Source organism: Nitrosarchaeum sp. AC2 (genome assembly GCF_013407385.1).
In the GTDB taxonomy this organism is placed as follows: Archaea; Thermoproteota; Nitrososphaeria; order Nitrososphaerales; family Nitrosopumilaceae; genus Nitrosarchaeum; species Nitrosarchaeum koreense.
The window spans coordinates 228,822-283,932 of the sequence record NZ_CP030847.1; the positions used below are offsets into that span (position 1 = coordinate 228,822).

Sequence of the window (55,111 nt, forward strand, 5' to 3'; positions counted from 1 at the left end):
ATGCTTTTTTTCTATATGTTTTAGTCATAATTCGTATTTTCAACTTTCATAGTTAGACATATTTTATGAATCCAATTTTATTTCCAAAAACGGTTCAAACCCTAAGAGAATTGAACCTTCCATAGTTTCTAGTCCTTTGATTTTTTTAAATCATTTCTTGCATCTTTGATGATTGACAAAGATGATTGAAGAAAGAGTACAGCGATCACTCCAGCAGCTATGAGGTCAGGCCACGAGGTGTTTGTCAAAAATACAAAACCTGCAGCGATTATTACCAAAATATTGCCAAGTGCATCATTACGGCTAAAGAGCCATACTGCACGTACATTTGCATCGCCTTTCCTATGTGGAATCAATAGTATGACTGCAATGACATTGATCAAAAGCGCACCAATACCAAAACCTCCCATCAGTCCAGCTTCAGGAATTTGCAGAACCTGTGTGCGATAAACTGTGTAAGCGAGAACACCAACTCCCATCACTCCAAGAAATATTCCTTGGATTAGAGCTGAGCGAGCTCGCAATTTAAGACCCCATCCTATTGCAAGTAATCCTAAGAGTGTAATGGAACCATCACCAAGAAAATCAAGTGCATCAGCTTTGAGAGCTTGAGAATCTGCCAAGAATCCACCGATTATTTCAGCAATTCCATAACCTACATTGATTATAACAACTAGCCATAACGCTCTACGATATGCAGGTGTGATATGAGCTAGATCTTTTGGCATATCATCGTCAGACATTAACTCTTTCAATCTGAACAAGAGATTTTAATGTAATATCTGATGATTGAGTAATTCTGATTATGAGAATCACTTATGATAATTTGATAACGATATAATAGTTCCAATTACAAGTATTTTGATATGGTAAGTCAGAGTATTGTGATTGGAATTGCTGTAGGTGTATTTTTTGCAGGATTAGGTGTAGGCTATGCCGTACTACAATCTACTGTCCCTGCAACTCAAATGATGAATCAACAACAGATGCAGCAAATGATGAACGATCCACAGGCAATGAACCAATGGATGAACACAATGATGCATGATCCAAACTCAATGAATCAATGGATGGGTACTATGATGAACAACCAGCAGTTCATGCAACAAATGCACAACTCTATGATGAATAACCCACAACACATGCAAACCATGGCTGGGATGATGGGGTCTGACATGATGGGAACCATGATGAACAATCCACAAATGAATCAACAAATGATGAACATGATGATGGGAAACCAACAGTTCATGCATGGTATGATGACGAATCCACAATTTCAGCAAAACTGGATGGGACCATGGATGAGCAACAGTACAAACTGGAATGGTATGATGGGGTCTGGTATGATGAATCAAGGAATGATGGGAAACAACATGATGGGATCTGGAATGATGATGGGAACACCAATTACAAAACAAAGTGATGTGATAATTACAATAAACAATATAGAAAAGATTCTAGATCAAGTATCTTCAACTTATAGAAGTGGCGACAAAGACACTGCTCTCTCTCATGCAACAAATGCCTATCTTGAAAATTATGAGTACATTGAAGGATCTATTGCACAAAAAGATAGAACACAAATGGAAAAAATTGAGATAATGATGCGAGTTGATCTTCGTTCCATGATTGACAATGGTGATACTTCAGACAATGTTGATGCAAAAATTAACTCAATTAAAAGTGAACTTGGAAAAGTAAAAACACTGTTTCAGTAAAATGCTTGAAAATTAATTTTAATATAAAGATTGAACCTAATATTTTACGAATGTAAAGTACTTGTTTTTTATATCTAATACTCAAAGCTTTATTGACGATATTATTTTGAAAACTAAAATTCCAAAGAAATTTCTCATTATCATTGGTATTGTAATCATTGGGATTGCAATATCTTTTAGCTTTAATTCTAACGAACAAAAACCCATAATGACAGATACAACATCCAATACAAGAACAGTTGATTGGCGTCATGTTCATGGATTAGGTGTAGACCCTACAGATTCTAGTATTTTGTATATTGCAACACATGGAGATTTTTACCAAAGTAGAAACGGTGCTCTTCCAGTTAAAGTGGACCAAGTAAGAGCCGATTACATGGCATTTAACGCACCACACGACAAAGGCTCTCCTTTGTATGCAAGCGGGCATCCATCAACTGGTGGAAATACAGGATTGATCAAAAGCATGGATGGTGGAGTTACTTGGCAATCAGTTTCCAAAGTGTTAGATCCTCCAGTTGATTTTCACGCCATGACATTGAGCAAAAGCGACCCCAATTTGATTTTGGGTTTTGATAGTGGAGCAAGAGGACTATTCAAAACTACTGACGCTGGAAAGACTTGGGAAACGCTAGAGTATCCTGAATACATTTCTGCATTAGCAATTTCTCCAACTGACTCTCAACTAATTTTTGCAGGAACAGGAAACGGAATTTACGAATCAAACGATGGCGGTGTCACATGGACACATGTTGCATATCAGGGATTAGCAGTATATGCAATGAATTTTGATGATGATGGAATCCTTTTTGCATCTGTAAATTCATTTGGTTTGGTTCGTTCAGATGATCTTGGAGTAACTTGGGAAGACTTGGCAGATATTGATCTAACAATTACTAGCATCGCTTTTGATTCCCAAAATAAAATACTCTATATCGGCGGATTTTCATCTGAGGGATATCAAGAAGTCTACAAACTTTCATATGATGTAACTCAGTATGAAATGATAGGTACAAACAAGGGACTAAAGTAGATTCTTACAGTATAATTATCTTGGAAAATAAAACATAACTGTAACGCCAATCAAAACTACTATCGAACCAATTATCTCAAATCTATCTGGTTTTTTCTTGTCCACCCAATAACCCCAAATTATTGATGATACAACAAATATTCCTCCATAGGTAGCGTAGACTTTACCAAAATTTTCAGGTTGCATTGTCATGATAATTCCATACGAAAACAAAATCAAACCGCCAATCATGCCAAATATTTTTCCTTTACCAACTCGCAACCATTTCCAAACAAGATAGCCACCGCCAATTTCTAACAAAGATGCAAAAAAGAACAATCCTAAAGTTGAAAAAATAACTTCATTCATTTCTTATCACCTTTTCTTGGATAATAGAAAATTATCAAAACTCCCACCACTGCAATTACAGTTCCAATAATGTCATAGTTATCAGGTGCTATTCCATCAATTAACCAACCCCAAAACACAGACATTACAATGAAAACACCTCCATAAGCTGCATAGATTCTATGAAAATGAGTTTTTTGAAACGTTGGAACTATTCCATACAAAAATAATACAAATCCTCCAACTGCACCTAAAATCCAACTAAAATCCTCACGCAACCAAAGCCAAACTAGATAGCCTCCACCAATCTCGCAAAGACCAGCTAGAAAAAATAATAGAATTGAAGTGAAAAAATTCTTTGAATTGGTACTCATTGTAATACAAAAAGGGAAGAAAGTTTCTATGTTATAACTAATCTAAAGAAAATAGACTTGGAATCAAAGAAAAAACAATTTTGTGGTTATTGTCCTGAAGACAAATGCTTGCTAGATTGTAAAATTTGTAATCCTACAAAAGATAAGAATACTAGATGTGATTGTTAGATTATTCTTTTACGCCTATCTGCGTCCATTTTATTGCCCGAAATAGTAGGTGAGTCCCTGTGGGCCCATTTTTGTACCCAAAAAGGTGGCTAGGCCCAAAAAAGAAATAAGATTTTGATACATGTGTTGCCAGTGGAACTTTTCGTATAACTCAATTCCCATAATAACTTCATGAATCTATTTTGTTTCTCGTAAATGATTCAGGCTTCTAATGCTTTTTGCCAACCTGAAATTTCATTATCAAAATTTTGTAATTGTACTTTAATCAATGTGTAATTTTCATACCATATGTATCAATTTTATTTCCATAAATGATAGATGTCTCTGTGGATTGAATGGGTTTTTTCTTTCCAAAAAAGTTCAATAATTGATGTTGTTGGCACTAGTCCTAATTTATCATTGTCTTGAAATATTATGAAACATTTTCTATGTATGTGATAAAATTTGCCCCATGTAGTATTTGATAAAAAAATTGATTTAAAAAAATTCTATACTTCTTTTGAAAAAATTATACAATCTAAGCCGATTATGATAAAAATTCAGAATATTTTTATCGATAAAAATGAACAAAGATTATTACTTCCAACACTAGTTATTGAATCTGAAAATCAACACTTTCTAATTGAAATAAATGCAAAAGATAACAAGACAACAATTAGATTATTTCCAGAAACTGATCCTGAAAAAACTATTGGTGTTAAAATTGCAATGGGGTTATTGACTCTTAATCTACTTGAAATGTTCACAACCATCAAAATTATAAAAACTAACATATCTGATTTTATTCCTTCTGGAAAATGAGAATTTGGGATATTTCACCATCAAAACTATGTCGTAATCATCTATTAGGTGAACATAGAGAGCTTCATGCTATGTGGGTTATTCTAACTGAAAATAAGAAAGGATATTCTTTACATCCTGAAACTTTGCGATGGAATGGCAAACTCAAAGCAATGTATCTTAGGCATGATGCATTGGTTTCTGAAATGACAAAACGTGGTTATAATCACCAAAGTCCTCTTGATAAGAAAAAAGCTATTGGAATTTCTGTACAAAATGATTATATTGATTCAGTAAAGGAACAAATTCATATTTTAAAGAAAAAAGGTTGTTCATGTAATATTTGATGTGTCTATTTTATTCTCAAAATGATAACCAAATACAAGTGGACTGACTATTTTTGATTTAGTGTTTCTATTCTCCCTTTGTATTTTTCTTTATACAAAGCTCTACAAGATGTACAACAAAAAAATCTCTCAAAATTTGCAATTTTAAGAACATGTGGTTTGTCAGAAATTGGACCCTTGCACAAATCGCATGTCATTTTTAAAATCATGTTTTTTGTTATTTTTACATCATGTTTTTTTGTTGATTTTGTCTTTATGTTCTCAAAATGTTTTTCAGTCTTGTCTTCAAGCATTCCAAGATCAATTATTGGTGAGATAGATTTTATCAATCCGACATTTACCAGTCTTTCATATCTTGCTTGAACAGTAGGCGTACTTACTTTGATCTCTCTGGATATCTGTCGAAATGATTTTCTTCCATCTTTTATCAGTGATTCAATTATTGCAATATCAATATCATCAGGCTGAAATGGCATATGCCTAATTACTTGCGAGAATATTTATCATTTTACAATTGTAAAGTACACTATTATTGTATACGTATCTTCATACATTATTCATGTCAAATCAAATCACAATAAAAAAATCTCTTATTCTTACTTTGTTTATCTTATTTTCACTAATTTTTGTTGGGGGCGTATTTGCAGCTACAAATGAAATTGCAATTGGTGCTGGAAATGAAATATCTTATCCTTCATGGCTAGTGATTGCTTACCTAGCTGGTCTATCAATGATAATTCTACCTTGTACACTTCCGCTAGTATTCATAATTATCCCTCTTAGTATGGGTAAAGGTGCAAAAAAGGGACTTGGTATGGCCATGTTGTTTGGCACAGGTCTTACAATAACAATTGCATTTTATGGATTTGGAATTGGTGCACTTGGGCAAACAGCAGATTTAGATCGTATTTCAGTTTTTATGTTTTTAATTGCTGGTATTGCAGCATTTCTTTTTGGTTTGTCACAGCTAAAGTTATTTGAATTAAAACTACCTACATACTCTGGTACCCCAAACTTTATTCAAAAACGAGGAGATTATTCAAAATCATTTTTCATGGGATTGTTATTGGGTAATGCTGGTGTTGGTTGTCCAAATCCTATGTTTTATTGGCTGTTAATTTACATCGCGGGAACTGGTAATATGGAGATAGGTGCAAGTCTGGGTGCAGTACATGGAGTAGGAAGAGCAATCCCGTTAATTCTTTTATCTGTATTGGCAATCATTGGTGTAAATGCTACAAAAGGAATTACTACAAACAAAATTACAATTGAAAAACTTACTGGATGGATGTTGATCGTACTTGGAGCATTTTTAATAATTAATGGTATACCTGGCGGTCATGAGTGGTATGAAACAACATTTGTACACATTGCATGGAATAATTTTGTTACAACGCTGTCTCTTCCTCCAGAATTTCATATTGGCCAGCATACTCATCACTATGATATTCAAATGCCACAAGAATTTGCACCTATCTTATTTGTTGCATTACTTGTATTTCCAATCGTATGGTATTTTACTCGAAAAAAAGAAGTAACATCATGAAAGATCCTGTTTGTGGAATGGATGTTGGAGAAAAAGGTGATTTGTTAGAACATGAAGGAAAACAATATCGATTTTGTTGCGCTAGTTGTAAATGGGCTTTTGAGCAGAATCCTGAACAATTCATAAAATCATGACTGTACTAGTTCTCACCACACCTGGATGCTCTAATTGTAATGTTTTGGAAAAAATGTTAGATAAACTAGGCATAAAATATGATCTTATTGATGTGACTGAAAAACCAGAATATTTGGAAAAATACCCAATATTTACAGCACCTGGTTTAGTGATTAATGGAAAACTAGAGTTTACTGGTATCCCCAAAAAAGAAGATTTGGAAAAGAAATTCTCTTAAATTCGCTAATGTTTTTTACTTTGTTTGTGATGGGATTTTCAAATGACTGATTATTCTATGAATGAGAAAATGATCCTTGTCCAATATGCTATTAAAAAATATGAAAATGAAGAAACTGTCATTGAAAAATTAAAGACTATTTTAAGTGAAAAGGACATTCAAAGAAATATTGATACTTTAATTGGAACTCAGAGAGTAAGAAGGATAGGGCCAGAAATTCTTCAAAACAATGAAAGCCATACTGAAATTCCTGATCTGCCAAATAATCTAAAGCCAATAATTGACCAACTCTAGCGTTTGGAAATTCTTTTTACCATGGTATCAAGAAGCCATATGAGGTAAAATTGTTAGAAGAAATATTTGGTCAAATTGGTAATTTTACTCCAGCTATTATTGCTGGACTTGGATTGACATTAGGAATACAACATGCCTTTGAAGCAGATCATATCGCTGCTGTTTCTACTCAACTGACAAATTCTAATACGAATCAATCAAAAAAACAACTTTTCAAAAAAAGTCTTACAAAATCATCACTACTTGGAGCAATCTGGGGAGCAGGACATACTACTACTCTGATACTAGTTGGTTTGATAGTTTATGGTTTTACACTTACAATAAATAAAGAAGTTTTTTCTGGATTTGAATTTTTAGTTGGAGTGATGTTAATTTTATTAGCAATTACAAGAATATCAAATAAAAATATTCTAAAAATTAAACACAGACATCCACATACACATAATGACGGTTCAATTCATTTTGATGAACACAATCATCATGACAATAATCACTCTCATAATCATAAATCGTATTTAATCGGAATGATTCACGGTCTTGCTGGAAGTGGAACGCTCATTGTTATGACCTCAGGCATGATTCTTAGTCTTCCTTCAGCATTGACATTCATCGGAATATTTGGATTAGGTTCTATTATTGGAATGTCTTTAATCGGAGGATTGCTTGGTATTCCATTTGGTTTATCAAATAATGCCAGAGCTAAAACAATAATGAAGTACTTGACATGTTCTCTTAGCTTTGTTTTAGGCTTGTCTATTGTTTATCAAATAGGCATTATGGAGAATTTATTTAGATTTTAAAAGCCACGTAGTCCTTCTGGACGCATAATTTCTGGATGCTGCTTCATCCAATTTATTTTATCTAACATAGCCTGCTTGTCTTGTGGAAATGTGCCCTTAATCGTATATGCATTTGAACCATGATTTGCTCTAAAAATTATTTCTTCCTTAGTTTCTATCTGACTAATTAAATCATACAACTCTTCAAGTGATTCATCATCAGTAATTCGAATAAATGGCTCTCCAAATTTTTCCAAAAATTCTTGTTTGATTCCATTTTCTAAATAAAGAGTTAAGGCTCCTACATAATTAGGAGAACAAGCACTAATTACTTCTGCTGTTCCTCTAATGTGTTCTTTTGAATACGTTTTTCCACCCAGTCCTAAAATTATCATGCATGACATTATGTAACCGGCATCTTTTGCTTTGTTAACAGATTTGATAATTGTTTTTGCAATAGCTCCTTTTGTTACTTTTTTTAAAACTATGTCAGAACCACTTTCAATTCCTAAATACAACATATCTAATCCAGAATCGTGCATTTTCTTTAATTCCTCTGGAGTTTTCTTTAAAATGTTCATTGGCATTGCATAGCATGAAATTCTCTCAAGATTAGGAAATTTTTCATAAAGATATTTTACAATTTTAACAATGTGTTCTGAATCAAGATTTAGAGCATCACCATCTGCCAAAAATATTTTTCTAGTGTCTGGTAGTTGTTTTGCCATTAGATCAATTTCCATTTTCACTTCATCCCATGGTTTTTCTGAATATTGTTTTGATCTGTACATATCACAAAAAGAGCATTCATTAAAGGAGCATCCTAGAGTTACTTGAAAAATTAATGATCTTGCCTCCGATGGAGGTCTGTACAAAGGAGCATCATAGTTTAACATCATTTTACTTCACAAGAGTTGCTTGATTATGTTTTTTATACTTTCTAATATCTATCAGATGAATAAAACCCATAACGCCTTTTAATTGATGAATGCAAGAATTTCATAGATTATGGCAAACGATCCAGAATCAAAAAGATTAATGTGGTTTATTTTTGCAGGCTCAAGGGGTGGACTGACCCGTCTACGTATCATATCGCTGCTTAAAAAAACACCACTTAACACAAATCAATTATCTAAGGAATTGGGCTTTGATTACAAGGCTATTCAACATCATATCAAAGTGCTTGAAAAAAATAACATGATTACAAAAGTTGGAGAAAAGTACAGTGTTATGTATTTTATATCTACATTTTTAGAAACCAATATGGAGACATTTGAAGAAATTGAAGGAAAACTGGATAAAAGTAAATAAAAGATTAGGAGATGTTTCTCTCTAAATGGAATCCAATTCTCTACTATTATCTATCGTTTCCATCGCTAATATGGTAGTACTTGTAGTCTTAATTTGCATTTTTGGAAAAATATACTCAAAGACAAGAGCTCAGCTTCCTTTAGGTATGATTGTAGTTGCAGGTATGCTATTTCTTCATAATGTTATTGGGGCATTTGCATACTTCTCAATGGATGAGCTTTTTTCACATGAAATATTCCCTTACATGTTAGGAGTTGGCATTGCTGAACTAGCAGGATTGTTGATTTTCTTGAAGATTACTTTAGACTAGTTTAATTGTAGAGTAAAACTAATAATTTTATGTTAAAAAAATATAACAAATATTTTTCACTTAACAAAAATATTCTTATTGCTTTTGCAGCGTCAATTATAATCTCTGCAATCGTTGCTCAAATATTATCTGAACAAGCAGCGTATCTTAATACTAGTTATACCCTGCTAGTTGATTATGTAGTTTATTTTTCTACGTTTGGCAGTTTGTATTATTTAGATAATAGAAAAAAATATTTACTTGAATCTGGTAAAATTGATAAAGCAAGATTAAAACATGATCTAATTAAAATTATTACATCACTTGGAATAGGTGAGGTAATCTACACTATAGTAAGATGGTTCTTGCAATATTATTTCTTGACAATAAATTACGATGCATATCTTGCTTCTATAGTATCGCAAGTTATATCTACAATAATTTACATGATAGTAATTAATCTGAGTGTAAAAATGACGAGGTTGTACAAAGATGGGAATTAGTGTTTATGTTGATGGATCAGGCGGTCCTGATGGAGGATTTGGTTATTTTGTAAAAGAGACAGGCGATTCTTTTTATGAAAAAAAACCTGAAATAACTAATAATCAGGCTGAATACATGGCAATAATTGCAGCACTGAAAAATTTTGCAAATTCTGCCGAAGAAATTACTATTTTTAGCGATTCAAAAAATACAATTTCTCAACTAAATCATGAATTTGCAATAAACAATGAAAAATTACGAGAACTTGCACGTGAGGCATGGACCCTAATAGGAAAATTTTCTAAAATCACTCTTTTATGGGTTCCAAGAAAAGAAAATTTAGCAGGAAAGATGTTGGGAAGCTAAAAAACGAGATCAAAAGTTTCTATGAATAACTTTATTACACAAAATCTTTAGTCCAAATTAACGTGGCCGAATCTGTTTTTCTCTCACCAAAGTCAATAGCAATCATTGGTGCATCTGATAAACGAGGTAGTGTTGGAGCTACAATCACTTCAAATATTATGAATGGATTCAAAGGCATTGTTTATCCTGTTAGTCCTTCAAGACCAACTGTATTTTATAAAACAGCCTACAAGAGTGTAATGGATATTCCTAAACCTGTTGATCTTGCAGTAATTGTCATCAACAATCTTTTGGTTGCAGATGTGTTGGAGGAATGTGGTAAGAAAAAAGTTAAAGGTGTTATTATCATCACTGCTGGTTTTAAAGAAGTTGATGAAGAAGGTGCAAAGAGAGAACAAAAACTAAAAGATATTGCTAAAAAATACAAAATACAAATCATTGGACCAAACTGTCTCGGTGTCATGAATCTTGATCCAAAGACAATGATGAATTCTACTTTCCTTAAGGTAACACCAAAGTCAGGTAAAATTGCACTAGTATCGCAAAGCGGTGCAATATGTGCCGCACTTGTCGAAGATGCCAGTGCACAGGGAATTGGTTTTTCTGCAGTAGTTAGTATGGGAAACAAAGCTGCAATGAGCGAAGTTGACATTCTTAAGATGCTTGCTAACCACAATCAAACCAAAGTTATTGTAATGTATTTAGAAGACATGGGAGATGGTCAGGAATTTCTCAAAGTTTGTAAAAATATTACTAAAAAACTCAAAAAACCTGTTCTTGTTTTAAAATCTGGACGTAGTCCTGAAGGTGCAAAGGCTGCAATGTCTCATACTGGGGCTTTGATGGGCTCAGATGAAATCTATGATGCATTACTAAAACAATCAGGTGCTATTCGTGTTGATACAATGGAAGAACTGTTTGATTATGCAACAGCTTTTTCAAAACAACCGCTTCCTTCTAAAGGAGAACTTGTAATTGTATCAAATGCAGGAGGTCCTGCAATTATCTCAACTGATGCATGTTCTCGATTGGGAATTAAAATGGCAAATATTGAAAGCATTCGTCCAAAGATTAACGCTGTAATTCCTCCTTGGGGAAGCTCACGTAATCCTGTAGATATTGTAGGTGATGCTGATTTTAATAGATTTAGTAATGTGTTGGACCGTGTTTTAGCACATCCTAATGTTGGTTCTGTAATTTCAATGTGTACTCCATCTGGAACTTTGAACTATGATAAATTAGCACAAGTAATTGTATCAATGTCAAAAAAACACAAAAAGACAATGCTTGCAAGTTTGATGGGCTTAGATGAAGGAATTACTAATAGAGAAATTCTAGCTGCAGGTGATGTTCCATATTATACATATGCAGAAGGAGCAATTAGAACACTAGCTGCAATGCTAAAATTCGCAAATTGGATTAAAACACCTGAAGGAAAAATTCCTAAATTCAAAGTTGACAAATTAAAAGCAAAGAAAATTTTTGATAAAGTAAAAAAAGAGAAACGACCTAATCTATTAGAAGAAGAAGGACAAGAAGTTCTTAAAGCATATGGATTACCTTTACCAAAAAGCGCACTTGCAAAAACAGAAGCAGATGCAATAAAGATTGCAAAGCAAATAGGTTATCCTGTAGTGATGAAAATTGCATCGCCACAAATTATTCACAAATCAGATGCTGGTGGTGTTAAAGTAAATCTCACAAATGATTTAGAAATTAAAGAAGCGTTTAAGACAATTATTGCAAATGCCAAAAAATATAATAAAAATGCAGAGATAAAGGGAGTTCTTATCGTAGAGATGGTAAAAGGTGGTAAAGAATTGATTATTGGTTCTAAACTAGAAACTGGATTTGGTTCTGTTATCATGCTTGGAATGGGTGGCATCTATGTTGAAGTTTTAAAAGATGTTACATTCAAACTTGCACCAGTAACAGACAAAGAAGCAGATGACATGATAGCCTCTATTAAAACTCAAAAACTATTACAGGGTGTCAGGGGAGAAAAACCATCTGATATTGCAAAACTATCTGAATGTATTCAAAGATTATCTCAATTAGTTACTGATTTTAAGGAAATAAAGGAACTTGATATGAATCCAGTTCTTGTAATGGAAAAAGGCAAAGGCTGTAAAATTCTTGATGTTAGAATTGGTCTTTAATTGTAATTTACTCGTAAAATTTGATTTGTATAGTTTTAGAATATTTATACAACATAGGAGTAAATAAAATCACATGGCCAATGTCTTAAAGACAATTAGAACTGGTAATGATTACATTGAAAGTCTTAGAGGTCGTGATCTCAAAGTTTACCTGTTTGGGGAATTAGTTAAAGAACCTGTAGATCATCCAATGATTAGACCATCAATTAATGCCGTTGCAGAGACATATGATTTGGCTGTACGTGAAGAGGCACTTGCTTCTGCACATTCATCTCTTACTGGATTAACCGTTAATCGATTTTTACATATTGCAGAAAGTGCACAAGATTTAGTTTTACAAAATAAAATGCAAAGAAAACTAGGACAAAACACTGGAACATGTTTTCAGAGATGCGTCGGAATGGATGCACTAAATTCTTTACATTCGACCACATTTGAAATTGATGAGAAGCACAAGACAGACTATCATAAACGATTTTTAGAATTTGTAAAGATGGTTCAAAAAGAAAATCTGGTAATTGGCGGTGCCATGACTGATCCAAAAGGAGATCGAAGTAAGGGACCAGCAGAACAAGATGATCCTGACTTGTTTACCAGAATAGTTGACCGAGATGAAAAAGGAATCTATGTTTCAGGTGCTAAAGCACATCAAACCGGCTGTATTAATTCTCATTGGATAATTCTCATGCCTACAGTAAGATTAACTGAAAATGACAAAGATTGGGCAGTTGTTGGTGCAATTCCCGCTGATGCTAAAGGTGTGACTTACATCTATGGAAGACAATCATGTGACACAAGAAGTATGGAGGAAGGTGATATTGATTCTGGTAATGCAAAGTACGGTGGACAAGAAGCACTGATGATTTTAGATAGAGTATTCATTCCATGGGATAAAGTATTCATGCATGGCGAATATGAATTTGCATCAATGTTGATTGAACGCTTCACTTGTTACCATAGACGTAGTTATGTTTGCAAAACAGGATTAGGTGATGTTCTAATTGGTGCAGCGGCTACAATAGCTGATTACAACGGAGTTCCAAATGTATCTCATATCAAAGATAAGATTATTGAGATGACTCATCTCAATGAAACAATCTTTGCTGCTGGAATTGCATCATCCCATCAAGGTCACAAAATGAAATCAGGAGTATATCTAAACGAAGATGTATTGGCACAAGTTTGTAAACACAATGTAACACGTTTTCCATATGAAATTAGTAGACTTGCACAAGATATTGCTGGAGGTCTAGTTGTAACCCTGCCATCTGAGAAAGATTTTAGGCATCCTGTTGCAGGTCCATTACTCAAAAAATATCTTAAAGGTCGTAAAGGGGCAGATGTTGAAAATAGAATGAGAATTCTTAGGCTAATTGAAAATATGACCTTGGGACGAAATGCTGTTGGTTATCTTACAGAATCAATGCATGGAGCTGGTTCTCCACAAGCACAGAGAATACAAATTCAGAGACAGATGCAAATTGGATATAAGAAGAATCTTGCAAAAAATCTTGCAGGAATTACAAACGATATTGAAGAACCAAACGAACTATCTGACTATTTTAATCGTATATTCAAGACTAAAGATTCAATTCTTTAGTTTTAGATATTTTTACAAGATATTTTATTCAAAAACAATCCTGATGTTTTAGGAAAATTATTTTTGGTCTTTCTCTGACTCTTGCTTTTCTGCTTTAGTAGAACTATCATTGTCGTGATTTGAATACGCTTTATCTTTTTCTAGTTTATCTAATTCTGGAATATTTGCAGTAGACTCTATATTAGAATCATTTTTCTTAAATGGATCCTGCAAACTAAGTTCTTTCTCATTTTTCTTTTTAGTCATCTGCTTTACAACCATGATTCCTATGACAATTACAATAATTACATAATTAATTGGAGGTTTCAGTAGTTGAGTGACATAACCCACTTGAGGAATTACATATGCTACTTTACCGATATATTCTTCTTTGGTAATTGGAAAGTCAGTTCCTGGAATTGAGGCAGGGTTTGCATCTCCTTTTGTTCTGATGGTTTTTGGTTCATCATCTATAACTGATGCAACTCTATGAACAATTACTCTGTCATGTCCTGAAGGACGATTAAAGACAATGATATCTCCAACTTCAATGTCGTCAAACGGTACATGTCCTTGAACAATCAATACATCATAAACTTCTAAAACAGGTATCATGCTTCCACTTGCAACTACATAAAATGGATTTTGTGTTCCAAACACAACTTGTAGACCAATCCAGATCACAAGCACTCCTATAGCTACAATTAAAATATCTTTGAGTATTCCTTTTGACATTAATTTTTTGTTCAACATTTGCATTTCCTATTGATTAACTGATTAAATTTATCAACACTTATTGTAGCTTACTGCCACATTCTTCACAGAATTTGGAACCCTCTTTATTTGAAAATCCACATTTTGTACATTTTCCTGGTTGAGTAGCTTGAGGTGCTGCAGTTGGATTTCCTAAAAGAATCACTTCTCCTACTTTTTTTATGTTGTTCCATGGGATACTTTCCTCGGTTCCATCATTTTTAATAATTAACAATACTACTGATTGATTAGAATCAATTCCAACTTGTTTTGCATTACCAATTTTTTTAGCATTTTCATCATATACTGCTAATCCTTCAATTGAGCTAACTGTAGTAGATGAACTTGGTTGAGTAGATGATTGTACACTGGTTTCTGTTTTTATTTGAGTTTGTGCTGGTTCTAGAACTTTTGGTGCGACAGTTTGACTAGAAGGCTCTAATGGCTTTGCACTTCCTACATCTACTGTTTCATTTTGTTTTTTAAATTCTCTATATTCAGCTATTACTGCTTTACAAGAATTACAAATGTATTGACCTTTTTCTGCAAGAATTAAATTTTCTGCAACCTCTTCGTTTGGATTTTCAAATTCAATTTTTGGAGGACCTTCAAATTCTTTTTCACATGTATTGCAAAAATGTTTAGTGATTCTTTGACTATCTAATCTGCCAATAGGTGCTAAAAATAAATCTGGACCTCCCAGGTTGCCTTTCATTTGCTGCTGGTCATTTACAGTTGCCATTACATAACCGCCAGATCCTCGTAATTTTTTAAGTCTAAGTTCGGCGCTCATATTTCCGTTTTATCGAAACGACATTTAAGTATATATCATTAAATCATTTTTTGATTTTCTATCCAACAAAAAATACGGTGTAAACTCTTGTGAACATTTTTAGGGATGTTCAATAAATTATAATCATTATGGGAATAACAGAAGTTTCAGATGCAAAGTCTTGGGAAATCAATGTGATTAACTCTGATATACCAGTGTTTGTTGACTTTTGGGCTCAATGGTGTGGCCCATGTAGAATGGTAAGCCCTGTAGTTGAAGAATTGGCAAATGATTATCAAGGTAAAGTAAAATTTGTCAAAGTCAACGTTGATGAGGCTAACGAATTAGCATCCAAATACAATGTTTTTAGCATTCCAACCTTAATTCTCCTTAACAAAGGTGAAATAGTTAGTCAGCAAGTTGGTGCTGCATCAAAAGAATCATACAAAAATATGATTGATAGAGCATTACAAGCATAAATCATTACACATCTTTCTATTTTTTGATCCTAAAGTAATTAATATTCCAAAAATAAAGCATCGGTATGTCATTTGGTGAAGTAGATACTCTCAACATGCTTTTTGATAAATTACAAAGCTTGTTTGATGAATCTCAAGGTTACTATGAATCATTTCTTGATACAAATAACATGTACAAAAAAGGCCTACTAAGTGACAAAGAATTCTTTCAAAAACTAGGTGATTATGTTGTAGCTTATTCTGCACTAGAATTTTTAGCAATCAAAGTAATTTTTGAGCTGAAAAAATCTCGTGGTTCAGGTACTGGTAATACTCAATCACCTGGATTGATGCCAGGAATGGGACAACCTGGAATGATGAGTGGAATGGGTATGCCAAGATCAGGTTCTGCCCAAAATCCTGTTGGCGGACCTCCTGGAATTGTATCTGCAAAAGAAGCCTTTGGTGATGTTGGAACTTTACCATCTCCAGATCCATCATTAATGCCAAGAAGAACTGTTGAATCTAGTGGAAATGGATGCAAATCATGTGGTGCATCATTAAGACCAAACGCAAAGTTTTGCACAAAATGTGGAACTAAGGCCTAAAATTATTTTTAAAAATTAATCCTGCGTTGTACCGCATTCAGGACAGAATTTTGCTGTATTTGATAGAGTTGTACCGCATTCAGAACAGAATTTTCCATCTTGAGTGGTTTGTGAGAATGCATTTCCATAAACGTTTGAGCTTTTAACTGCACCTGATGGTTCGTATTTGTCATCATCAATTAAAATCGGTGCAAAGTCTTGTTCTACCATAAATGTAAGCATTCGTGGAAGTGAATTTTCTTTATTTTCAGGATCTGGGACTGTATCTCCTAACCAAAATGCAAATCTCATAAGAGTTAGTTCTGGAGTGGAAAATGCAAGAGTGTGTTTTGACATGTATTCTTGTGCTGCTTTTTTTCCATCAAAAACCTTCATGGAAGATTGTAATCATTGTTTATGTATAATAGTTTCTGGAAACTATTTTTAATGGACCGGGGGGGAATTGAACCCCCGACATCCTCGTTGCGAACGAGGCATTATACCACTAAACCACCGGCCCGTGCATTACCTCTAAGAGATGTGTTTTTATTCATTTTCTAAAGAAAGTACTCAAATATGCATAAAAATTAATTTTAATTATTTTTTTTATATGTAAACCATATATCTCAAATTATATTTGTATAGTAGTGGGAAAATCCATCAAAGAAAGAATCAAAGAGTCTGTCTCAGATGTTGAAAAAGACATAGTGGATATTAGCAAAGAACAACGTAGAGGAATAAAAAAAGAGTACAAGGACATTGAAAAGATAAGGCACCATAAAGAATTTATTTATTACAAAACAGATGCTCTTGCCATAGTTAGTCGCAAACTAGGAGGATTTGATGAATTTCTTAAAATTGTTGATGAGTTGACTCGAGAAGGATATCGGATGATGAACTCTGAAGATGTAAAAAATATCTTGGCAAACTTTGGAATAAGTGTGCCTGGACAAAACAGGGGAATTTTATATTATTTTCAAAACAAAAAATACATCACCTAATATTTCATTTGTTTATCTCTAAGGAACTACCAAGTGAACACCAACACAGCTAAAGTTGGTTCTGTCTCGAATTTCAGAATCTTGAGATTTAGAAAATTGATATATGAAAACTGTATCTTGTAGGTATGTGCCATAACTTGTAATCTCACATTTGTCAAATTTCCAAGTTTGAATTATAGCACCTTTTCCGTCTAACACATCAATGTCAATGTTAAATTTGTTAAGAAGACTTCCTCTATCCATCCAATCGCTTACAAATTTGTAGAATTGTTTTTTGTCAGCATTTGGTAAAGATTCCAAAAAGAATTTTGGGTTAATATCTCTAAATTCATACATTCTACCACGAGGATCGTCTGCTGCACCTGATTCGGAGCTAGTTATTTCAAATTTTTCAAAATATGTTGTTGAAATTGGAGCTACAATGTTGGAAATAGTCACTTTAAAACTCTGAGCACGTTCTTCATCTGTTACTGATGTTTGAGCTGCAGTTACTTCAGTTATTGGAATTTGGATAATTCCATTTGTAATAAGATATTGTAATGATTTGATATAATCTGATTCACTAATTGTTCCTTCAGACCACCATTTTGCATTATTTTTAATCCAATCAGGAATATTTGAATTATTTGCAAAAGCAAGAGTGGAAAATCCAAAGACCGGTAAAACTGTAAAACCAAATAAGAGTAAAACAAGTAATTTTTTATTCATAATGAATTTATCACTACTTGAAAGTAAGATAAATACTTTGAAGTGAATTTTCATAATCAAATAAAAAATGAGAGGCTATATTTGAGCAATGCATATCTGAAAATGATGAATCTTACTATGGTCTAATTTTTACTATTATTATGAACAATCTATCGAATTTTATCCAAAAATTATCTAAACCTAAGTTTATCTCAACGCATAATAGACTGCAAGACATGAAAATTTTCTGATGACGTATGATACCGTGATCACAAATTCACACATAATTTTACCTCAAGGGATGCTTGACAAAAATATCATAATTGATGAAGGAAAAATTGTTGGTTTCACAAATGATATCCCTGCATGTGATCATAAAATAAATGGAAATGGTTTAATCTCAATACCTGGACCAATAGATACCCATGTTCATTATGGAGTATATTCTCCAATTGATCAGGCTGCAAAAACAGAATCACACGCTGCAGCTATTGGCGGAATTACAACGATGATGAGAATGTTACGACTTGGAAATTCATTTAAAAATTCATTGTCAGATCAACTAGAAGCTGCATCAAAAAATCATTATATTGATTATACAATTCATGCATCTATTTTTACTCCTCAACAAATTAAAGAAATGTCTTACTGTATTGAAAAAGGAATCACTTCATTTAAAATTTACATGAATCTTGGTGGTGATGTAGGTCATGTGTATATGGACATGGCACCATATTCAACTCAATTATCAGAAGCAACAGTAAATGTAACTGACAAAATAGTAGAAGAAATTGTAAAAAATGCGGCATCACTTGGTTGTCCTGTTTTAGTTCATGCCGAAGATTATGAATCATGTGCATGTGGAATAAAGACCGCTAAAGAGAAAAATCGTGATGGACTTCCTGCATGGTCTGAAAGCCGTTCACCAGAATTTGAAGCAAAGGCAATAAAAACAATTTCAAAATTTGGAAGAAATTATGACTGTACAATCTATTTTGTTCATATTGGTTCTCAAAAAGCATTAGAGCAAATTAAAGAAGAACGAAAACTAGGAACTAAAATTTTTGTTGAAACTTGTCCACATTATCTCACATTATCTTATGAAAATCAAAAAGGATATCTTGCCAAAGTCATGCCTCCGATTAGAACTGTTCAAGATAACACTGCTGTATGGGATGCATTATCACATAATCTAATTGATACTATAGGAACAGATCATGTTGCAAATCAATTAAAACTGAAACTTGGTGGTACTGATATTTGGGGGGCTCTTGCTGGATTTCCAGGCATAGGTACTGTAATTCCAATTTTATTAAGTGAAGGTGTAAATAAAAATAGAATTTCACTTGAACAATTTGTAAAATTTACTAGTACTAATGCTGCCAAAATATTTGGAATGTATCCAACAAAAGGAACTCTGGATAAAGGTGCTGATGCTGATATTACAATGATAAATTTAAAAAAAGAAAATAAGGTTTCCTCAGAACTATTTGGTGGCTTTTCTGATTATATTGTATATGAGGGAATGTCACTGAAAGGATGGCCAGTTAAAACAATAGTGAGAGGCCAACTTGTGGCTGAGGATTTTCAAGTTGTTGGAAAATTAGGTCATGGAAAGTTTGTTAAACGTTCTATCTCCTAAATATCAATTATCAAATAAAATATTTAATTGGATCTTAAGACCAGCAACGATTAGTTGTTTGGTGAGAGACCCAACTATTCATATCTTCTCAAAATAGTATTTAGATCCTACTGATAATTTCTACGTGAGTCTTTTAAGGAAAATTTCTAAACTTACTATGGTTATCATACGCTAATGAAGTCATTCGCCTGCTGTGACCAAACCATCGTCCAAGACTTGGGCACTTTGGCCCAAGTCTGTTCATTAGATTATGGATCATTGATCTGAACAAATTGTTCATAGATCTTTTAAACTAATTTTCATTATACTATGATATGTTAGAAAATACCACTGAACAAAAACATGCTTGGGAAGAAGTCCGAGGCTTATCATGGCTAATTTCTGATGATGAATAATTCAAAACAGCATCTATATTCTCAAATCCTCAAATTGTAATGATTTAACACTGAATTGTTTTTCAGTAAAATAATCTCTAAATTATGTCAAATTTACCGCCTGTTTTGGCTCTGTAAATGACGTCGGGTTTTCTGATAAATATTCCAGATTCTATCACTCCTGCTACTTGTTTTATTTTTTGAGATAGGATTTTTGGATTTTTTATTACTCCAAAATTACAATCAAGAATAATATTTCCATTCTCTGTAAAGAATGGATATCCTCTATCAATTAAACGAAGTTCTGCTTTTCCTCCTAATTTTTTGATTTCATAAGTAACTAAATTCCTTGCTTGAGGATGAACTTCAACTGGAACTGATCTTGTAAAGTTTTTAACAAATTTTGATTTATCTGCCATGACTACTACTTTTTTTGCTAGATTAAACAAAATATTTTCTCGTAATAAAGCTCCACCACCACCTTTGATGACAAATTTTTGCGAATCAATTTGATCAGCACCATCAAAAACAATATCAATGTGATCAACTTGTTCAGCTTCAACTAATGGAATTCCTCCTTTTTCAGCAATCAATTTAATTTGTAATGAAGTTGGAACTCCTTTGATGTTATAATTTTTTATTTTTATAAACGATGAAAGAGATTTAACAAATGCAGTAGCTGCTCTACCGCTACCTAACCCAATTACAAAATCATCTTTTACAAATTTTAATGCATCAGTTGATAATGCCTCAATGGCACCATCATAGGACAATTACTCTACCTCGGCTTGTTCAATCTTGGAGAGTACTTTCATTATTTCGCCTTTGATCTTATCTAAATCATCTGAATTGTCTTCATCAAAGTCATCATCTAATACTGTAATTGGATTTGATTTCTTTGGTTCTGGAAGAGCCTTGTGCTCAGTTATTTTTGCAACTTCTTTATTTATGTCTGGTTTTGTTTCGAATTTGATCTCTTGTTTTGTATTAATTTCTTGTATAATCTCAATTTTATCTTCAATTTTTGGTTGAACTACTTTGATCTCTTCTTTTGGTTTGATCATTTCTTGAATGATCTCTTCTTTTGGTTCAACTGCTTTTTCAAATAATGGGAACTTTGGTTCCTTATTTGAAAATCTAGTTAATGTAGTTAATTCAAATGATTGTCTAGAATTTGGTTGTGGTATTATGATAGGATCTATTTTTGTTTCTTTTGGTTTTTCAAAATTAAATATTTTCTTATTTTGTTTTGCTTCTGATTTTGTTTCCATACTCTCTTCTTTTATTTCTGAAGTAGGTGGATTTGCAGCTATGATCTTTGATGATAATTCATACAATCTATCATCTAATCTTGATAGCTTTTGATCCATTAATGTAATTAATCCGTCACCGATAGGTCCTAGATCTGGGTGATGGCTTGCATCTTCAAGCTTTTCTAATTTTGCAAGTACGATTCCTAATTGATGTTGATATTTTAGCAATAGCTTATCTTTTTGAATTTTTGGAAAATCATAATCTGTTTGATATAATCTAGAAATTGTTTTTGTTAGAATGTCTTTTTCAATTTTTAAAGAATTAATTTGAGTTCTAATGTGTGAACTAGCACCTAAACTAAGTAACTGTGTTTTGTTTCTTGGCATTTTTCTTGCAGCAGCTGCTGTAGCAACACCAGCTATAGAACTAAGAATTATTGCAATCTCTTGCATCTACGTATACCATTTAATCCAGGAATACTTTCTGCGTTTAGCCTCTGGGAATCCACAACTTGCACATTGGTGGTGTCTCTTATGAAACGCATTATTACCACATCTTCTACATCTAATGTGTACTTTTTTCTTTGTAAAACCACCCATAGAAGTTGTGCCGCGTGTCATCTCAATTCACCTAATTTGCTGCTGGTGGAGGAGATATCATCACAACATTGTCTCCTCTTACAACAATGGTGCCTAGGCTTTTTGAATTGCCCTCAGTAGGAATTTCCTCTGATGAGTCAAGTAGCAGGTTCATGTGCTGATCAAAACCAAGTAGATTGCCTCTAATGGTTTTGCCGCCTTTGAGTTTTATCAATACTATTTGATTGATACTCTCATCCAATACTTTTACTGCCATATCAACGGACATTATATCACTTATTGGCTTTGATATTGAGGGATTATATTAAAATTTCATTGGTGTAACTTTGAACTATGCTCAGTAAGGCAAGTTTGACACTTTTTTCCAAGATTTTTCATGATTTCATCTAAAATCACCAATCCATCCCTCTTTGTTGCATTTCTTGGATCTCCCCAAATTCCGTTTTTTGTAACTTTTGGAAATGATTTTGATGCTAATTGTCCTAGCTTTTTGATTTGATGTTGTTTCATTCCGTCTGTTACAAGTCCCTTTTTGGCCAATTTCATTTTGATATTTTTTGAAATTGCAAGCATCAGTGAGGTTTCAACAAATCCGGCATGATCAAATTCTCTTTGCATAAAATGCCAATATGAAAGTGAAAAAATTTGGAGTTTATTTTTTGATAATCTTCTGAATTTTTCATCGATGTTTTTTAATGGTTTTTGATTTCCATGATGTCCATTAATGATAAAAACTGTTTTGATGTTATTTGCAAGAAGTGATTTACACAAATCACTCATGATAGTACGAAGTGTTGTTTCTTTGATACTGATGTTAAAAAACGGTGAATGTTCAAACGATACTCCATATGTTAATGTAGGTAAAAGAAAACAATTCATCTTTTCTGATAATCTTTTTGCTATTTCTGTAACAATATCAGAATCAGTAGAAATTGGTAGATGTGGACCATGTTGTTCTATTGAGCCTACGGGAATAATTGCAATCTGTTTTTTCTTTTTAATAATTTTCCTTAATTCGGGATCAAATTGGGATTTAATTTCTACCATTTATTTCACTTTGACTTGACATGTACCTTTCTCCAACGAACCTCAAGTTTGTTTTCTAGATGCATCTTTGTGGCTTTAAGCAAAGTGTCTGCTTCCAATTTCTGACCTTTGGATTTAATTTCCTCTAAAGAATCATCTGGATCAACTTTAAAAGAATCTTGGAAAATTATTGGTCCTTGATCCAAGTTTTCCGTTACGTAGTGGGCAGTTACACCAACTATTTTTGTTCCTCTCTCAAATGCTTGTGCATATGCAAGTGCACCTGGAAATGCAGGTAAGAGTGATGGGTGAATATTGATTATTCTGTTTGGATACCTCCACACAAAATTTGGACTAAGTATTTTCATATATCTTGCAAGGACAATTAGATCAATCTCATATTTTTTACAAATTTCTAATATTTTTTCTTCAGCTTTTTCTTGATTTGATTCTGAGATTGTAATAAATGGAATTTTTGCTTTTTTTGCTATTGGTTCTAATGTTTTTTCAGTACCTATTATTGCTGAAATGCATCCTTTCAATGATTTCTTTTTGGCAGCATCAAGTATTGTTTCTAGACATCGTGGTTCTTTTGTAACTAGTATTGCAATATTTTTTTCAGAATTTGTTTCATGATGTGTACTTACATCCATTTTCTCTTTTTTTGATAATAATTGAATCCCAGAATCAAATTTTTTCACATTTACTATCTTTGTAAATGATGCTTCAAGATACATTCCAAAAAGACCTTTGACAACATTTTGATTTACTTTTTCAATGTTTCCACCGTTTTCAAATACAAAATTAGTAAATGCTGCAACTATTCCCTCTCTATCTTTTCCAACTACTGTAATACCAATCACTGTCTTTTTCATAACTTTTTTTGATCACTATTTTCTCATTATTAATCATTCACAGAAATAGACAACTAATGCGGGAGGTGGGATTTGAACCCACGAACTCCTAAGAGATAGGGTCCTAAGCCCTACGCCTTTGACCAGGCTGGGCGACTCCCGCATCGGACTTGCCATTAAACACAAATTTATCTATTATTGAAGTGAACTATGGCAAAATTTTTTGGAACAAATGGCATTCGCGGTGTTTTTTCTGAAGATTTTAGCTTAGAATTTGTACATGATATGACATTGGCAATTGCAACTTATTTCAAATCAGGACCGATATTGATTGGATACGATGGAAGAGAATCAAGTCAAATAATTGCAAAAATTGTGTGTTCTGCAATAAATTATACCGGACTTAACTGCAATAATGCAGGACTTGTACCAACTCCTTGTCTTGAATATGCTGTAAAGAAACTTGGATATTCTGGTGGAATTATGATTACAGCATCTCATAACCCTCCACAATATAATGGAATTAAACCCGCTGCAAAAGATGGTGTAGAAATACCACGAGAAGATGAATTGGTAATAGAAGATATTTTTTTGAATAAAAATTGGATAAAAAATCCAACTACATTTGGAACTACAGGTAAAGAAAACAGAGCAATTGATGTTTATGTTAATGGAATAATTTCACATATAGATTCCCAGAAGATAAAATCAAAACATCTGAAAGTTGTTTTGGATTTAGGAAATGGGGCACAGGCAGTTACTGCACCTATATTTTGTAAATCAATAGGATGTGAAATGTTTTTAATTAATGATAAAATTGATGGACAATTTCCTGGACGTGGTTCTGAACCAACCCCTCAAAATCTTTCTGAACTTTCCAAATCAGTTAAAGAAAATAATGCAGATTTTGGAATTGCATTTGATGGTGATGGAGATCGAAGTATATTTTGTGATAATAACGGAGAGATTCTCACTGGTGATAAATCCGCTTTAGTCCTTACAAAATTTATTTTACAAAAAAATCCTAATTCTCTAGTTGTTACTTGTTTGAATTCTGGTTTAAATATAGAACTTGTTGCAAATGAATTTAATTCAAAAGTAATACGAACTAAAGTTGGAAGTGTAGAAGTATCGCGAAAGATGGTACCTACAAATGCATTAATTGGTTTTGAAGAAAATGGGGGATTTATGTTTGGAAAACATAATCAGGTAAGAGATGGTTGTATGACTTTAGCTTTAATGATGGATCTTTTAGCAAAATCTGAAAAAACACTATCTGAATTAATTTCTGAACTTCCACCCTCTTTTACAACAAAAGATAAAATTCCATGTTCTCAAGATGATTCTAAAAAACTAATAAAATCACTAAAAGAAGAATTTCCTAATTCTGATATAACTGACGGAATCAAAATTACAATAGATTCTAAAAACTGGGTTATGATAAGACCCAGTGGTACGGAACCCATCATTAGAATATACGGAGAAGCTGAAAGTCAGCAAAAACTAGACACTTTGATGTCAAAATACATTCAAAAAGTCAAGTCTGTCATTTCCGATAACACTTTTAAAACCAATCCATAGCATGATGGGAATGGAGAATGATCCCTAAAGGGTGACATAGTATGGGTAAAGCTTATTATGTAAAATTTGAGACGCCAGAGGAACTGGTAAATCCAATCTTGGAAGCTGTTAGAGTTGCATCTACCAGTGGTAAAGTAAAGAAAGGAACCAATGAGGCAACAAAAGCCATTGAACGAGGTACAAGCAAACTTATCGTTATCGCTGAAGATGTTGAACCACCAGAAGTAGTAGCACATCTTCCTATCTTATGTGAAGAGCAAGGCGCAGCATATGCATTTGTTCCAAGCAAACAAGAATTAGGAAAGTCTTTGGGCATTGACATTACTTCTGCCGCTGCAGCAATTTTAGATGCTGGTGATGCACAACACATAGTTGACCAAGTTGTCTCAGCAATTGCTAAAATTAAAGGTGGAAAGTCTAGCAAATGAGTACTACAACTGACGACGTAACTCAATCTGAAATTATTCAAATTGTTGGTCGAACTGGTATTGCAGGTGAAGTTATTCAAGTTAGAGTAAAAGTTCTTTCTGGTAAGGATAAAGGTAGAATTCTTACAAGAAATGTTAAAGGTTCTGTTAGAATAGGAGAGATTCTTATGTTAAGAGAAACCGAGAGAGAAGCAAAGAAAATTCATTAGGTGAAATAGATGAGTCTTTTAGTTAAACCCTGCAGTTTTTGTGCTAGACCTGTTGCAAAAGGTTCAGGTACAATGCTTGCAAAAAATGATGGAACTGTTTTATGGTTCTGTTCAGCAAAATGCAAGAAAAATGCTCTAGAACTAAAACGTGATCCAAGAAAATTAAAGTGGACCAAAAAATACGTTAAAGGCGGAATTCAACACAAGAAATAAAATTGACTGAACAAACTCTTTTCATTGTAAAACCAGATGCAGTAGCTAGAAAACTTACTGGTGAAGTTATTGCAAGATTTGAAAGAAAGGGATTCAAACTTTTAAAATTAAAGATGTTTACATTCACACAAAAACAAGCTGAAAATTTTTATGGCGTACATAAAGATAAACCATTTTTTGGTGAGCTGACATCTTTTATCACATCTGGACCTGTAGTTGCAGCAATAATTGAAGGAAACAATGCAATTGCAACCACACGAATTATGATTGGTGCAACAAAATCCTTTGAAGCAGTACCTGGTTCTATTCGTGGAGATTTTGGATTAGGATTTAGTGACAATATCATTCATGCATCTGATTCACAAGAAAATTTTGATCACGAATCGAGGGTAGCATTTGAGTGATCTGATTGCAAATTCGTCAACCCATCGTGGTAGTTTTAGGTCACGTAGACTCTGGTAAAACATCTCTCTTAGATAGAATTAGAGGCACTGGGGTTCAAGGTAGAGAAGCCGGTGGAATTACTCAACATATAGGAGCAAGTTTTCTTCCTACTGAAACAATTAAAGAAACATGTGGACCATTATACAAAAAATTACAAGAGTCAGAAAATCAGGTTCCTGGAATTCTAGTTATTGACACACCTGGACATGAAGTTTTTACAAATCTTAGAGCACGAGGTGGTTCTGCAGCTGATATTGCTATACTTGTAGTTGATGTTAACAGAGGATTTCAACCTCAAACAAATGAAAGTCTGAAAATTCTACAAAGTAGAAAAGTTCCATTTGTTGTTGCACTAAACAAATGTGATCAAATATCAGGATGGAGAAAATCAGATACTAAATTTATCACACAAGCAATCAAAGAACAAGATCAGTTTATTCAAACAGATCTTGATCAAAAAATATATGATGTTGTGGGAACTCTATCTGTTTTGGGATATCAATCTGAAGCATTTTATCGAGTTAAAGATTTTAAATCTGAAATTGCGATTGTGCCAATTTCTGCAAGATCTGGAGTTGGAATACCTGAATTACTTGCAGTATTAGTTGGATTAACTCAGCAATACTTGCAAAAAAGATTAGATCAGAAAGAAAAAGAATCAAGGGGAATTGTACTTGAAGTTAACGAAGAAATAGGACTAGGACATACAGCAAATATAATTTTGATTGATGGAAGTATAAAAAAAACTGATACCATTGTGGTTGCAAAAAGAGATTCTGTTATTATAACAAAACCAAAAGCAATTCTTTTACCAAAACCGCTTGATGAAATGAGAGATCCTAGAGATAAATTCAAACCAGTTCAAAGTGTAGATGCAGCCGCAGGACTCAAAATTGCATCCCCTGACCTTGAAGGAGTTTTACCAGGCAGTACACTTTATGTTGCATCAAATGAAGATGATGTAAAAAAATATACCAAACTAATCGAATCTGAAATGAAATCAGTGTTTATTGATACTGAGACTAATGGTGTTGTTTTAAAATGTGATACTATAGGTTCTCTTGAGGCAATAGTTGAGATGCTACGACGTTCTCAAGTACCGATATCAAAAGCCGACATTGGACCTGTTAACCGTCGTGACATAATGGAAACTAGAGCGATTAAAGAAAATGACCGACATTTGGGAGTTGTTTTGGCATTTAATGTAAAAATTCTTCCTGATGCAAAAGAAGAAGCTGAAAGTGGTCATATCAAAATTTTTGAGGACAAAATAATCTACAGCTTGATTGATAACTACAATGCATGGGTTAGCGAAGATACCGCAAATGAAGATGATGCAATATTTGCAGAACTGACTCCAATCTCTAAATTCACATTTCTCAAAGGATATGTTTTTAGAAATACTGACCCTGCAGTATTTGGAATCAGGGTTGATGTTGGAACATTAAAACAGAAAGTTCCCTTTATGAATAAAGATGGAAGAAAAATTGGTTTAGTACATCAGCTTCAATTAGATAAAAAAACTGTAACTTCTGCAAAAGCAGGACAGGAGGTTGCATGTTCAGTTCAAGGTATAACAATTGGCAGACAAATTTTTGAAGAAGAAGTATTCTATACTTTTCCTCCTTCACATGAAGCAAAAAAAATTCTTGCTAAATTTATGCATAAACTAAGCTCAGAAGAACAAGAAATTTTTAATGAAATTATAGAAATTCAACGTAAAAAAGATGCAGCTTACGCTTACTAGTTTGAATGTTTTTTACAAATCATATGTATTCCGGGAGCACCAACTGCACCCATCATTTTATCTACGATTTGTCCCGATTTGAACATGATAAACATGGGAATTGACTGCACTGAAAATTTCATTGCAATATTTTGATTTTGATCTACATTAACTCGTGCAAATTTTATGTTTGTATATTTTTTTGAAAGACTTTCAAATACTGGATGCATGCTTTTACATGGACCACACCAATCTGCCCAAAAATCAACTAGTGTAGGATTGTCAGCAGAAATTATTTGATTAAAATTTGTACTGTTTAGATCAATTATTCCTGGTTGAATATGAGGTTGATTTTGTTGTTTAAGCATCTCTTCTAGCTTTCTTTGTTTTATTTTCTCAATTTCAGGATCATCTGACAATAATTCTCAACAGTTTGTTTCTATTAAAAAATCTATATTGAATATTTAATCCACATCTGATTTAATTGGCATGGCTTCGTATCTTTTGGACTTACATACTGGGCATTGATCAATGTATTTTGTCATACTTACAGAAGTGTAAACAACTCCGCAATCTCCACAAATTCTAAGATTTCTACTTAGTTTGCCCATGTTAGTAATCGTGTTCATTATGATTAAAAACTTAGTCGTGTTTTTGCCTTTTTAATACCGAAAAACAACATAACTGGTGCTACAAAATACATTCCAATATTCATTAGAATTACTCCAATTCCATATCCTACTATTTCTTGTTCTGTATCAGCTGATAACATTATGGATAGTGATGATAGCATTGGAGTGATTCCAATTTTTACCAATTCTTTAAACATTGGATTTTCTCTTTCCATATCTGCAATTGTAGGTGAGAAGGAATAGTAAAATTGGTTAAATCCAGTCATAAATGAAACTCCGGATGATGTACTCATTACTTTGTTATCTCTAATTTCTCTGAGGAATTGTACTTGTGGTGCCATCTCAGAACCATATGCTGCAGTAGCAATTAGACATCCTCCTCCTTGTGAATTATCAACTATTGTACAGATACCATCAACTAGATCTGTTCCTGGTCCACATTGTCCACTTTCCGGTTCTTTGATTTCAGATTCCTCCAATCCCACGGCATCATAAATTGTCATATCTGGAAAGTTTTCATCAAACCATTTCTTGTAACTTGGTTCATTATTATATCTGTCAATGTAATATTGTGGATCTAGGTTTGGATCAACAAAAGGAGCTATCTCTTTTGGTTCTTCCAAACCTACGGCTTGATAAATTGAGGAATATTCTGGAAAGTTTTCATCAAACCATTTCTTGTAACTTGGTTCATTATTGTATCTGTCAACATATGACTGTGGATCTCTTGTAGGATCAACAAAAGATGCTAATCCAATTTCTGTTGGTTCAGGTTCTTCCAAACCTACGGCTTGATAAATTGAGGAATATTCTGGAAAGTTTTCATCAAACCATTTCTTGTAACTTGGTTCATTATTGTATCTGTCAACATATGACTGTGGATCTCTTGTAGGATCAACAAAAGATGCTAATCCAATTTCTGTTGGTTCAGGGTCCTCTATTTCCGGTTCTGGTTCAGGTTCACTTTTTGGTTCTTGTTTTGGTTGTGATATTGGAGCAGCTGGTTCAGTTACAGTAATTTTCAAAGTTTTTCTATCTTCAACTGCTCCTTTTTTTACTACAATATCAAAAACATATGTTGCAGGACCCTGAGATTCAGTAGGAGTCCACAAAAATTTTCCTGTTTTACTATCAATTGATGCACCGGCCGGCGGATTTTTTTCAAGACTAAAGACTGCATCTGCGAGTGATTCAGTTAATGTTGCAGTAAAAGTTACTGTCTTTTTCTCTTCAACTATTTGATCTGTGATTGTGTTAAGTTTTAGTACAAAGTCTGGCACGACAAAAATCTTATCTCCGTCATATTCTATCTTAATTGTAATTCCGTTTTCTTCTTTTTGATTATCCGTAAATGCTGTTGCATTGAAAAATCCTTTTGATTTGAAGAATTGTGATACATCTCTTGGTAGAGTTGAATACGTTCCATCACTATCTGATGATGGATCAGATAGCATTCCAATGAAATCCCCTATTGAATCTCTTATAATTACAAAAACTGAAGTACTTCCCTCATCTTCATTTCCAATAAATAGGAATTTTCCATCCTTTGAGTATGTATTTTCACCCAACGATAATGTAGTAACGTCTGCATAAGCTGGAACAACTATGATAATACTTAATGAAAACACGAAAAATATAGCTAATTCTATGCGCATAATGTGAGATGTACCTCTTTGCTTTTAAAAAACGCGGATAATTTCTTCTATGGATTTGATAATAAAATTTCACCAAATTCAAAGATCAAGTAGAAATCTCATATACACACCATTTTTTTGTTCAATTTTCATTTCATAAAATGTGGGTGCTTTAATCTCTACCTTGAAATTGTGTTTTAGAAAATCAAGTGGTTCGCCATAAGCTTTGGCATTAATTTTATAGCCTTTATCTTCTTTAATCTCAAGTTCTATTCTTTTAATTGCAAAACCTTCAGTGATTAAAACAAAGGTAACTTCTTCTAACCAACTAAATAAAAGATAGTTTAGATCTTTTCCATGTGCAGTGATCTCTTTTTGTTCAATCTCATTTACTTTATCTTGATCTAATGTGATGTTGATTACAGCATTTGCAGAAACTAAAAACGCTTCTTTGAGATCTTTTGCAGTTACTTCGATAAAGGCATCTGTTGCATGTTCTAAAAATTTGTAACTCAATCATGTTTTTGGAATCTTGCTAATTATTAATTTAAATGGTCATTAAATTACATTCTAATGACTTATTTCATAATGATTTGACCGAATTCATGTAATTTTCTAATATTGAGTTTTAAAATTATATCTAACATAAGGAAGATGACTTCAAGGAATTTGCAATTAATTGAAATTAAATCTACCTTATGTTAAACATGTGAAAATATTATTCTAATATATATTGTTGTGAAAATTATCGAAATAATCAAACCTGAATTTTTAGTTTTAATTTTATTTACTTGTAAATACTGTCTGATTAATTATATCATTTTTAGAAGAAAGATTTGAAAAACTGCCTAGTTTTGCATAGTTGTTACAGAAATATCTAAATTCATACTATTAACAACACAATTACCTTGGAATTGCCACGCGGAATGAAAGATTTTGAATATCAAGAAAATGCAAATATTGAACACATTAGAAATCATTTTAAAAAATTGTCTGATCTTTATGGGTTTTCATTTATGGATCCCTCTCCAATAGAATTGTTATCTATTCTAGAAACAAAGTCAGGACCTGCAATCAGAGATGAAATTTATTATTTTAAGGACAAAGGAGACAGAGAAGTAGCATTACGTTTTGACTTTACTGTAGGCTTGACAAGATATGCTTCTATGCAAAAATCAATGAGATTGCCTGCAAAAATATCTGCATTTGGTGGGGTGTTTCGATATGATGAACCTCAAAAGGGACGATATCGCTATTTTCATCAATGGGATATAGAAATTTATGGAAAACCTGGATTGGAGTCTGATGCTGAAATTATTGAATTAACATCTAGGTTATTTGATTCATTATTGCTCAAAAATATTACAATTGATATCAATCATAGAAATTTAGTTGAATCATTTATCAATCAAACATTTGATTCAAAAGATACTGCTTTAGTATCTGATATGCTCAGAGCAATCGATAAAATACAAAAGAAATCAAAGCAAGACATTCTAAATGAATTCAAGGACAGATACGATGAAAGCAAATTAGAAAAAATTCTAGAATTTTCACAAATCAAAGGAAATATTTTGGAAATAGAATCAAAAATTGATACAACAAATTTAGAATCATGGGATGAACTAAAGCAATTATTCTCTTCTTTAGAAAACAGAGGGGTAGCAAATATACGCATAAATTTTGGAATAGTTAGAGGACTGGATTATTATTCCGGAATGGTCTTTGAGGTATTTGACAAAAATTCAAAATTGGGTGCACTAGCTGGTGGAGGTCGCTATGATTCATTGACAAAAGCATTTGGAAGAGATGACATTGGAGCTGCAGGTGTTGCAGGAGGTGTAGAACGCATAATACTTACAATGCAAGAACAAGGAATCGTTGCAGAAACAAAACAAAAACGTATTTCAGTTTTGTACATTAATGAAGATATGCAAAAGGTAGCAATTAGTATTGCATCATTACTAAGATTAAACAATATTTCTACTGATATTGATTTATCTGGGAAAAATTTGAAAAAGCAAATTGAACAAGCATCTGAATCAAAATATTGTATTATAGTAGCTCCTAAAGAACTTGAACAAAGTAAAGTTGTTTTACGAAACATGCAAGATGGAACAGAATCTCAAATTGAAATTGAAAAACTTACAGATGACCCAAAATCAATTCTTAATTTAGAAATGCTCTAGTTAACATCATAATTTCAGGACCGCTAGTCAAGGATCCAACAACTACCGTATGATTATTCACAACAATTCCTGACATAACATATGGAATACCATTATTAATGGTGGTTTGTTCTATTTTTACGCCCATTATATTTCCAAATGTCTTCATGTCTTCTTCATCAGCTTCTGGGTGAATTGCAGCACCCGAATTATTTGCAACCATTACTGCTCCTGTTTGATTAAACCCTGCGATTCTTTTTTGCAAAACTTCTACTCCTAATACCTGTTCAATTGTCTTACAATCATCTTTTGATAACCATGGTGATACTATGGCCCCTTTATCATTTGCACAAATCACATTACCAAGTGCAGAGTATTTTGAATCCAATACGCCAATTTCCATCTTTGTTTCTTTTTTTAGAAATTCATATTCATCCATATATGCAGTCTTTGGAAGTAGAATTCCGTTGTTATTCATTACGATTAATGCTCCTAAAAGACGAGTATTTGCAACAGAAGAATAAATAATTTCAGTCTTTAGATATTCTGCAAGTTTTTCAGCTTTGGTTTGAGCAAAACCCATAGGAAGCAAAAGAAAATCATCATTTGCGTTTATGTAAACGCCAATGTTTGGACCTCTATACACATCAAATTTGATAATATCCATTTTTTGTAATTATTCTTCAAACGATATGAACGTAAGGAAATTTTAAATGAAAACGAGCGCAGGTCTTTTATTATAGTTAAGTTTAGTCTCGACTAATTTTGTCTAGCTTTAAATAATATCTCAAAGAAAGTTGATCTATGCCAATAGCAGAAAATTTTCCAGAAGGATTGAAACCAATTGGAAAAATTAGTCACTCAGATGGCCAAAACTTTCATTGGGTTTGGGGTCCTGGTAAAACAAAAAATACTGACGGATCACAAGCTGAAGTATTTGCTGATGCCGATGTTGTAGCTGCTTATGCTGCTCGTGGTGAAAAACAAGTCCCATTAGGCATTAGTGGTACTATGGTTGCAGTCGATTGGGATTCTTGCGTTGCAGATGGTGCATGTATTGAAGCATGTCCAGTACAAGTTTTTCAGTGGTATAGGACAGAAAAAGACATTCCAAATACAGAAGCAATAAACGCAACTTTTGCTGGAACTGGAAGTTCAGTTAAAGAAGAACGAAAAGATCTAACTGATAAAGCCGATCCAATCCGAGAACATGATTGCATTTGGTGTATGGCATGCGTTTCTGTTTGCCCTCCTCAAGCTATCAAAGTTGATCAATCAAACTTGGAAGCTCATGAGAAAGCTGCAGGAACTTATGTGAAAATAGAAGCAGGTACTGCTAATCCACATGCACACGATTAGATTTTTTATTCAATTTTCTTTATTATAATTCCATATTTTTAGTTAAAATCTTTAGAAAATTAAGATCTACTGTAGTTTAGTCTCAACTAATTTTGTCTAGATTTAAATAATATTCAGATCAATGTTTTGTATGGCAGATTTAGTAATACCGGAAGATTTTTGTCACGACCAAAAACCAGTCGGAAAAACTAGTCATGGAAATGGCGAGAACTTTCATTGGATTTGGGGCAAAGGAAATCCAGACGGTGCAGCATTTTCAAATGAAGATGTAAAAGCCGCGTATGAAGCTAGAGGAGAAGAACAAGTTCCTCTTGGTATTCATGGTACAACAGTTGCAGTCGATTGGGATTCTTGTATTGCAGCTGGATCATGCATGAGTGTATGTCCAGTTCAAACATTTCAGTGGTATAGAACCGAACAAGATATTCCAGCTAAAGATGTAGTTGGTAAAGTCTTTGAAGGTACTGGAAAAACTGAACAAGATGAACGATTAGATCATACTGACAAATCACAACCAATTCGAGAACATGATTGTACAGTTTGTATGGCTTGTCAGGAAATATGTCCTACAGGTGCTATTAGAATTGAACAAGCAAACTTGGAATGGCATGAGAAAGCAGCTGGTACATTTGTTAAAATGACTGGTGGCGGAAACCCACACGCACACGATTAAAGAAATTAATTTCTTTTTTCTTATTTTTCTATGATTTTATTTTCAATACTCAACAAATTTTAATCACTGTTATTCATCACTTCTTGCAGAGGTCGCCTAGCTCGGTAGGGCGCGGGCCTTGAGAGCCTGTGTGCGCAAGCACCCGGGGGTTCAAATCCCTCTCTCTGCGTTTTTATTTTTCTAATTTTCCTAGTTCAGCTAACATAGCTGTTAACTGAATCTCAGGATTTGCCCCAACTAAAATTCTATAATCATATTTTGCAATCACTTCTAAAATATCTGAAATATTATCATGTTTTGTTTTGAATACTGCAGAATTTAGATACTTTAGAAAATCTGATTCTGACATTCCATAAACTTTAGTTAATTCAATCATCTTCTCTCTTGCATCTACAATTTTTCCAGATAATGCCATTTTTAGAACAATATCTACATCACTAGTTTTTGTCAATCCAGCTGATGATTTTACATTTTCTTCTGAAATCTCACCTATGCTTGCAGTTGCTTGCATCAGATTAATTGCATGTCTAAGATCTCCTTCAGAATAATCGTAAATTGCTTTTAGTCCTTTTTTATCGCTTTTTACTTTCTCTTTTTTAGCTATATTTTCTAGATGGTTAATTACATCCTCTTCAGGAATAGATGTAAACTTGAAGGTGGCACATCTGCTTTGAATAGGATCAATGATTTTTGAGATATTGTTTGCAATTAGGATAAATCTGCAATATTTTGCAGTATCTTCTATTATTCGTCTTAGTGCTGTTTGTGCATCAGATGTCATCTCATCTGCCTCATCAAGAATAATTATCTTAAATGGTACATCTACCATTCCTGCAAATCTTGAAAACTTTTTTACTTTTTCTCTAACCATACCTATACCTCGTTCATCTGAGGCATTTAGTTCAAGAGTATAGTCTTTAGCATATTCCCCAAGAATTTGTCTAGATATGCATAAGGCTGTTGTAGTCTTACCTACTCCGGCAGAACCTGAAAACATTAGATGCGGCATATCTGTAGGGTCTTTAATTAGAGCTTCTAGACTACCGATAATTTCTTTTTGATTTACTATTTCTGAAAGCTTTGAGGGGCGATACTTTTCCACCCACATGCCTGTTGATAACATGTGATCTTCTGGTCTAATTCCCACTAATAAATCGAAATTAATAGGATCAATTGATCTAACAAAATAGTGAATAGAATTGATCGATCCATTACATCAGGATCTTATGAATAGATAGTGATCTTACGATGGAAATAGATAAGATAGAAAAACTGCATTCTATTGGATATAGCCTAAAGGATGCTAAAGTCAGCATAAATCATGATATTAAATTCAATGTTGCAGGTGTTAAAATTAATGGCACTCAAGGTGAAGTCTTGAATCTGCCTTTATGGATAGGTAAAATTCTAGCCCAAAACAAACTTGCTTCACTTGAAAAACCGGATATGATTACTGAGCTTAAACAGGCATTATCAAAAGAAAAGATGGTTGGAGAATATCAAATGTCTACACTTGATCCTCACTTTTACATAAAATTAAAAGAATCCATGAAAGACTTGAATCGTGATGATTTTAATCATGTTGAAAGTATGATGTTAGAATTGTTTAGAATGAGACGAGGCAAACTTGTAAAAATCGCAGATTCAACAAAACTTAATTCTGAATTATATAATAAATTAACAATCGAAGAAAATATTTTCTTTAAAACAATTCACGATAATAGTATAGAATTTGAAAAACAAATCCGAGGAGACTTAAATGAGCAGAGTTCAAACTAGTACTTTTACTGATTCAGCATTATCTGATAAGGTCAAAGAATTTCTAACAAGATTCAAGGATAAATTTGGAAATTACAAGTATGTAGAACAAATTGACGAAATGATGCCAAAGAATGCAAAATTTATCATTGTAGATTATAATGATCTTGTAATAGAGCCTGAAATTGAACATATCTTTTCAACTGATCCTGATAGAGTTCTAAATGCATTCTCAAGAGCAATCAAAGAAGCACTCCAAACAAGATTTCCTGATTATGCAGAAAAAATTAAAGATGAAGTTCGTGTAAGACTTGTAAATTATCCTCTTCAAAGGAGTTTAAGGCAAATTAATGCTGAAACTATTGGAAATATTTCTAGTGTTTCAGGTATGGTTGTTAGAGCTTCAGAAGTAAAACCTCTTGCAAAAGAATTGGTCTTTGTATGTCCTGATGAACATCAAACTAAAGTTATTCAACTAAAAGGAATGGATGTAAAAATTCCAATAGTTTGTGATAACCCAAGTTGTAAACACAGAGATTTTGAATTAAAGCCAGAAGCTAGTAAATTCATAGATTTTCAAATTCTTAGATTACAAGAACTTCCAGAAGATCTTCCTCCCGGCCAATTACCTCATTATATTGACGTTACAATTAGGCAAGATCTTGTAGATAATGCAAGACCGGGTGATAGAATTATCCTTACTGGTATAGTGAGAGTAGAGCAAGAATCTATTGCAGGAATAACTCGAGGTCACAGTGGATTATATCGATTACGAATAGAGGGAAACAATATTGAATTTTTAGGAGGTAGAGGTTCTAAAACTTCGCGTAAAATTGAGAGAGAAGAAGTATCTCCTGAAGATGAAAAGATGATCAAAACACTTGCTCAAAGTCCTAATGTATATCAGAGATTGATTGATTCTTTTGCACCGCATATCCAAGGACAATCTCTAATCAAAGAAGCTATTTTGTTATTGATTGTAGGTTCAACTCAAAGATTACTTGGTGATGGAAGTAAGATTAGAGGTGACATCAACGTATTTCTTGTTGGTGATCCTGGTACTGCAAAAAGTGAGATGCTAAAATTTTGTGCAAGAATTGCTCCAAGAGGACTATATACATCAGGTAGAGGTTCAACAGCAGCAGGTCTTACTGCTGCTGTAGTACGTGATAAAACAGGAATTATGATGTTAGAAGCAGGAGCTGTTGTACTTGGTGATCAAGGTCTTGTATGTATTGATGAATTTGATAAAATGAAACCAGAAGACAGAAGTGCATTGCATGAAGTTATGGAGCAACAATCTGCAAGTATTGCAAAGGGTGGTATTGTTGCCACATTAAACGCAAGAACATCAATTTTAGCAGCTGCTAACCCAATGTATGGAAAATACGACCCTTTCAAAAATATCACAGAAAATGTAAATCTACCAATTCCACTATTGACTAGATTTGACTTAATTTTTGTTGTACGTGATATCCCTGGAAGGGAAAAAGACGAAAAAATTGCAAGACACATAATTGAATTGCATACACCTCAAGGAACTGACAAACGTTCAGTAATTGATGTTGATATTCTAACAAAATATCTCTCATATGCAAAACGTTCTAGTCCCGATTTAACAAAAGAAGCTGAAGAAAAAATCTTGGAATACTATCTCCAAATGAGAAATGTAGAATCTGAAGAAATGATTACAGTAACACCTAGACAACTAGAGGGAATTATCAGACTTTCAACCGCAAGAGCAAGATTGCTTATGAAAGATAAAGTAGAGGAAGAAGATGCTGAGAGAGCCATATTTCTGATTCAAAGCATGCTTCAAGATGCAGGTGTTGATGTTAATACCGGTAAAGTTGATCTTGGAGTTTTGCAAGGAAGACCGAGAAGTGAAGTATCTAAGATGCAGTTGTTTATGGATGTTTTAAAATCAATGGAAGGTGACAATAAAGTTGCAGTTGAAGAACGAGCTTTTGTCAAAGAACTAGAAAAGACAGAAAAATTCACTGAAGAGGAAGCACGAAACTATATTCGAAGAATGCTCCGCGAAGCATCTATTTATGAATCAAAACCCGGTCATTATAACCGAGTATGAAAATAGAAAAACTAGATCTTCTTAAACCTGCAATTGATTTTTTATTGTCTGAAGGATTTTCCAAATTATATCCACCACAAGCAGATTGTATTGATGCTGGACTTCTCGATGGAAAAAGTATATTGGTTTCTGCACCTACTGCGAGTGGTAAAACACTAACTGCAATAATCTCTATGATTAACTATCTTTCAAAAAATACTGGTAAAGTTGTATATCTTAGTCCGTTAAGAGCATTAGCTTCTGAAAAATTTACTGAATTTAAAAAACTAGAAAAAATTGATTTAGGAAAAAAAATTAGAGTGGGTATATCCACTGGTGATTTTGAAAATATTGAAAAAAATCTTGAAAAAAATAATGTGCTAGTTTTAACAAATGAAAAAATGGATTCTATAATTCGTCATGGTGCTGAATGGATTGATGAAATTGGATTAGTTATTGCAGATGAGATTCATCTTATTGGAGATGAAAGTAGAGGACCAACATTGGAGATGATCTTAACAAAACTAAAACTATTAGAATCTAAACCTCAAATTTTAGGTCTTAGTGCAACAATAACAAATTCTGATGAACTTGCAAATTGGCTCGATTGTAAACTTATAAAAAATGACTGGCGGCCTGTCCCGCTATCTGAAGGAGTGTATGATGCAGGAGGAGTGATAATGAATAATGGTAAAAAATTTGAGGTTGAGCCTAGTATTCGTGGAATTCCTATTGATTTGGGTGTGCAATCTGTAAAAGACGGCGGTCAATCATTAGTTTTTGCAGAAACTAGAACACGTTCAAAAGCTCTTGCAACAAAAGCTGCTGATATTATATCACAATTTTTAGAAAAAAACGAATCTGAAGAATTAGAAAAAGTTTCAAAAAAAATACTCTCAAATAATGAACATACTGAATTAGTAAAAACACTTGCAACACTAATAAAAAAAGGAGTTGCATTTCATCATGCTGGATTAAATCAAAACTGTAGACAAACAATAGAAACTGAATTTCGTAAAGGTACCATCAAATTATTATCTTCTACTCCTACATTAGCTGCTGGTGTAAATCTTCCTGCAAGGAGAGTTGTTATTTCTAATATCAATAGATATAATGCAAAAGTTGGTGCAAACAGACCAATTAGTATCCTAGAGTACAAACAACTTTGTGGTAGAGCTGGAAGACCGCAATATGATGACTATGGTGAATCGATAATTGTTGGAAATGGAAATAGTGAAGATCTAATGGAGTATTATGTTCATGGAGAACCAGAACCAATTTTATCAAAAATCACTGATGATAAGTCATTAAGAACACATGTGTTAAGCGTAATTGTAACAAGTCCAGGAATTAAAAAAGAAAACATTTTAGAGTTTTTTTTGCAAACGTTGGGTGGATTACAATCTAGAAAAGCAACTATGAAATTTGCCATTGATATATCCTTAAGGTTTCTAACTAGTGCATTTTTAATCATTAAAAAAGGTGAGAGATATGCTGCTACAGAGTTTGGAAAAAAGACTTCGATGTTGTATATTGATCCATTAACTGCAACTTACTTTAGGGATGCAATTGAAAATGTATCTAAAGAAAAAAAACACACTTTTGGATTTTTACATTTAATTTCAAATTGTGAGGAATTTTTCCCTAAATTCTCACTAAGAAATAAAGACTTTGAAACTGCCAGTTTGATGATTGAAAATCATTCTTCAGAGATATTAGAGCTCTTGTCTGAATATGATTGCTCTAGAAGTTTACTTGCTTTACAGGCTTGGATTACAGAATCATCTGAATTATCTCTATCTGATAATCTGGGAATAGAATCTGGTGATATGCATAGGATGGTTGAGACTGCTGATTGGTTAACATATTGTTTACGAGAAATTTCAAAACATGTTGAGCGTGCTGATCTTCTTGATGAATTAGAGAATCTTAGACGACGAATAATTTATGGAATTAAGGAAGAATTGTTAGATTTAGTAAAAGTAAAAGGAATTGGACGTGTGAGAGCAAGAGTGCTATATAAACATGGAATTAAATCTCTTGATGATTTATCAAAGATTCCAGTGAACAAATTAGCAGAAATTGATAAAATTGGTTCAACCATTGCAGATAACATAAAGTCAGAGTTAAAGAAGGTTAGATAGTTGACTGAATTAATCATACCTGCAATCATCTCATGTGTTGTTGCATTTTTTACAGTATTTTTTACAACTCCATATTTGATTAAATTTTTACACAAAAGAAATCTTGCAGTCCAAGATGTGAACAAAAAAGATCATGTAATGATTGTACGACCTGGAGGTCCATCTATACTTGCAGGAATTATAGTATCTGAATTTATTTTATATGGGTTTTTACAAATGAATGAAATTCTTGCAATAATAATTACTAGTTTTATAGCATTTCTAATTGGCTATGTGGATGATAGGAAAGTAATGGGAGGATGGTTTAAACCACTTGCTTTGATATTTGCTGCAGCCCCAATAATTTTCTTTGGTGCATATGATTCCAATCTGTCTTTTCCTTTATTTGGTACAGTCCAAATACCTGCTCTTTATCTTGGATTGATAATTTTCATGATCCCTATCACAGGTAATACCATTAATTCTATTGATGTACTAAACGGAGTAGCTAGCGGTTTTATGATTATTGCAAGTTTTTCCCTTAGTATTGCATTATTTGTTTTACAAAATTATGAAATGGCTATAGTTAGTTTACCATTGGGATTTGTTGCTTTAGCATTTTACAAATATCATAAAATTCCAAGCAAAATATTTCCTGGAGATTCTGGTGCTTTAGCTTTGGGTGGAATGTATGGTGCAATTGCAATAATTGGTCATGTGGAAATTATTGCGGCAATCGCTCTTTTACCTGCAGTAATTAACTCATTTTTGTTCTTATCTAGCATGAAACGAATTGTAGAGCATAGACAAATCAAAGGAAAACCTGTTGAGCATACTGAAGATTTCAAATTAAAGGCAACTAAAGATAAAACTGCTCCTATTACACTAGTACGACTAATTCTAGCAGCAGGGCCATTATCTGAAAAACAAGTTGGCTATGCAATTTTCAAACTTGCTATTTTTTCAGGAATTCTTGCAATAATAACTGCATTTATGACGAGGTTAGTGATTTGAAAATAGGTCTTTTTAGTTTTATCTTTGTTATGTGGGTTTTGATAATTGTTGGTGGAGGAATTTTAGTGATGATTTTAGGTCCTTTTTCGATCTCTGGTTATGGTGAGTTTGATTCATTATTGACATCTATATTCAAAGCCATCATCGCAATTCTTTTGATAATAGTTTGGATTCTGATCTTATCAAAATTAAAAAATTGGATATTTAAAAAAGAAATTAAATTTTAGCTTTCCATCCATTGTCTCTGTTTTTTATCGTATTCTTTACGTGTATATCTTATTGTAGCAGGAACTCCAATGACCACAGAATCTTCTGGAACATTTCTTGTTACCACTGCACCCATAGCAACTACGCTATTCTTACCGATAGTTACACCTGCTTTAATGACAGCTCGTGCTCCTATCACTGCATTATCTTCAATAGTTACCCCTATCATTTTATCACACATTGGATATGGATCATTAGTTAATACTACTGCAGGTCCAATGAATACATTTTTTCCAATTCTTGATAATGGTGGAATGTATGCTTGTCCTTCTATCTTTGTATTTTCTCCAATCTTTACATTATAATCAATATGGACAAGCGAACCTATCTTCACATTATTTCCAATTTCTACATTATCTCCAATATATGAAAAATGCCAGATTTTGACATTGTCTCCTATCTTTGCTTTTTCAGAAATAAAATTTGTAACCAACTATATCACAAATGCCATGGGTTTGCCATAGTAATAATTTTTTCAGGTAAATTTTTCTTATTGTTAGTAAGAAATTCTATCTCTTGCTCCTTATTTCTTAACTCATCAGGTAACATTATTGGAATCTCCTCAATTATGGGATAAAATCTTGAACATTTGGGGCAAAATAACACTCCTTCTGAAACAACATTATTTTTTTCTTTAATTTCATATAGCTCTAAAGGATGATTTTTATCTATAGGGCAAGCTAAAATATCCATCATTGTCTTGTTCATTTTAAATCCAGATAGATTGGTATGCCTTTTTGGCTGGATAAAAGTGCAGCTTCTGCTATTTTTGTTACGTTTACTGCTTGTTGTGAACTTACGATTAGACTGTTTTTTCCTTCAATAGATCCCAAAAAACTTTGAATTTCAAGTAGTAGTGGTTCCTGTTTATCACTTCGCGGTATTTCAGTTTCTTCTTTTTTCTCAATTTTTATTTCCTGGGAAATGAAATCCGATGTAATTATTGCATCAGTACATACTGCAGTAAATGTTCTAACTCTTTTTGGTGTAATCCAATTTGATGAAATAATTGCTACTTTATCATTTTTATATCCTAACATGATACTTGCAAAATCTTCATGTTCATGATTTATTCTACCTGATCTTGCAAAAACTACTTGTGGCATATCATCAAACAACCAATTTGCAGTATCTATGTCATGAACCGATGTATCATAAATAATTCCAACATCTTTGATATGTAAAGGCATTCTATTTTCTCTGTGAAATTCAAGCATTACGAGTTCTCCGTACTTTTTCTCTTTCACAAATTTTTTCACATTGTCTACTGCTGGATTAAATCGTTCTATGTACCCACAAGTTAGTACTAAATTATTTTTTTTGGCCAAATCTGCAATTTTTTGACCATCTTCTGATTTGTATGTCATGGGTTTTTCTACAAACACATGTTTTTTTGCTTCAAGCAATTTTGTTGCAATTTCGGTATGTGTTGAAGTCGGAGTTACTACAAATGCTCCATCAAATTCTTCAAATTTAATCAAATCTTCCAATGAATTATAATGCTTAACTGAATATTTTTCACCGTACTCTTTACTTCTTTCAGCATTAGCATCACAAACTGCTGAAAGAACACCTAGTTGTGATAGAATTCTTGTATGATTTTTCCCCCATCCTCCTGTACCAATCTGAACAATTTTCATCTAATACACCGCAGTTAACCAATCAGAGTAGTTTTGGTTTTTGTTCATTACTATGTCTGTATACTCTTTCATCATTTTTTTAGTAATATGCCCTGGTTTACCGTCACCAATTTTCTTACCATTCATTGAAATTATAGGTGTGATCTCTGCTGCAGTCCCGGTAAGAAAAATTTCATCAGAAATTATTAATTCACTTCTAGATACTTCGGTTTCTGTCACATCAATATTTAGATCCTTTGCGATTTTTATTATTGTATCACGTGTGATTCCATTTAATGCCGATGATGATAACGGCGGTGTGATTAATTGATCTTCTCTTACAATGAAAATATTTTCTCCCGGTGCTTCACTTACATTTCCATTATGATCCAATAGAATTGCTTCATCATATCCACTTCTTTTAGCTTCTTGTGTTGCTATTATTGAATTAAGATAGTTTCCTCCCATTTTTGCTTGTGGTGGATTTGACATGTCTGAGAATTTTCTCCATGACACAACTCCTGCCATAATACCGTTTTTACTAAATAAATCTCCAAACGGGAAAGTAAAAATTGCAACATTAGTTGGTGCTTTTTCTGTAACGTGTAAATTTATTCCATAATCTCCTACAAAATAAAATGGTCTAATATAGCAGGATTTTTTTATTTTATTTTTTTCACAAATTCCAATTATTGCATTGCTAATGACTTGATCTGAAAAATTAAGTGAAATGTTATAAAATTGGCCTGATTTTCTAAATCGCTTTACATGTTCGTCTAACCTAAAAATAAAAAGATTTTTTCCATTCCAATATGCTCGAATTCCTTCAAAAACAGAAGTTCCATAATGAATTGCATGAGTTGTAATTGGAACTTTGGCTTTATCTAAAGTTGTAAATTTTCCATCAAACCAAACATATTTTGAAATAGGAAGACTCACAAAAAATCACCGATATATCAGTAATTAATCTATTTGGGAATATTCTTCTTGCTATTTTCTCTAAAATCTAAAATTCGTACATAATTTTGATAATTAAATTTGGCAAGTGTACTCATTTTTCATAAGTTCTTGAATAATTCTTGTTTTCACATGATTTTTAATTTGATAAATCTGATATTTTTTAGACAATAAATATTTGGAGCTAAAAATACTAAAAATATGAGATCTGATCTTACAAATCGGTTTTTTTCTTTTTCAAAATATTTTAAAATTGTATTCTCAACATCACCCATTTTGTGTAATTTTTTTAATTTCACCTGTAGAAATTCTAGTAATTTGCCAATTCTATTATGGCAGCAAAGAAAAAAGCAGCAGCTAAAAAAACAACTAAAAAGGCTTCAAAAAAGAAATAATCTTTTGAAGCTTGTTTTATTTTTTCCAATCTAAATTTTTATAAAATATTCGTATTTTGAATGATTTAATCTGACCATCCTTCTTTTGGAAATTTCATTCCCAAAACTCGAGTTGTTCTGTCCTCAGAATCTGAAAATTTTTTAATTACTTCCCAATTTTCTTCAATTATTTGTTGGACACTTTGTGGAACATCGTTTTTCCAATTTGTTGCTTTACCTAATGCTGAATTATAGATATTTTCTTTAACCGTTGTTGCTGATAATGTTCTTCTTTGTCCTATCTTTGGTTTTAATCTGTATAATTTGAGCATGTACCCTTCTGTTTTGTCTCCTGTATATGAGAAAAAATCACCTTGTACATTTTTTAGTATTTGCTTTCGTAACTCCCATGATTTTGGCGATAATAATGGTGGCATGTATTTTTTAAATGGTGCAAAAAAAGTGTAGTCTTCTGTTATTGTAATAGAATCTCCAAAAATGGATGTCAACATTTTTTTTCTAATTTCAAAATTAAATGGAAAGCTTTTACTGTTGATTTCCGTTTTATCTGATTTGAAAATAACAGGCATAATTTTAACAATGTCTGCTTTATTTTTTAATTCATTTATGATTTCAACATGTGCATTAGTGACAGGATTTAGATGTGCTAGGTACAGAGCAGTAATCAATTACATTAACTAGAAAAATGTCATATTTCAATGATTGACTTTCTTAAAAATGGGAACGATGGGATTTGAACCCATGATCTCCAGCACCCGAGGCTGGCAGTATACCAAGCTAACCTACATCCCCGAAGTTTAGAATTGCTAGGTGATTTTATTTCTTTAAAAAGTTGTTTAACCGTATGATTCGTACTTTACTTCAAAGCTTCCATCTGCACGTTTATCATGTTCTGTAACAAATCCTTTTGGTTTTAGGAAATCCATTACGCCGTCAATTGTTCCTTGCCAACCACAGACATAAAACATTGTATTTTCTTTTGTAATTTTATCTTCAATCAATTCTTCTAATGGTGAAATTCCATTATCTCTTGGTCTAAGAAATGTTTCAACCCTTCCAACTTGACCTGCCCATGATCTGTTAAACCATTCTTGTGGTCTACTTATAGCTGCTCTATATTTAAAATTCCATTGATCTTTTCCTTTTGCTATACTTTCATTTTCTAAATCTGTTAGCAATTCTTTATAGCTTAGCTCATCAACATAACTTGCACCATGTAAAACAATTATCTCACGTTTATCTCCAATAGCATGTAGGTGTTGTGCAAAACTTACAAATGGTGCTAGACCTGTTCCTCCTCCTATACAAATAATTCTTCTATTGTCTTTTTCTCCGTTTGGCAGTGTTTCATTTATCAAAAGTGCTCTACCTGTAGGCTTTAACCATAAAATTTCATCACCTTCTTTGGCATTGAATAACTGTGTGGTTAATCTACCTGGAAGTGGTTTTCTTACCCATCTAATTACAAGCTCTACATACTTTTTATTTTCAGGATGTGACGCAATTGAATATGCTCTTCTAACAATTTTTCCACCTTCTACAGGATTTGGTAAACCTAATGTGATAAACTGACCTGCCTGATAATCTGGAACAGGTCCATCTTTTGGTACTAATCTAATAATTACAAGGTCTTCCTTAAGTAACTGAACATAGGTGATGGTTGCTTTGTTATCTACTACCATAACGTTACATCCATCCTAATTATGGTTAAATATCTTGTGTTAATTTCACACTTATGTTTTTTTTGACCGCTAAACGTTAATAACCAATTTGAAAAACGTAATTCGATCAGTTTACTGATTATTGGGCCGATCGTCTAGTCTGGTAGGATGGGTGCATGGCATGCATCAGATCGAGGGTTCAAATCCCTTTCGGTCCACTTTCTTTTCTTATCCTTACAAGCAATCTCTTCAACTCTGAATCTTGTTGTTTAGACAATTCTTTAATTTCACTCTCTGACAATGAATATCCAAGATCAATAATTGCTTGTAATGCACTTTTTCTAACTTCCAAATTAGAGTCGGACAGACAATCATAAATTGCTTCTTTAGCTTCTTTTGCATTAAGAAATCCTAATGCTCCCAGAGCACATGCTTTTACCATTGAACTTTGATCATCTAATAGATTAATGATTTCTGATATTGCATTAGTGTCATTTCGATTAGCTATTACTAAAGCTGTGTATCCTCTAATGTTTTTATTTTGAGATTTCAAATTATTTACCAATAAATCTGAAATATTATTTTCATTTAATACTAGTGCACTAAAAGCTTCTCCTCTCACTTTAATATCGACATCATCTAATTTTGAAATTATTTTTTGTATAATTTCTATATTATTTGTACTAGAAAGAAATTCAAGATTTTTAATTTTTTCTTCAACAGTTCCTGAATCTAAAATTTCTATGATATTTTTCATATTATTCATTAAAATCCCCAGATCTAGTTAATAATGGTTCAATATTTTTCATAAAATTTTATCTAGAATCAAAAATTCCCTTTTAGCTTTAAATTATCGTTAAATACCGAACTTCTTATGTCAAACGAATCCAGAAACACCATATTCATTGGTAAGAAACCATTGATGGCATATGTAACATCAACGCTAATTCAATTGGCAAACTTACCCTCCGTCTACATCAAAGCTAGAGGTCTAAGCATTGGTCGTGCTGTGGATGTAGCTCAAATCATTGCAAGAAAGACAGAAAATGCTGGATACTCTATTGGAGAAATAAAAATAGGCTCCGAATCATTAGAGTCACAAGACGGTAGAACCAGAAACGTTTCAACAATAGAAATTGAAGTAAAGAGAAACGGTTGATAACTGTACTTTACTTGAAATTTTTTATTTTATTCTCTTTTTGAAAATCTATATCTCTTTTCTAATTTTTGGAATTTTGGTAATTCTACAAGATCATTGAACTGATCAAAATTTACAACTTTTTGTTTAGATTTCCTTGTAGTTCCTGACTTTTTCAATTCTTTTAAAATGTTCATAGTTGCAAAAGTATTAGCAAATAATACTGAAAGTGGATATAAAATAATTTTAAATCCTAATTTATGTAATATTTCTGCTGACATTATAGGAGTTGTACCTCCCTCTATCATGTTTGCTACAAGAGGTGCTTTGATGGATTTTCCAATTATTTTCATTTCTTCTAATGATCTAGGTGCTTCAATAAACACTGCATCTGCCCCTGTTTTTTTATTTTGTAATCCACGTTCTATTGCTGCATCTAATCCTTCTGTAGCTCTTGCATCAGTCCTTGCAACAATTATGAAATCTTTACTTTGCCTTGCATCTATAGCTGCCCCCAATTTTTCGGTGTATTCTTCTTGTGATATCACTTCTTTTCCTTGCATATGTCCACATCTCTTTGGCCATCTTTGGTCTTCTAGAAAAATCCCTGATGCACCTGCTGATTCTAACTCCCTTACCAATTTCCAAACACTTAATGCATTACCATAACCCGTATCTGAATCAACTATTACTGGAACTGAAACGGCTCTACATATTCTTCTTGCATTATCTAATGTTTCAGTTGCTCCAATGAAACCATAGTCTGGCATTCCAAATAATGTAGCTGAAGTTCCATATCCTGTTTGAAACATAGCTTCAAACCCTACTTTTTCTGCAATTTTTGCTCCAATTGCATCATACACACCTGGAATTACAAGTGGCTTGTTTGTTTTTAGCATATTTTTCAAATTTTTCATGCTATACCTTTTAGATAGAATTATTTATGATTTTAAAAATATTAAAAATGATATAAACAATCCTATTCTATTTTGATTTCTTTTCCTTTTTTGATCATTTTTTTCTCATCTATTTTCTTTAATTCTGATTCTAAGAATTTTCTATATTTCTCAGTTTCCTCATTTGTCATATTGGCAAAATTAGAGCCAAGAATTGAACCAATTATGGACATCTTTTCTAACAAATCCGTTGCAACAAATCTTCCTACATTTCCTAGTCTAAAAAGAACATCTAATTGCTTTCTAACAATTTCATTTACTTTGTCAACGTCTTCTGCTGTCTCTATCCCTTTTTTTGTTAGTTGGTACTTTCCATCTTTAGTTTCTTCAATAAGATCTTCATCAAGTAATCTTCCCAATAACGGATAGATCAAACCAGGTGAAGGTTTCCATATACCGTTACTTTGTTCTACAGCGTAATCTATGATCTCTTTTCCAGTATGTGCTTTCTTTTTTAGAAGTTCTAAAATAAAATATCTTGAAAATCCTCTAGGTATTGAACTCCCTACTCTTTGAAACCATTCTGAAATCATGATCAATAATATCACTAGTGATATATAATAATTTTTTGAAATCTACGCTCATTACTACATATTTAACCCGCCTTTTAGGTAGTCACTCTGTCAAAATGGTCGAATCTCTTGAATTTGATTTGATAATCTGCGGGTCAGGATTGGCTGGTCTAAGAGCAGCTATAGAAGCAGCAAGGAAAAATTCAAAAATCAAAATTGGAATTGTTTCAAAACTCCAAGTTATGCGTTCTCATTCTGTATCTGCAGAAGGTGGAACAGCAGCTGTACTTTTTGAAGATGAAGGTGATACTATTGAATCTCATATTTATGATACAGTGAAAGGAAGTGATTTTCTTGCTGATCAAGACGTTGCTGAGAGACTTTGTGTGGAGATGCCAAAAGAAATTTATCAATTGGATCATTGGGGAATGCCTTGGTCTAGACGAAAAGATGGAAGAATAGGACAAAGAAATTTTGGTGGTTATAGTTTTCCAAGAGCTACATATGCGTCTGATAAAGTTGGTTTCTTTGAAATGCAAACTTTGTATGATACATGTCAAAAATTTGAAAATATTGAATATCTCAATGAATGGTTTGCAACATCAATTATTCATGATGGAAAACGATTTATGGGAATTACTGCAATTGAACTTTCATCTGGTACATTTTATTCAATTAAAGGTAAAGCTCTAATCATTGCAACTGGTGGAGCTGGAAGATTGTACAGTTTCTCAACTTATGCACTATCTTCAACTCCAGATGGTTTGGATATGGCATTACGTGCAGGCATGGCACTCAAAGATATGGAATTTGTTCAATTTCATCCAACTGGAATTTTGCCTTCAGGAATATTGATTACTGAAGGTGCAAGGGGTGAGGGAGGATATTTGTTAAATAACAAAGGTGAAAGATTTATGAAAAAATATGCTGGTGAAAAAATGGAATTAGCTCCACGTGATATTGTTTCAAGAGCTATGATGACAGAAATGAGTGAAGGACGTGGATTCAAACATGAAACTGGCGTTAATTGCATGAAACTTGATTTACGACATCTTGGAGATGAAAAAATTAAAGAAAAATTAGGTGGTATCAGAGAAATTTCTATTAAATTTTCAGGATTAGATCCTTCAACTGACATACTTGATGTTAGACCTGTATGTCATTATATGATGGGTGGAATTCATACTGATATTGATGGTGCAACTGAACTTCAAGGTGTGTGGGCTGCAGGTGAGGCAGCATGTAACAGTGTTCATGGTTCAAATCGACTTGGAGCAAATTCTACTTCTGAGTGTATAGTTTGGGGTAAAATCACAGGCAGTTTAGCAGTTGATTATATTGAAAAAAATAACTTGACTACTTCCTGGCCTCATCATTTAGTTGCAGCCGAGGAAAAAAGAATCTATGATGGAATATTTCGAGGTAATGGTGATGCTAATCCATATGAGGTTAAACAAGAACTAACTGATATTATGAATGATAAAGCATATGTTTTCAGAAACGAAAAGAATCTTGTCGAAGGACTAAAAAAAATACGTCAACTAAAAGAACAAACTTGGAAGCATGTCGATGACAAAGCAAATGAATACAATACTAACTTTTCAAATGTGATGGAACTCGATTCAATGTTTCGTGTTGCAGAAATTGTTTTGCTTGGAGCTATTAATAGAAAAGAATCACGTGGTGCACATGCAAGAACTGATTATCCTAAACGTGATGATGCAAACTTTTTACATCATACTCTCGCCTATTATGATCCTAAAGAACCAATTATGAAAACACATCCGGTAACAATTACTAAATATCAACCAGTTGAGAGGAAATACTAGATGACTAATCAAGATGAACACAAAGAGGGCATTGGTGGAATGATCAATCCTCGAAGATATGGTATCGAAAGAGTAGCATATCTATTAATGAGATTAAGTGGGTTGGGATTATTGGCATATTTTATCGGTCACATCTATGAAACTAGTTCAATTTTAAAAGGTCAAGTTGGATGGAATGAATTTCTTGCTTTAACACAAACCAACGAAGGACATGCTATTTTAGCAATAGTTATCGCAATGTGTGTTTTCCACACTGTCAATGGAATTAGAGTGATGCTTGGACATGGAGGAGTTGGAGTAGGTAAACCTGCTAGACCTGATTATCCATACATTCCAGCCTCTCAAAACATTAGACACAAAATGGGAATTTATTCTGCAATAATTCTTGCTGCAATTGCGATGATGTATGGACTTGCGGTAATGTTTGGTGAATAAAATGAGAGAAAGTATTATTATGAAAATTCATTATGGAACTGCTCTAGCTGCCGTGGCATTAGTAGCAGTTCACATATTGATGCGTCTAACACAAGGATTTGCAGAATCTTTGGAATATGAAAGTGTAATTGCAAACTACAAATTCTTACCATATGCGGGTATGCTTGAAATCATCTTAATCCTACTATCTATTCACGGTTTTAATGGGTTAAGAGTAATTCTACTAGAATTGAAGCAAGGAAGAAAATATGAAAAGGCAGTTTCATATGGATGTGTTGTTGCTATGATTGCATTAATTGCATATGGTTCACGAACAATAATAATGGTTAATACGGGGATGATGTAGATGGCACAGGAATCTAGTTTGACAGAAAAAAATACTATGAAAAAAATCACTTTACGTATTGCAAGGTTTAATCCTGCAAATGATGATGCCAAAAAATTTATGGAATTTAATATTTCATACGAAAAATGGACAACTGTATTAGAAGCAATTCTTGATGTTAAGCAACATTTTGATCATTCTATTGCAGTTAGATATTCTTGCAGACAAGCTACTTGTGGTTCATGTGGGATGATTATTAATGGAAAACCTAGATTGGCATGTTTTACAAAAATCAGCGAGCTGAATTCAAATGTTGTAACCGTTGAACCAATGAATAACTTTCCAATCATTCGTGATCTTGCAGTAAAGTTTGAACGACTATTTGATACTCATCATAAAGTAAAACCATACCTGATACGTGATGATACTGAAATTTCAAGTAGCACAAAAGAATTTCTTCAAACTCCTGAAGAGCTAGAACAATACATCCAATTCTCAAATTGTATTAAATGTGGATTATGCAATTCGGCATGTCCTACAATGGCAACAGACTCTTCGTTTGTAGGTCCTCAGGCATTAGCCCAAGCATATCGATATGTCGCTGATAGTAGGGATAAAGGAAAAGACGAACGCCTAAAAATTATTGATGACTCTCATGGTATCTGGAGATGTCATTTTGCAGGCTCTTGTAGTCAAGTATGCCCAAAAGGAGTAGATCCAGCCATGGGCATCCAATTACTCCGTGGTTATATGTTGGGATTTAGAAGCTAAATCTTCTTTTTTGGATTAGGACTATTATTTACCTGATTGTTAATCTGTTCTGCCATAAAGTGATTTGAGACATTTACTTTAACATCATCAATTCCATCTACCTTCAAAAGATTATCATGTATATCTTGACAGATTTTAAATCCAAAAACTGCTGGACAAAATGGACTAGTTAGATGCAAATCTACTTTCACGTTATTACTATTGATATCGACTTCATCAATTAATTCTAAATCGGTAATTGATGTATTGATTTCAGGATCTACAATCTTTGATAGCTCATCAAAAATTTTCACTCTAAGTTGTTTGATATCTAGACTCATGGAGAAAAAAGCGTTGATGCTATATATAACCATTCTAGAATATTAGATAATGTATCGTTCTCGTCTTAGTACAGATTTGAGTGATCTTACTTTAGAATATGTTTCATCAATTAAAGATGATTACCAAATAGCACTTTATGATATTCTGGGAAGTCAAGCTCATACACTAATGTTATATGAAAAACAAATTATTACAAAAAATGATACAAAAAAAATTCTTTCAGCATTAGAATCTCTAAAAAATGAAAAATTTGATAATTTGACTGAAGCCGAAGATATTCATGAATTAATTGAAACACTAGTTATCAAAAAAGCAGGAATTACAAGTGGTGGAAAAATGCATACTGCACGTTCCCGAAATGATCAGGTTTCTTTAGATATTAGAATGAAAATTCGTGATGATATTAATATTATTTGTAATTGTTTACTTGATACTATTGAAGCACTTGTATCTCTAGCAAAAAATCACCAAAAAACAATAATGCCTCTTTACACACATCTACAACAAGCTCAAGCTGGTTTATTTTCACATTATCTAATAGCTCAGGCCGATGTATTGTTTAGGGACTTTGATCGACTTTATGTTGCATTTAACCATGTTAATCAAAGTCCATTAGGTGCAGGACCTGTTGGAGGAACTAGTATTGAAATAGATCGACATAGCACTGCCAAAATGTTAGGATTTGACAGTGTTTTAGAAAATTCTCTAGATGCGACTAGCACACGTGATTTTGTTGCTGAATATGTTTCAATGATAGCAATACTGATGACTAATCTGAGTAGAATTTCTGAAGATTTTGTTATTTGGTCAACATCTGAATTTTCCTTTATAGAACTTGCAGATGAATTCACATCTCCATCAAGTGTAATGCCTCAAAAGAAAAATCCCGATATATTAGAATTAACAAGAGGAAAAACCGCAGAAGTAATTGGAAATCTTACTGCAATCCTAACTACCATCAAAGGACTGGCTTCTGGATATGGACGTGATCTGCAACAAATTAAATCATCCATTTGGTCCACATCTAAAATTTCTATAAACGCATTATTGATTTTAAAATCTATTCTTCTTACATTACATGTTAATGAAAAAGAAATGAAAAAGGCAGCTGAATCTAGTTATCTTGTTGCCCTTGATATTGCAGAAAAATTAGTTCGGAATGGAATTCCATTTCGAACAACTCATAAAATTGCAGGAGGCTTGGTACAATTAGCACATCAATACAACAAATCTTTGAATAGGCTCACTGTAAAAGAAATTTCAAAAATTGCACATGATGCTAAAGTCACTCCTAATCTTATAATGAAAATCATTGAATCCACAACAATTACATCTTCTCTAAAGGAAAGAAAGTCCTTTGGCTCTTCGGGATATGATGAGCAAAAGAGAATGATTGAAGATCGTGTGAAGAAAATTAATAGTTATAGAATCAATGCAACAAAACGATATAATGATATCACTAAGGCATTCGATGATCTCTCTGGCAAAGTTACTGAATTGATAAAATAGGAGCGGGTCTAGTGGGATTCGGACCCACGACAACCGGATTAAAAGTCCGGTGCGCTACCTGGCTGCGCCATAGACCCCTCACAAAAATGCTTGACGTGTATAATTTAGTCTTTTACAAAATTTTTTTCTGTTGCAGAAACTTTTAATCTGGCAATTTGTTTGAAACAATTCGGGCCCTTGTAGTATAGTCCGGTCTAGAATTCGACCCTGTCACGGTTGAGACGCGTGTTCAAATCCCGCCGAGGGCGCCATTTATCTTAAAATGATCATATTGTCTATTTCATTATGATATGATCGCTCTAAACATCGTATTTTTATATAAAATTGAGAATAATCAAGAAAAAATTTCTACTTGTTCAATTCTCTTATAATCTGTTAATTTCACTGTGAGATGATTTCTCAATATCTCACTTACAAGAATATTAAAATTCAGGCAATTTTAGTAAAATTTGATGTCTAAAGAGAATGATG

At 33.0% G+C, this 55,111-nt stretch carries 71 protein-coding genes and 7 tRNA genes (1 of these 78 running past the window's edge); 43 read left to right on the forward strand and 35 right to left on the reverse strand.

Annotated features, from left to right (window positions below; genetic code table 11):
• Positions 1–128: 128 nt before the first annotated feature.
• Positions 129–743: a cation transporter gene (locus DSQ20_RS01210; RefSeq protein ID WP_179365749.1), complete on the reverse strand. Its 615-nt coding sequence runs from the start codon at positions 741–743 to the stop codon at positions 129–131.
• A gap of 123 nt (positions 744–866) precedes the next feature.
• On the opposite strand from DSQ20_RS01210, the gene DSQ20_RS01215 reads away from it, so the two are divergent.
• Both DSQ20_RS01215 and DSQ20_RS01220 read left to right on the forward strand, forming a co-directional pair.
• Positions 867–1,721, forward strand: coding sequence for a hypothetical protein (locus DSQ20_RS01215; RefSeq protein WP_179365750.1), 855 nt, complete (start codon positions 867–869; stop codon positions 1,719–1,721).
• 106 nt (positions 1,722–1,827) lie between these two features.
• The gene (locus DSQ20_RS01220) at positions 1,828–2,754 is read left to right on the forward strand and encodes a F510_1955 family glycosylhydrolase (protein ID WP_179365751.1); all 927 of its coding nucleotides are present in this window, start codon (positions 1,828–1,830) and stop codon (positions 2,752–2,754) included.
• A gap of 15 nt (positions 2,755–2,769) precedes the next feature.
• On the opposite strand, the gene DSQ20_RS01225 is transcribed toward DSQ20_RS01220, so the two are convergent.
• Together DSQ20_RS01225 and DSQ20_RS01230 are read right to left on the reverse strand one after the other, a co-directional pair.
• Positions 2,770–3,102, reverse strand: a complete 333-nt coding sequence (locus DSQ20_RS01225) for a YnfA family protein (RefSeq protein ID WP_179365752.1) — start codon at positions 3,100–3,102, stop codon at positions 2,770–2,772.
• Complete coding sequence (locus DSQ20_RS01230) at positions 3,099–3,455, reverse strand: YnfA family protein (protein WP_179365753.1); 357 nt, start codon at positions 3,453–3,455, stop codon at positions 3,099–3,101. Before DSQ20_RS01230 ends, DSQ20_RS01225 begins: the two co-directional genes overlap by 4 nt.
• 696 nt (positions 3,456–4,151) lie before the next feature.
• On the opposite strand from DSQ20_RS01230, the gene DSQ20_RS01235 reads away from it, so the two are divergent.
• Together DSQ20_RS01235 and DSQ20_RS01240 are read left to right on the forward strand one after the other, a co-directional pair.
• The gene (locus DSQ20_RS01235; protein ID WP_255458287.1) at positions 4,152–4,424 is read left to right on the forward strand and encodes a hypothetical protein; all 273 of its coding nucleotides are present in this window, start codon (positions 4,152–4,154) and stop codon (positions 4,422–4,424) included.
• Entirely contained in the window at positions 4,421–4,750 is a 330-nt protein-coding gene (locus DSQ20_RS01240) for a pyrimidine dimer DNA glycosylase/endonuclease V (RefSeq protein WP_179365755.1), read from the forward strand. Before DSQ20_RS01235 ends, DSQ20_RS01240 begins: the two co-directional genes overlap by 4 nt.
• 47 nt (positions 4,751–4,797) lie before the next feature.
• Here the strand turns inward: DSQ20_RS01240 and DSQ20_RS01245 are convergent, their stop codons facing one another.
• Positions 4,798–5,226 carry an AsnC family transcriptional regulator gene (locus DSQ20_RS01245; protein ID WP_179365756.1) on the reverse strand — a complete coding sequence of 143 codons (429 nt, stop codon included), beginning with the start codon at positions 5,224–5,226 and terminating at the stop codon, positions 4,798–4,800.
• Between the two features lie 83 nt (positions 5,227–5,309).
• On the opposite strand from DSQ20_RS01245, the gene DSQ20_RS01250 reads away from it, so the two are divergent.
• From DSQ20_RS01250 to DSQ20_RS01270, 5 genes are read left to right on the forward strand one after another with little or no spacing between them, the layout of a single operon-like run.
• Complete coding sequence (locus DSQ20_RS01250; protein ID WP_179365757.1) at positions 5,310–6,296, forward strand: cytochrome c biogenesis CcdA family protein; 987 nt, start codon at positions 5,310–5,312, stop codon at positions 6,294–6,296.
• Entirely contained in the window at positions 6,293–6,430 is a 138-nt protein-coding gene (locus tag DSQ20_RS01255) for a YHS domain-containing protein (protein WP_081470625.1), read from the forward strand. The genes DSQ20_RS01250 and DSQ20_RS01255 overlap by 4 nt, the downstream gene beginning before the upstream one ends.
• Complete coding sequence (locus DSQ20_RS01260) at positions 6,427–6,648, forward strand: thioredoxin family protein (protein ID WP_179365758.1); 222 nt, start codon at positions 6,427–6,429, stop codon at positions 6,646–6,648. Before DSQ20_RS01255 ends, DSQ20_RS01260 begins: the two co-directional genes overlap by 4 nt.
• Before the next feature lie 42 nt (positions 6,649–6,690).
• Positions 6,691–6,942, forward strand: coding sequence for a hypothetical protein (locus DSQ20_RS01265; protein ID WP_179365759.1), 252 nt, complete (start codon positions 6,691–6,693; stop codon positions 6,940–6,942).
• 50 nt (positions 6,943–6,992) lie between these two features.
• Positions 6,993–7,742, forward strand: coding sequence for a high frequency lysogenization protein HflD (locus DSQ20_RS01270; RefSeq protein ID WP_179365760.1), 750 nt, complete (start codon positions 6,993–6,995; stop codon positions 7,740–7,742).
• Here the strand turns inward: DSQ20_RS01270 and DSQ20_RS01275 are convergent.
• Complete coding sequence (locus tag DSQ20_RS01275; RefSeq protein ID WP_179365761.1) at positions 7,739–8,620, reverse strand: radical SAM protein; 882 nt, start codon at positions 8,618–8,620, stop codon at positions 7,739–7,741. The genes DSQ20_RS01270 and DSQ20_RS01275 overlap by 4 nt on opposite strands.
• A 109-nt stretch (positions 8,621–8,729) precedes the next feature.
• Here DSQ20_RS01275 and DSQ20_RS01280 point away from each other — a divergent pair, with 109 nt between their 5' ends.
• From DSQ20_RS01280 to DSQ20_RS01305, 6 genes are all read left to right on the forward strand, one after another.
• Positions 8,730–9,032 carry a winged helix-turn-helix domain-containing protein gene (locus DSQ20_RS01280; RefSeq protein ID WP_179365762.1) on the forward strand — a complete coding sequence of 101 codons (303 nt, stop codon included), beginning with the start codon at positions 8,730–8,732 and terminating at the stop codon, positions 9,030–9,032.
• Positions 9,033–9,057: 25 nt separating this feature from the next.
• Entirely contained in the window at positions 9,058–9,342 is a 285-nt protein-coding gene (locus tag DSQ20_RS01285; RefSeq protein WP_179365763.1) for a hypothetical protein, read from the forward strand.
• A gap of 29 nt (positions 9,343–9,371) precedes the next feature.
• Complete coding sequence (locus DSQ20_RS01290; RefSeq protein ID WP_179365764.1) at positions 9,372–9,824, forward strand: hypothetical protein; 453 nt, start codon at positions 9,372–9,374, stop codon at positions 9,822–9,824.
• Positions 9,814–10,170, forward strand: a complete 357-nt coding sequence (locus tag DSQ20_RS01295; RefSeq protein WP_179365765.1) for a reverse transcriptase-like protein — start codon at positions 9,814–9,816, stop codon at positions 10,168–10,170. The genes DSQ20_RS01290 and DSQ20_RS01295 overlap by 11 nt, the downstream gene beginning before the upstream one ends.
• A 62-nt stretch (positions 10,171–10,232) precedes the next feature.
• Positions 10,233–12,329 carry a 4-hydroxybutyrate--CoA ligase gene (locus DSQ20_RS01300; RefSeq protein WP_179365766.1) on the forward strand — a complete coding sequence of 699 codons (2,097 nt, stop codon included), beginning with the start codon at positions 10,233–10,235 and terminating at the stop codon, positions 12,327–12,329.
• Positions 12,330–12,402: 73 nt separating this feature from the next.
• A complete protein-coding gene (locus tag DSQ20_RS01305; protein ID WP_179365767.1) occupies positions 12,403–13,929 on the forward strand; it encodes a 4-hydroxyphenylacetate 3-hydroxylase family protein in 1,527 nt (508 codons plus the stop codon).
• A 57-nt stretch (positions 13,930–13,986) separates the two neighbouring features.
• On the opposite strand, the gene DSQ20_RS01310 is transcribed toward DSQ20_RS01305, so the two are convergent.
• Both DSQ20_RS01310 and DSQ20_RS01315 read right to left on the reverse strand, forming a co-directional pair.
• Entirely contained in the window at positions 13,987–14,661 is a 675-nt protein-coding gene (locus DSQ20_RS01310) for a signal peptidase I (protein WP_179365768.1), read from the reverse strand.
• 40 nt (positions 14,662–14,701) lie between these two features.
• Positions 14,702–15,454, reverse strand: coding sequence for a PRC-barrel domain-containing protein (locus DSQ20_RS01315; protein ID WP_179365769.1), 753 nt, complete (start codon positions 15,452–15,454; stop codon positions 14,702–14,704).
• A gap of 128 nt (positions 15,455–15,582) precedes the next feature.
• Between DSQ20_RS01315 and trxA (DSQ20_RS01320) the strand changes: the two genes are divergently transcribed.
• Together trxA (DSQ20_RS01320) and DSQ20_RS01325 are read left to right on the forward strand one after the other, a co-directional pair.
• Positions 15,583–15,912 (forward strand): thioredoxin, encoded by a 330-nt coding sequence (gene trxA, locus DSQ20_RS01320; RefSeq protein ID WP_007549557.1) that lies wholly within the window; start codon positions 15,583–15,585, stop codon positions 15,910–15,912.
• A 65-nt stretch (positions 15,913–15,977) separates the two neighbouring features.
• Entirely contained in the window at positions 15,978–16,499 is a 522-nt protein-coding gene (locus DSQ20_RS01325) for a zinc ribbon domain-containing protein (RefSeq protein ID WP_179365770.1), read from the forward strand.
• Positions 16,500–16,514: 15 nt separating this feature from the next.
• Here the strand turns inward: DSQ20_RS01325 and DSQ20_RS01330 are convergent, their stop codons facing one another.
• Both DSQ20_RS01330 and DSQ20_RS01335 read right to left on the reverse strand, forming a co-directional pair.
• Positions 16,515–16,874, reverse strand: coding sequence for a zinc ribbon domain-containing protein (locus tag DSQ20_RS01330; protein ID WP_179365771.1), 360 nt, complete (start codon positions 16,872–16,874; stop codon positions 16,515–16,517).
• A gap of 52 nt (positions 16,875–16,926) precedes the next feature.
• Positions 16,927–16,998: transfer RNA gene (locus DSQ20_RS01335), tRNA-Ala, on the reverse strand.
• Positions 16,999–17,125: 127 nt separating this feature from the next.
• On the opposite strand from DSQ20_RS01335, the gene DSQ20_RS01340 reads away from it, so the two are divergent.
• The gene (locus DSQ20_RS01340) at positions 17,126–17,479 is read left to right on the forward strand and encodes a hypothetical protein (RefSeq protein WP_179365772.1); all 354 of its coding nucleotides are present in this window, start codon (positions 17,126–17,128) and stop codon (positions 17,477–17,479) included.
• Positions 17,480–17,497: 18 nt separating this feature from the next.
• Here DSQ20_RS01340 and DSQ20_RS01345 read toward each other — a convergent pair whose 3' ends face one another.
• A complete protein-coding gene (locus DSQ20_RS01345; protein WP_179365773.1) occupies positions 17,498–18,241 on the reverse strand; it encodes a hypothetical protein in 744 nt (247 codons plus the stop codon).
• A gap of 175 nt (positions 18,242–18,416) precedes the next feature.
• Here DSQ20_RS01345 and DSQ20_RS01350 point away from each other — a divergent pair, with 175 nt between their 5' ends.
• A complete protein-coding gene (locus DSQ20_RS01350) occupies positions 18,417–19,808 on the forward strand; it encodes a dihydroorotase family protein (RefSeq protein WP_179365774.1) in 1,392 nt (463 codons plus the stop codon).
• 472 nt (positions 19,809–20,280) lie between these two features.
• On the opposite strand, the gene rpiA is transcribed toward DSQ20_RS01350, so the two are convergent.
• From rpiA to DSQ20_RS01385, 7 genes are all read right to left on the reverse strand, one after another.
• A complete protein-coding gene (gene rpiA, locus DSQ20_RS01355; protein WP_179365775.1) occupies positions 20,281–20,955 on the reverse strand; it encodes a ribose-5-phosphate isomerase RpiA in 675 nt (224 codons plus the stop codon).
• Entirely contained in the window at positions 20,956–21,888 is a 933-nt protein-coding gene (locus DSQ20_RS01360) for a hypothetical protein (RefSeq protein WP_179365776.1), read from the reverse strand. It lies immediately after the preceding gene.
• A complete protein-coding gene (locus tag DSQ20_RS01365; RefSeq protein ID WP_081470626.1) occupies positions 21,889–22,056 on the reverse strand; it encodes a 50S ribosomal protein L37e in 168 nt (55 codons plus the stop codon).
• A gap of 10 nt (positions 22,057–22,066) precedes the next feature.
• Positions 22,067–22,303 (reverse strand): LSm family protein, encoded by a 237-nt coding sequence (locus DSQ20_RS01370; RefSeq protein WP_007549569.1) that lies wholly within the window; start codon positions 22,301–22,303, stop codon positions 22,067–22,069.
• 44 nt (positions 22,304–22,347) lie between these two features.
• A complete protein-coding gene (locus DSQ20_RS01375) occupies positions 22,348–23,082 on the reverse strand; it encodes a creatininase family protein (protein ID WP_179365777.1) in 735 nt (244 codons plus the stop codon).
• 5 nt (positions 23,083–23,087) lie between these two features.
• A complete protein-coding gene (locus tag DSQ20_RS01380) occupies positions 23,088–23,936 on the reverse strand; it encodes a formyltetrahydrofolate deformylase (protein WP_179365778.1) in 849 nt (282 codons plus the stop codon).
• Positions 23,937–23,993: 57 nt separating this feature from the next.
• Positions 23,994–24,078: transfer RNA gene (locus DSQ20_RS01385), tRNA-Leu, on the reverse strand.
• A 47-nt stretch (positions 24,079–24,125) separates the two neighbouring features.
• Here DSQ20_RS01385 and glmM point away from each other — a divergent pair.
• The 6 genes from glmM to infB are packed head-to-tail and all read left to right on the forward strand — an operon-like array spanning position 24,126 to position 28,537.
• The gene (glmM, locus tag DSQ20_RS01390) at positions 24,126–25,496 is read left to right on the forward strand and encodes a phosphoglucosamine mutase (RefSeq protein WP_179365779.1); all 1,371 of its coding nucleotides are present in this window, start codon (positions 24,126–24,128) and stop codon (positions 25,494–25,496) included.
• A 41-nt stretch (positions 25,497–25,537) separates the two neighbouring features.
• Positions 25,538–25,924, forward strand: a complete 387-nt coding sequence (gene rpl7ae, locus DSQ20_RS01395) for a 50S ribosomal protein L7Ae (RefSeq protein WP_007549575.1) — start codon at positions 25,538–25,540, stop codon at positions 25,922–25,924.
• Entirely contained in the window at positions 25,921–26,133 is a 213-nt protein-coding gene (locus tag DSQ20_RS01400; protein ID WP_007402360.1) for a 30S ribosomal protein S28e, read from the forward strand. The genes rpl7ae and DSQ20_RS01400 overlap by 4 nt, the downstream gene beginning before the upstream one ends.
• A gap of 9 nt (positions 26,134–26,142) precedes the next feature.
• Positions 26,143–26,346, forward strand: coding sequence for a 50S ribosomal protein L24e (locus DSQ20_RS01405; RefSeq protein ID WP_007402359.1), 204 nt, complete (start codon positions 26,143–26,145; stop codon positions 26,344–26,346).
• A gap of 2 nt (positions 26,347–26,348) precedes the next feature.
• Positions 26,349–26,750, forward strand: coding sequence for a nucleoside-diphosphate kinase (gene ndk / locus DSQ20_RS01410; RefSeq protein ID WP_179365780.1), 402 nt, complete (start codon positions 26,349–26,351; stop codon positions 26,748–26,750).
• A gap of 5 nt (positions 26,751–26,755) precedes the next feature.
• The gene (gene infB / locus DSQ20_RS01415) at positions 26,756–28,537 is read left to right on the forward strand and encodes a translation initiation factor IF-2 (RefSeq protein ID WP_179365781.1); all 1,782 of its coding nucleotides are present in this window, start codon (positions 26,756–26,758) and stop codon (positions 28,535–28,537) included.
• Here the strand turns inward: infB and trxA (DSQ20_RS01420) are convergent.
• The 4 genes from trxA (DSQ20_RS01420) to DSQ20_RS01435 all read right to left on the reverse strand — a co-directional run bounded on the left by trxA (DSQ20_RS01420) (position 28,534) and on the right by DSQ20_RS01435 (position 31,298).
• Positions 28,534–28,935: a thioredoxin gene (gene trxA, locus DSQ20_RS01420; protein ID WP_179365782.1), complete on the reverse strand. Its 402-nt coding sequence runs from the start codon at positions 28,933–28,935 to the stop codon at positions 28,534–28,536. The two genes, infB and trxA (DSQ20_RS01420), sit on opposite strands and share 4 nt — an antisense overlap.
• 45 nt (positions 28,936–28,980) lie before the next feature.
• A complete protein-coding gene (locus DSQ20_RS01425; RefSeq protein WP_179365783.1) occupies positions 28,981–29,127 on the reverse strand; it encodes a hypothetical protein in 147 nt (48 codons plus the stop codon).
• A gap of 23 nt (positions 29,128–29,150) precedes the next feature.
• The gene (locus DSQ20_RS01430; RefSeq protein WP_179365784.1) at positions 29,151–30,803 is read right to left on the reverse strand and encodes a CFI-box-CTERM domain-containing protein; all 1,653 of its coding nucleotides are present in this window, start codon (positions 30,801–30,803) and stop codon (positions 29,151–29,153) included.
• A 78-nt stretch (positions 30,804–30,881) separates the two neighbouring features.
• Positions 30,882–31,298, reverse strand: coding sequence for an archease (locus tag DSQ20_RS01435; protein ID WP_179365785.1), 417 nt, complete (start codon positions 31,296–31,298; stop codon positions 30,882–30,884).
• 392 nt (positions 31,299–31,690) lie between these two features.
• Between DSQ20_RS01435 and hisS the strand changes: the two genes are divergently transcribed.
• Positions 31,691–32,971, forward strand: a complete 1,281-nt coding sequence (hisS, locus tag DSQ20_RS01440; RefSeq protein ID WP_179365786.1) for a histidine--tRNA ligase — start codon at positions 31,691–31,693, stop codon at positions 32,969–32,971.
• Here hisS and DSQ20_RS01445 read toward each other — a convergent pair.
• The gene (locus DSQ20_RS01445) at positions 32,952–33,617 is read right to left on the reverse strand and encodes a translation initiation factor IF-6 (RefSeq protein WP_007549583.1); all 666 of its coding nucleotides are present in this window, start codon (positions 33,615–33,617) and stop codon (positions 32,952–32,954) included. The genes hisS and DSQ20_RS01445 overlap by 20 nt on opposite strands.
• Positions 33,618–33,754: 137 nt before the next feature.
• On the opposite strand from DSQ20_RS01445, the gene DSQ20_RS01450 reads away from it, so the two are divergent.
• From DSQ20_RS01450 to DSQ20_RS01460, 3 genes are all read left to right on the forward strand, one after another.
• Positions 33,755–34,309, forward strand: a complete 555-nt coding sequence (locus DSQ20_RS01450) for a ferredoxin family protein (RefSeq protein ID WP_007549584.1) — start codon at positions 33,755–33,757, stop codon at positions 34,307–34,309.
• A gap of 130 nt (positions 34,310–34,439) precedes the next feature.
• On the forward strand, positions 34,440–34,982 hold the full coding sequence (locus tag DSQ20_RS01455) for a ferredoxin family protein (protein WP_179365787.1): 543 nt from the start codon (positions 34,440–34,442) through the stop codon (positions 34,980–34,982).
• An 85-nt stretch (positions 34,983–35,067) separates the two neighbouring features.
• Positions 35,068–35,151: transfer RNA gene (locus DSQ20_RS01460), tRNA-Ser, on the forward strand.
• Between the two features lie 3 nt (positions 35,152–35,154).
• Here the strand turns inward: DSQ20_RS01460 and DSQ20_RS01465 are convergent.
• Entirely contained in the window at positions 35,155–36,105 is a 951-nt protein-coding gene (locus DSQ20_RS01465; protein ID WP_179366285.1) for a replication factor C small subunit, read from the reverse strand.
• Positions 36,106–36,230: 125 nt separating this feature from the next.
• On the opposite strand from DSQ20_RS01465, the gene DSQ20_RS01470 reads away from it, so the two are divergent.
• From DSQ20_RS01470 to DSQ20_RS01490, 5 genes are read left to right on the forward strand one after another with little or no spacing between them, the layout of a single operon-like run.
• Positions 36,231–36,761, forward strand: a complete 531-nt coding sequence (locus tag DSQ20_RS01470; protein ID WP_007549589.1) for a hypothetical protein — start codon at positions 36,231–36,233, stop codon at positions 36,759–36,761.
• Positions 36,742–38,829 carry a minichromosome maintenance protein MCM gene (locus tag DSQ20_RS01475; protein ID WP_179365788.1) on the forward strand — a complete coding sequence of 696 codons (2,088 nt, stop codon included), beginning with the start codon at positions 36,742–36,744 and terminating at the stop codon, positions 38,827–38,829. The genes DSQ20_RS01470 and DSQ20_RS01475 overlap by 20 nt, the downstream gene beginning before the upstream one ends.
• Positions 38,826–40,952, forward strand: coding sequence for a DEAD/DEAH box helicase (locus DSQ20_RS01480; protein ID WP_179365789.1), 2,127 nt, complete (start codon positions 38,826–38,828; stop codon positions 40,950–40,952). Before DSQ20_RS01475 ends, DSQ20_RS01480 begins: the two co-directional genes overlap by 4 nt.
• Complete coding sequence (locus DSQ20_RS01485) at positions 40,953–41,945, forward strand: glycosyltransferase 4 family protein (RefSeq protein ID WP_179365790.1); 993 nt, start codon at positions 40,953–40,955, stop codon at positions 41,943–41,945. It abuts the gene before it with no gap.
• Complete coding sequence (locus DSQ20_RS01490; RefSeq protein ID WP_255458288.1) at positions 41,942–42,172, forward strand: hypothetical protein; 231 nt, start codon at positions 41,942–41,944, stop codon at positions 42,170–42,172. Before DSQ20_RS01485 ends, DSQ20_RS01490 begins: the two co-directional genes overlap by 4 nt.
• On the opposite strand, the gene DSQ20_RS01495 is transcribed toward DSQ20_RS01490, so the two are convergent.
• The 7 genes from DSQ20_RS01495 to DSQ20_RS01525 form a co-directional block, all read right to left on the reverse strand.
• Entirely contained in the window at positions 42,169–42,645 is a 477-nt protein-coding gene (locus DSQ20_RS01495; protein WP_179365791.1) for an acyltransferase, read from the reverse strand. The two genes, DSQ20_RS01490 and DSQ20_RS01495, sit on opposite strands and share 4 nt — an antisense overlap.
• A gap of 5 nt (positions 42,646–42,650) precedes the next feature.
• The gene (locus DSQ20_RS01500; RefSeq protein WP_179365792.1) at positions 42,651–42,920 is read right to left on the reverse strand and encodes a Trm112 family protein; all 270 of its coding nucleotides are present in this window, start codon (positions 42,918–42,920) and stop codon (positions 42,651–42,653) included.
• On the reverse strand, positions 42,917–43,852 hold the full coding sequence (locus tag DSQ20_RS01505) for a Gfo/Idh/MocA family protein (RefSeq protein ID WP_179365793.1): 936 nt from the start codon (positions 43,850–43,852) through the stop codon (positions 42,917–42,919). Before DSQ20_RS01505 ends, DSQ20_RS01500 begins: the two co-directional genes overlap by 4 nt.
• Positions 43,853–44,770: a branched-chain amino acid transaminase gene (locus DSQ20_RS01510; protein ID WP_179365794.1), complete on the reverse strand. Its 918-nt coding sequence runs from the start codon at positions 44,768–44,770 to the stop codon at positions 43,853–43,855.
• Between the two features lie 478 nt (positions 44,771–45,248).
• Positions 45,249–45,851: a hypothetical protein gene (locus DSQ20_RS01515; RefSeq protein WP_007549602.1), complete on the reverse strand. Its 603-nt coding sequence runs from the start codon at positions 45,849–45,851 to the stop codon at positions 45,249–45,251.
• 50 nt (positions 45,852–45,901) lie between these two features.
• Positions 45,902–45,975 (reverse strand) — tRNA-Pro (locus tag DSQ20_RS01520).
• Positions 45,976–46,019: 44 nt separating this feature from the next.
• The gene (locus tag DSQ20_RS01525) at positions 46,020–46,865 is read right to left on the reverse strand and encodes an FAD-binding oxidoreductase (protein WP_007549603.1); all 846 of its coding nucleotides are present in this window, start codon (positions 46,863–46,865) and stop codon (positions 46,020–46,022) included.
• Between the two features lie 123 nt (positions 46,866–46,988).
• Here DSQ20_RS01525 and DSQ20_RS01530 point away from each other — a divergent pair.
• Positions 46,989–47,062: transfer RNA gene (locus DSQ20_RS01530), tRNA-Ala, on the forward strand.
• Here the strand turns inward: DSQ20_RS01530 and DSQ20_RS01535 are convergent.
• A complete protein-coding gene (locus tag DSQ20_RS01535; RefSeq protein ID WP_179366287.1) occupies positions 47,044–47,601 on the reverse strand; it encodes a HEAT repeat domain-containing protein in 558 nt (185 codons plus the stop codon). The genes DSQ20_RS01530 and DSQ20_RS01535 overlap by 19 nt on opposite strands.
• Positions 47,602–47,718: 117 nt before the next feature.
• Between DSQ20_RS01535 and DSQ20_RS01540 the strand changes: the two genes are divergently transcribed.
• Complete coding sequence (locus DSQ20_RS01540) at positions 47,719–48,003, forward strand: DNA-binding protein (RefSeq protein ID WP_048109332.1); 285 nt, start codon at positions 47,719–47,721, stop codon at positions 48,001–48,003.
• A gap of 29 nt (positions 48,004–48,032) precedes the next feature.
• On the opposite strand, the gene DSQ20_RS01545 is transcribed toward DSQ20_RS01540, so the two are convergent.
• Positions 48,033–48,881 carry an oxaloacetate decarboxylase gene (locus DSQ20_RS01545; RefSeq protein WP_007549606.1) on the reverse strand — a complete coding sequence of 283 codons (849 nt, stop codon included), beginning with the start codon at positions 48,879–48,881 and terminating at the stop codon, positions 48,033–48,035.
• 80 nt (positions 48,882–48,961) lie between these two features.
• Entirely contained in the window at positions 48,962–49,471 is a 510-nt protein-coding gene (locus DSQ20_RS01550; protein WP_179365795.1) for a PadR family transcriptional regulator, read from the reverse strand.
• A gap of 95 nt (positions 49,472–49,566) precedes the next feature.
• Between DSQ20_RS01550 and DSQ20_RS01555 the strand changes: the two genes are divergently transcribed.
• The 4 genes from DSQ20_RS01555 to DSQ20_RS01570 are packed head-to-tail and all read left to right on the forward strand — an operon-like array spanning position 49,567 to position 52,810.
• Positions 49,567–51,279: a succinate dehydrogenase/fumarate reductase flavoprotein subunit gene (locus DSQ20_RS01555; protein WP_007549608.1), complete on the forward strand. Its 1,713-nt coding sequence runs from the start codon at positions 49,567–49,569 to the stop codon at positions 51,277–51,279.
• Positions 51,280–51,714, forward strand: coding sequence for a succinate dehydrogenase (locus DSQ20_RS01560; protein WP_007549609.1), 435 nt, complete (start codon positions 51,280–51,282; stop codon positions 51,712–51,714).
• 1 nt (position 51,715) lies between these two features.
• Positions 51,716–52,060, forward strand: coding sequence for a succinate dehydrogenase (locus DSQ20_RS01565; RefSeq protein ID WP_048109335.1), 345 nt, complete (start codon positions 51,716–51,718; stop codon positions 52,058–52,060).
• Positions 52,061–52,810, forward strand: coding sequence for a succinate dehydrogenase/fumarate reductase iron-sulfur subunit (locus tag DSQ20_RS01570; RefSeq protein ID WP_179365796.1), 750 nt, complete (start codon positions 52,061–52,063; stop codon positions 52,808–52,810). It abuts the gene before it with no gap.
• Here the strand turns inward: DSQ20_RS01570 and DSQ20_RS01575 are convergent.
• Positions 52,807–53,130: a metal-sulfur cluster assembly factor gene (locus tag DSQ20_RS01575; protein ID WP_007549614.1), complete on the reverse strand. Its 324-nt coding sequence runs from the start codon at positions 53,128–53,130 to the stop codon at positions 52,807–52,809. The two genes, DSQ20_RS01570 and DSQ20_RS01575, sit on opposite strands and share 4 nt — an antisense overlap.
• A gap of 49 nt (positions 53,131–53,179) precedes the next feature.
• Between DSQ20_RS01575 and argH the strand changes: the two genes are divergently transcribed.
• Positions 53,180–54,640 (forward strand): argininosuccinate lyase, encoded by a 1,461-nt coding sequence (gene argH, locus DSQ20_RS01580; protein WP_179365797.1) that lies wholly within the window; start codon positions 53,180–53,182, stop codon positions 54,638–54,640.
• Positions 54,641–54,643: 3 nt separating this feature from the next.
• Here argH and DSQ20_RS01585 read toward each other — a convergent pair.
• A tRNA-Lys gene (locus DSQ20_RS01585) sits at positions 54,644–54,717 on the reverse strand.
• A 96-nt stretch (positions 54,718–54,813) separates the two neighbouring features.
• Between DSQ20_RS01585 and DSQ20_RS01590 the strand changes: the two genes are divergently transcribed.
• Positions 54,814–54,891, forward strand: a tRNA-Asp gene (locus DSQ20_RS01590).
• A 201-nt stretch (positions 54,892–55,092) separates the two neighbouring features.
• Positions 55,093–55,111 carry the beginning of a hypothetical protein gene (locus DSQ20_RS01595; RefSeq protein WP_179365798.1) on the forward strand. 731 nt of this gene lie beyond the right edge of the window, so the window shows 19 of its 750 coding nt (coding positions 1–19); the start codon lies at positions 55,093–55,095; the stop codon falls past the right edge of the window.

Bases quoted from the DNA above. Each gene is read 5' to 3' on its own strand.
- DSQ20_RS01210 (WP_179365749.1), bottom strand. From the start codon at position 743: ATGTCTGACGATGATATGCCAAAAGATCTAGCTCATATCACACCTGCA.
- DSQ20_RS01215 (WP_179365750.1), top strand. From the start codon at position 867: ATGGTAAGTCAGAGTATTGTGATTGGAATTGCTGTAGGTGTATTTTTT.
- DSQ20_RS01225 (WP_179365752.1), bottom strand. From the start codon at position 3,102: ATGAATGAAGTTATTTTTTCAACTTTAGGATTGTTCTTTTTTGCATCT.
- DSQ20_RS01230 (WP_179365753.1), bottom strand. From the start codon at position 3,455: ATGAGTACCAATTCAAAGAATTTTTTCACTTCAATTCTATTATTTTTT.
- DSQ20_RS01235 (WP_255458287.1), top strand. From the start codon at position 4,152: ATGATAAAAATTCAGAATATTTTTATCGATAAAAATGAACAAAGATTA.
- DSQ20_RS01240 (WP_179365755.1), top strand. From the start codon at position 4,421: ATGAGAATTTGGGATATTTCACCATCAAAACTATGTCGTAATCATCTA.
- DSQ20_RS01245 (WP_179365756.1), bottom strand. From the start codon at position 5,226: ATGCCATTTCAGCCTGATGATATTGATATTGCAATAATTGAATCACTG.
- DSQ20_RS01250 (WP_179365757.1), top strand. From the start codon at position 5,310: ATGTCAAATCAAATCACAATAAAAAAATCTCTTATTCTTACTTTGTTT.
- DSQ20_RS01255 (WP_081470625.1), top strand. From the start codon at position 6,293: ATGAAAGATCCTGTTTGTGGAATGGATGTTGGAGAAAAAGGTGATTTG.
- DSQ20_RS01260 (WP_179365758.1), top strand. From the start codon at position 6,427: ATGACTGTACTAGTTCTCACCACACCTGGATGCTCTAATTGTAATGTT.
- DSQ20_RS01265 (WP_179365759.1), top strand. From the start codon at position 6,691: ATGACTGATTATTCTATGAATGAGAAAATGATCCTTGTCCAATATGCT.
- DSQ20_RS01275 (WP_179365761.1), bottom strand. From the start codon at position 8,620: ATGATGTTAAACTATGATGCTCCTTTGTACAGACCTCCATCGGAGGCA.
- DSQ20_RS01280 (WP_179365762.1), top strand. From the start codon at position 8,730: ATGGCAAACGATCCAGAATCAAAAAGATTAATGTGGTTTATTTTTGCA.
- DSQ20_RS01285 (WP_179365763.1), top strand. From the start codon at position 9,058: ATGGAATCCAATTCTCTACTATTATCTATCGTTTCCATCGCTAATATG.
- DSQ20_RS01290 (WP_179365764.1), top strand. From the start codon at position 9,372: ATGTTAAAAAAATATAACAAATATTTTTCACTTAACAAAAATATTCTT.
- DSQ20_RS01295 (WP_179365765.1), top strand. From the start codon at position 9,814: ATGGGAATTAGTGTTTATGTTGATGGATCAGGCGGTCCTGATGGAGGA.
- DSQ20_RS01305 (WP_179365767.1), top strand. From the start codon at position 12,403: ATGGCCAATGTCTTAAAGACAATTAGAACTGGTAATGATTACATTGAA.
- DSQ20_RS01310 (WP_179365768.1), bottom strand. From the start codon at position 14,661: ATGTTGAACAAAAAATTAATGTCAAAAGGAATACTCAAAGATATTTTA.
- DSQ20_RS01315 (WP_179365769.1), bottom strand. From the start codon at position 15,454: ATGAGCGCCGAACTTAGACTTAAAAAATTACGAGGATCTGGCGGTTAT.
- trxA (WP_007549557.1), top strand. From the start codon at position 15,583: ATGGGAATAACAGAAGTTTCAGATGCAAAGTCTTGGGAAATCAATGTG.
- DSQ20_RS01325 (WP_179365770.1), top strand. From the start codon at position 15,978: ATGTCATTTGGTGAAGTAGATACTCTCAACATGCTTTTTGATAAATTA.
- DSQ20_RS01330 (WP_179365771.1), bottom strand. From the start codon at position 16,874: ATGAAGGTTTTTGATGGAAAAAAAGCAGCACAAGAATACATGTCAAAA.
- DSQ20_RS01345 (WP_179365773.1), bottom strand. From the start codon at position 18,241: ATGAAAATTCACTTCAAAGTATTTATCTTACTTTCAAGTAGTGATAAA.
- DSQ20_RS01350 (WP_179365774.1), top strand. From the start codon at position 18,417: ATGACGTATGATACCGTGATCACAAATTCACACATAATTTTACCTCAA.
- DSQ20_RS01360 (WP_179365776.1), bottom strand. From the start codon at position 21,888: ATGCAAGAGATTGCAATAATTCTTAGTTCTATAGCTGGTGTTGCTACA.
- DSQ20_RS01365 (WP_081470626.1), bottom strand. From the start codon at position 22,056: ATGACACGCGGCACAACTTCTATGGGTGGTTTTACAAAGAAAAAAGTA.
- DSQ20_RS01370 (WP_007549569.1), bottom strand. From the start codon at position 22,303: ATGTCCGTTGATATGGCAGTAAAAGTATTGGATGAGAGTATCAATCAA.
- DSQ20_RS01375 (WP_179365777.1), bottom strand. From the start codon at position 23,082: ATGGTAGAAATTAAATCCCAATTTGATCCCGAATTAAGGAAAATTATT.
- DSQ20_RS01380 (WP_179365778.1), bottom strand. From the start codon at position 23,936: ATGAAAAAGACAGTGATTGGTATTACAGTAGTTGGAAAAGATAGAGAG.
- glmM (WP_179365779.1), top strand. From the start codon at position 24,126: ATGGCAAAATTTTTTGGAACAAATGGCATTCGCGGTGTTTTTTCTGAA.
- rpl7ae (WP_007549575.1), top strand. From the start codon at position 25,538: ATGGGTAAAGCTTATTATGTAAAATTTGAGACGCCAGAGGAACTGGTA.
- DSQ20_RS01400 (WP_007402360.1), top strand. From the start codon at position 25,921: ATGAGTACTACAACTGACGACGTAACTCAATCTGAAATTATTCAAATT.
- DSQ20_RS01405 (WP_007402359.1), top strand. From the start codon at position 26,143: ATGAGTCTTTTAGTTAAACCCTGCAGTTTTTGTGCTAGACCTGTTGCA.
- DSQ20_RS01425 (WP_179365783.1), bottom strand. From the start codon at position 29,127: ATGGGCAAACTAAGTAGAAATCTTAGAATTTGTGGAGATTGCGGAGTT.
- DSQ20_RS01430 (WP_179365784.1), bottom strand. From the start codon at position 30,803: ATGCGCATAGAATTAGCTATATTTTTCGTGTTTTCATTAAGTATTATC.
- DSQ20_RS01445 (WP_007549583.1), bottom strand. From the start codon at position 33,617: ATGGATATTATCAAATTTGATGTGTATAGAGGTCCAAACATTGGCGTT.
- DSQ20_RS01450 (WP_007549584.1), top strand. From the start codon at position 33,755: ATGCCAATAGCAGAAAATTTTCCAGAAGGATTGAAACCAATTGGAAAA.
- DSQ20_RS01455 (WP_179365787.1), top strand. From the start codon at position 34,440: ATGGCAGATTTAGTAATACCGGAAGATTTTTGTCACGACCAAAAACCA.
- DSQ20_RS01465 (WP_179366285.1), bottom strand. From the start codon at position 36,105: ATGTTATCAACAGGCATGTGGGTGGAAAAGTATCGCCCCTCAAAGCTT.
- DSQ20_RS01470 (WP_007549589.1), top strand. From the start codon at position 36,231: ATGGAAATAGATAAGATAGAAAAACTGCATTCTATTGGATATAGCCTA.
- DSQ20_RS01475 (WP_179365788.1), top strand. From the start codon at position 36,742: ATGAGCAGAGTTCAAACTAGTACTTTTACTGATTCAGCATTATCTGAT.
- DSQ20_RS01480 (WP_179365789.1), top strand. From the start codon at position 38,826: ATGAAAATAGAAAAACTAGATCTTCTTAAACCTGCAATTGATTTTTTA.
- DSQ20_RS01500 (WP_179365792.1), bottom strand. From the start codon at position 42,920: ATGAACAAGACAATGATGGATATTTTAGCTTGCCCTATAGATAAAAAT.
- DSQ20_RS01505 (WP_179365793.1), bottom strand. From the start codon at position 43,852: ATGAAAATTGTTCAGATTGGTACAGGAGGATGGGGGAAAAATCATACA.
- DSQ20_RS01525 (WP_007549603.1), bottom strand. From the start codon at position 46,865: ATGGTAGTAGATAACAAAGCAACCATCACCTATGTTCAGTTACTTAAG.
- DSQ20_RS01535 (WP_179366287.1), bottom strand. From the start codon at position 47,601: ATGAAAAATATCATAGAAATTTTAGATTCAGGAACTGTTGAAGAAAAA.
- DSQ20_RS01540 (WP_048109332.1), top strand. From the start codon at position 47,719: ATGTCAAACGAATCCAGAAACACCATATTCATTGGTAAGAAACCATTG.
- DSQ20_RS01545 (WP_007549606.1), bottom strand. From the start codon at position 48,881: ATGCTAAAAACAAACAAGCCACTTGTAATTCCAGGTGTGTATGATGCA.
- DSQ20_RS01550 (WP_179365795.1), bottom strand. From the start codon at position 49,471: ATGATTTCAGAATGGTTTCAAAGAGTAGGGAGTTCAATACCTAGAGGA.
- DSQ20_RS01555 (WP_007549608.1), top strand. From the start codon at position 49,567: ATGGTCGAATCTCTTGAATTTGATTTGATAATCTGCGGGTCAGGATTG.
- DSQ20_RS01560 (WP_007549609.1), top strand. From the start codon at position 51,280: ATGACTAATCAAGATGAACACAAAGAGGGCATTGGTGGAATGATCAAT.
- DSQ20_RS01565 (WP_048109335.1), top strand. From the start codon at position 51,716: ATGAGAGAAAGTATTATTATGAAAATTCATTATGGAACTGCTCTAGCT.
- DSQ20_RS01570 (WP_179365796.1), top strand. From the start codon at position 52,061: ATGGCACAGGAATCTAGTTTGACAGAAAAAAATACTATGAAAAAAATC.
- DSQ20_RS01575 (WP_007549614.1), bottom strand. From the start codon at position 53,130: ATGAGTCTAGATATCAAACAACTTAGAGTGAAAATTTTTGATGAGCTA.
- argH (WP_179365797.1), top strand. From the start codon at position 53,180: ATGTATCGTTCTCGTCTTAGTACAGATTTGAGTGATCTTACTTTAGAA.